This window comes from Streptomyces sp. NPDC051180 (assembly GCF_040689545.1).
GTDB lineage: Bacteria > Actinomycetota > Actinomycetes > Streptomycetales > Streptomycetaceae > Streptomyces.
Map to the genome: position 1 here is coordinate 223,057 of NZ_JBFBBC010000001.1, position 56,619 is coordinate 279,675.

The window sequence follows — 56,619 nt, forward strand, 5'->3', positions numbered from 1 at the left end:
GAAGGTGTCGACGAGCCTCGCCGGCGCGGTCAGCGAGGGCATCAGCGCCTCCCTCGCCGCGGTGGACGCCGAGCTGGACCGCCGCTACCCGGGCGACCCCGGCACCCGCCAGCCCGTCCACACGGTGTACGTCCCCGGCAACGTCTTCGACGCCGGCACCATCCGCTCCTGGGGCGACCAGGCGCTCGCCGCCCTCGACGAGCACGCCCCCGACGCCGCCTCCTTCGCCGCGGTCCTCGGCCTCTCGGACGACCTCGCCGAGGACGTCCACGGCCGCGTACGGGCCAAGCTGGAGCGCGAACCGATCGAGGACCTCCGGGTCGACTTCGAGGACGGTTACGCCGGCCAGGACGAGGACCAGGACGCCGCCCGCGCCGCCCGCCTGATCTCGGAGGCGTACGCGAACGGCACGGCCGCCCCGTACATGGGCATCCGGATGAAGTGCATGGAGTCCGCCGTCCGCGACCGCGGCATCCGCACCACCGACGTCTTCCTCACCGGCCTCCTGGAGAACGGCGGCCTCCCCGACGGCCTCGTCCTCACCCTGCCGAAGGTCACCTACCCCGAGCAGGTCTCCGCCTTCGTCCGCCTCCTGGAGGCGTTCGAGAAGGCGCACGGCCTCGACGACGGCCGCCTCGGCTTCGAGATCCAGATCGAGACCAGCCAGTCCATCCTGGCCACCGACGGCACCGCCGCCGTCGCCCGCATGATCGGCGCCGCCGGGGGCCGCGCCACCGGCCTGCACTACGGCACCTTCGACTACAGCGCCTGCCTCGGCGTCTCCGCCGCCTACCAGGCCAGCGACCACCCGGCCGCCGACCACGCCAAGGCGATCATGCAGGTCGCCGCCGCCGGCACCGGCGTCCGCGTCTCCGACGGCTCCACCAACGTCCTGCCCGTCGGCTCCACCGAGCACGTCCACGAGGCATGGCGCCTGCACTACGGCCTCACCCGCCGCGCCCTCGCCCGCGCCTACTACCAGGGCTGGGACATGCACCCCGGCCACATCCCCACCCGCTACGCCGCCGTGTTCGCCTTCTACCGCGAGGGCTTCGAGGCCGCCGCCAAGCGCCTCTCCGCGTACGCCAACCACGCCGGCGGCGACGTCATGGACGAGCCCGCCACCGCCAAGGCCCTCAGCTCCTACCTGCTCCGCGGCATCGACTGCGGCGCCCTCGACACCGCCGAGGTCGACGCCCTCACCGGCATGAACCGTGCCGCCCTGGACCGGTTCGCCGCCCCGCGACGCGGCGACCTCACCGCCTCCGCCGAGTAGCCGCGAAGACCCATCAAGGGTCTCGATCCGGCCAACTGCCCCGTACCCTGTACGAGTTAAAGCGCCGTGCGCGCGCATGCTCGACAGGGGAACGGGGCTTCGGTGTCATCGGGGGAGAACGGGCGGCTCGCGGGCCGCTACAGAATCGTGGGCCGGCTCGGCCGCGGGGGCATGGGCGTCGTCTGGCGCGCTGTGGACGAGGTCCTCGGCCGCGAGGTCGCCGTCAAGGAACTCCGCACCTTCTCGGACGCGGCGGCGCCCGAACTGGCCGATCTCCGGCTGCGGATGACCCGGGAGGCACGGGCCGCCGCCCGTGTCCGCCACCCCGGGGTCGTGGCCGTCCACGACGTCACGGAACACGAGGGCCGGCCCGTCATCGTCATGGAACTCGTCGACGGGCCCTCCCTCGACGACGTCCTCGGCGAGCGCGGCACCCTCGACCCCGCCGAGGCCGCCCGGATCGGCGCCCGCGTCCTGGAGGCCCTGGCCGCCGCCCACGACGTGGGCGTCCTCCACCGGGACGTGAAGCCCGGCAACATCCTGCTCGACCGGTCGGGCCGGATCGTCCTCACCGACTTCGGCATCGCCACGATGGAGGACCCGGGCGACGGCTCCGCGACCCGTCTCACCCGCAGCGGCGAGATCGTCGGATCCCTCGACTACCTCGCCCCCGAGCGGGCCCGAGGCCAGGACCCCGGCCCCGCCTCGGACGTCTGGGCCCTGGGAGCCACGCTGTACGCGGCCGTCGAGGGCGCCTCGCCCTTCCGCCGTACCTCCACCTGGTCGACCCTCGCCGCCATCGTCACCGAACCCCTCCCCGAACCGCGCCGCGCCGGCCCCCTCGCACCCGTCCTGCTCCGTCTCCTCGACAAGGACCCGGCCTCCCGGCCCACGGCCCGCGAGGCGGCACGGCTCCTGGACTCGGTCGCCGCTCCCGCGGCCGCGCCCGATACGGCCCCGGCCGCGTACGACGGCCGCGGGGGAGCGGGCGGCGACGGTCCCACGGACGCGGGCGCTCCGACCGGTGCCGAGAGCGCTCCGGTGGGCGGCACGGGCATGCCGGCCGGTGCGGCGGGCCCGTCGCCCGAGGTGCCGGCGGGTCGGGACCCGGGCCCCGGTACGGCCGCCCCGGTCGGCACAGGCGCCGGTTTCGGAGCTCCCTTCGCGGCCCCGGCGGAGCCGTACCGAACCGGCGGCGCCGTACAGCCCCCGCCGCCGGGCGCGATCCCGCCCGGCGGAGGCTTCGGACCGGCCGTGCCCGTGCCCCCGGCGGGAGCCGTGACCCCGGTCGCCGGCCCCTTCGGGGCACCGGGCGGCGGGGGACGGGCCGAGACGCGGGCCGCCCGCCGGGCAGGGGCCGCCTCGCGCAGGGGCCCCGTCCTGGTGGCCGCCTCCGTGGCCGCCGTGCTGCTGGCCGGCGGCGGGCTCACGTACGGCCTCATGGACCACGGCACGGGCAACCGGGCCGCCGGTGACGCCGCGCAGGACGGCGGTCAGGGTGCGGCGGGCGGGGACCCGGGGCGGGTGCTCGACCCCGGCACCGTCGGCGCGTCGTCCTCGGGGCGACCGAGCGGCACCGCCTCACCGTCCGCCGGGGCTCGCCCCGGGGGGCCGACCGACCCCGGGCAGACCCCCGGCGCGAGCGCCTCGGCCGGCGGCGACAGCGCCGGAGGGGCGGACGCGGGCGGGGCCTCCGGCGCCGCGGCGGGCGGCTCCGGAACGCGACCCCCCTCGAAGGGCGGTGCCACGACGGCCCCGGGCAACCCCGGCGGCGCCGCCCCGGGCGGGACGGACACGACCGGTGACCCGTCCGGCGGCGCCACCGGCACGCCCACCACCCAGGCCCCGCCGCCCGCCGAGGGCTGCGCCGCTTCCGGATCCTCCGCCACCTGCCAGGTCGTGCGCGGTGCCACCACCACCCGCTACGACGGCGGCGAGATGGGCACCGTCGGCGCCGGCCCGCACACCTTCTTCTGCCAGGTCGACCTCGACCGCACGGAGTCCTACGGCGGCCGCACCAGCCGCTGGTTCGCCCGCACCGACGACGACAGCGGCAACAACAACGTCTACCTCAGCGTCCTCCACCTCTCCGGGGGAGCGGGCGGCGGCGCGGTGGCGGGCCTGCGCGTCTGCTGAACGACGAGGCCCGGCCCCGGGAATCGTCCGCGGGCGGGGCCGTCGTGCGTGGCCGAAGCCGCTCCCGAGAGGCTTCGGGCGGGTGCCCCCGGAGCCGTACGGCCTCGGGCGGCACCGCCTCAGGCGGTGTGCGGCGCGATCTCGCCCGAGCCGCGGGGGAGGAGGGTGGTGCCGAGGACCACGCGCTCCGGCGCCTCCTCGGCACCGTCGAGACGGCGGAACAGCCGCTCCGCGGCCGTCCGCCCGAGGGCGGCGGCGTCCTGGGCGATGACCGTGACGCCGAGGAGATCGGCCAGTTCGATGTCGTCGAAGCCGACGAGGGCGACGGGACGCGGGTGCCCGGCGAGGGCGCGGACCACGGTGACGGTGACCCGGTTGTTGCCGGCGAACAGTGCGGTCACCGGCTCCGGCCCGGCCAGCAGCTCCCGGACGGCCCCGCCGACGCGCTCCGGGCCGGTGGAGCCGAGCGACACCCACGCGTCCCGGACCGGCAGCCCGGCGTCCTCCATCGCCGTGCGGTAGCCGCGCAGCCGCTCGGCGGAGGTGTGGATGCGGGGCCGGTCGCCGATGAAGCCGATCCGGCGATGTCCGTGCGCGATCAGATGGGCCACACCGTCGCGCGCGCCGCCGAAGCTGTCGGAGAGGACGGCGTCGGCGTCGATGCGGCCGGCCGGGCGGTCGACGAAGACCGTGGCGACGCCCGCCCTGATCTCCGGCTCCAGATACCGGTGGTCGTCGCCGGCGGGGATGACGATGAGGCCGTCGACCCGGCGGGCGCACAGCGCCAGGGCGAGCTCCTGCTCGCGCTCGGGGTCCTCGGCGCTCGAACCGTTGATGAGGAGGGCTCCGTGCGCCCGTGCGACCTCCTCGACCGCGCGGCTCAGCGGCCCGTAGAAGGGGTCGGCGAGATCCTCCAGGACGAGGCCGACGGTCGCGGTCCGGCCCTTGCGCAGGACGCGGGCGCTGTCGTTGCGGCGGAACCCGAGGATCTCGATGGCCTCCTGCACCCGGCGCTCGGTGTCGGCGGTGACGCCGGGTTCGCCGTTGACGACGCGTGACACCGTCTTGAGGCCGACGCCCGCGCGGGCGGCGACGTCCTTCATCGTGGGCCGATTGCCGTAGCGGTGCTCGGGGCGGCGGGCGATGTCGGCCACGGTGTGCGATTCCTCCGTCGGTTCGGGGTCCTGCGGGACGACGCGCCGTCCCAGGTCGAGCATAGGGCCTGGACAACGTTGTCACGACGCGGGAGACTGTAGGTGACCACGTACCGTTCCCGGCCGCCGACTGGAGATTCCGCCTCCATGCACACCGACCCCGCCGCGGGCCTCTCCGTCGCGCTCGACATCGGCGGCACCAAGATCGCCGGCGCCCTGGTCGACGGCGGGGGGCGGGTCCGCTTCCGGTCCCAGCGGCCCACGCCCGCGCGTGAGGACGGCGAGACGGTGATGCGCGCGGTCGAGGCCGTACTCGGAGACCTGGCGGCCACGTCGCAGTGGGAGGCCGCGGCGGCGGTCGGCATCGGCAGCGCCGGTCCGGTCGACGCCTCCCGGGGCACGGTGAGCCCGGTCAACGTGCCCGGCTGGCGCGACTACCCGCTCGTCGAACGCGTCCGCCGCGCCACGGGCGGACGCCCCGTCACCCTCGTCGGCGACGGCGTCGCGATGACGGCGGCCGAGCACTGGCTCGGCGCCGCCCGCGGCCACGACAACGCCCTGTGCCTGGTCGTCTCCACGGGCGTCGGCGGCGGTCTCGTCCTCGGCGGCCGGGTCCACCCGGGCCCCACCGGCAACGCCGGCCACATCGGCCACATCGCGGTGGACCTCGACGGCGACCCCTGCGCATGTGGCGCCCGGGGCTGCGTCGAGCGTCTCGCCAGCGGCCCCCACCTCGCCCGCCGCGCGCTGGACGACGGCTGGCGGCCCGGACCCGACGGCGACGTCTCCGCCGCCGCGGTGGCCGCCGCCGCACACGCCGGCGATCCCGTCGCCCTCGCGACCTTCGCCCGCGCCGCCCGGGCGCTCGCGGCCGGCATCGCGGCGACCGCCGCCCTCGTCGAGATCGACATCGCCGTCGTCGGCGGCGGCGTCGCGGGTGCCGGCGAGGTCCTCTTCGCCCCGCTCCGGCGCAGCCTCGCCGACTACGCCACCCTCTCCTTCACCCGCGGCCTCACCGTCGTCCCGGCCCTCACCGGCACCGACGCGGGCCTCCTCGGCGCCGCTGCCGCCGCCACGCACGCGCGTGGCGGCGTGTGGACGGCCTTCGCGACGGGCGGGACGCAGGGCGCGGCCGTGAGCGGGACGCAGGACGGGGAGCCGGACGCGGGTTCCGTCACGGGCCCGCGCGTGCGCACGGCGGGCGATACCGCGGCGTGTGCCGCGTCCGACGGTGGCGCGAGAGGCGACGGCTGACGGTTCCTCGGGGGTCCGGTGCCCGAGGACGGTCAGGGGCACGGGCCCCCAGGCCGGAACGACCGCCACGTACAGCTGCCCGGCACGGCAGGGGGCCCGTCCCTCACTCCCGTACGCGCTCCGCCGTCCGCTGCTCCACGATCACCAGGAACGTGTCGGACTCCAGGTCCATCACCACCCGGGCCGGCACCCCCTCGTCCCGTCGCGCCCCGGCGAACTCCTCCGCCGGCCAGCTGCCCCGCGGACCGCCGGCCGGAAAACGTTCGAGAACCCTACGGCTCATCTCCGCACCCCCTCGTGCACGCCGTTGTCAACGACCGGGGGCCGGAAGCGTCACGGTCGAGGTCGGACGCGTGTTCGTGGGTTTCCGTGGCAGGGTGTTGAGGGCAAGCCACAGGGGGCTACCGATGAGGGGGAATCGTGATCGTCTGGATCAACGGGACGTTCGGCGCGGGGAAGTCGAGCACCGCGCGTGAGCTGGTCGATCTGATCCCGCACAGCACCCTGTACGACCCCGAGGTCACCGGCGGGGCACTGAGCCGGCTCCTGCCGGCCAAACGGCTCGCCGAAGTCGACGACTACCAGGACCTGCCGATCTGGCGGCGTCTGGTCGTCGACACCGCCGCCGCCCTGCTCGCCGAGGTCGGCGGCGTACTGGTCGTCCCCATGACCCTGCTCCGCCAGGAGTACCGGGACGAGATCTTCGGCGGGCTCGCCGCCCGCCGGATCGAGGTGCGGCACGTCCTGCTCGCACCGGAGGAAACGATCCTGCGCCAACGGATCGACAACCGGTCCGCGTACGGCGACCCCGAGACCGACGCCCGCGTCCGCGCCTGGTGCCACGACCACCTCGCCCCCTACCGGTCCGCACTCGACTGGCTCACCGCCGACGCCTACACCGTCGACACGTCCTCCCTGACCGTCGCCGAGGCCGCCCGGACCGTCGCCGACGCCGTCCTGGGCGGCCGCGCCGCCCCCTGCGGCATCGTCCAGACGCCGGAACCGACCGGCGAGACCCTCGCGGCCGGGGTGCTGCTCTTCGACGAGCAGGACCGCTTCCTGCTCGTCGACCCGACCTACAAGCCCGGCTGGGAGTTCCCCGGCGGCGTCGTCGAGCGCGGCGAACCGCCGGCCCGCGCCGGGATGCGCGAGGTCGCCGAGGAGATCGGCCTCGAACTCGACGCCGTGCCCCGCCTGCTGCTCGTCGACTGGGAACGGCCCCAGCCCCCCGGCCACGGCGGCCTGCGCCTCCTCTTCGACGGCGGCACCCTCCGCACCGACGACGCGGCCCGGCTCCGCCTCCCCGGCGCCGAACTGCGCGGCTGGCGCTTCGTCACGGAGGAGGAGGCGGCCGACCTCCTGCCGCCCGTGCGCTACCGCCGCCTCCGATGGGCCCTGCGCGCCCGGGAACGCGGCACCGTGCTCAACCTGGAGGCCGGCGTCCCGGTCGGCTGACCGCCGACCTCACCGCCTCCCCGCCGCGTCCGGCGCGGCGCCCTCGACATTGGCGATCATCCTGCGCAGGACCTTGAGCGCGGCGACGTACTCCTCGTCGCCGATGCCCTCGTGGACCTCCGCGCGCACCTCGGTCACCAGCCGTCGGATACGGACCCGGGCCGCTTCACCGGCCTCGGTGAGGTGCAGGCGGCCCTCGGCGTCGACCCGCAGCCAGCCCCGGTGGAGCAGCTGGTCGACGACCCGCCCGATCTCGTGCGGTCCGTCCGCGAGCGGGGTCAGCCGGGCCACGACCTCCTCCCGGGTCGGTGCCCCGGCCCCGCCGCCGACGCCGTTGAGCACCCAGTACTGCGGCTGCGCGACGTCCGACCGGGCCATGGCGTCCCGCAGATGCCGGGTGACGGTCCGGTGCGCGAGGCCGGTCCAGTACCCGACGGGCTGGTGCAGCAACTGCTCGTCGGTGGCGGCCGGATCGGCCGGTGCCTGATCGGTCGGCGACGCGCCGGCCCGGTCCTGGACGGTCGGTGTCCGATCCGCCGGCGCGGCGGGAGCCGCCCCCTTCTCGTCGCCGGTCCCCGCCGCGACCACGGACTCGGCGAGCAGGGCCGCCGTGTCCGTGGTCACCGGCGCGCCGTGACCGCAGCAGAGCACCGACGGGGCCAACGCGGCCAGCGCCCGCAGGGAGTCCCTCGCGAGGGCGCGGTCGACGTGGAAGACGCCGAAGGTGACGCCCTGCACCGAGGCCACCGTGTCCCCTGCGAACAGCACGCCGTGGCGCGGCAGATGGACGGCCATCGAGCCGGGGGTGTGCCCCGGTGTGTGGACGACCACGGCGCCGTCCCCGAAGCCGAGCTCCTCGCCGTCCTCCACCTCCCGGTCCACCCGGGTGGGCGGCGCCTCCGGCACGGTCAGACCGTGCGCGAACAGCGGGACCTCCCACTCCAGGAGGTCGGGTTCGGGCACCGGGGCCTCGCCCCGGACGACCGGCGCGTCGAGGCGGTGCGCGACGATCTCGGCGCCGTACGCCTCCGCCAGCTCGCCCGCCGCGCCCACGTGGTCGCGGTGGCAGTGCGTCAGCACGATCCGGCGCAGCCGTGCCGGATCCAGACCGGCCGCGCGCATCGCCGCCGCGATCGCGGGCGCCGTACCGGTCCAGCCGGCGTCGATCAGGGTCAGCTCCTCCTCGTCCTGCCACAGGTATGCCTGGCCGATGGAGAAGTCCAGCAGGTGCAGACGCGGGGTGATCGGGATGAGCTCGATGGGTGCCATACGGCGAACCTACGGAAAGCCGCAGGTCCGCCGTACGCCTCTACGCTCTCGGCGAGCTTCGCCGAGCGCTGAATCCGACCGGCTGTCAGACCTGCTTCGACCGGGCGTAGTTGACGAGGAAGTGCGCCTCGGCCACGGAGAGGCGCTCCAGCTCCTCCGGGGACACGGACTCGTTGGGCGCGTGGATCTGCGCCTCGGGCTCGCTCAGGCCGATCAGCAGGATCTCCGACTCGGGGTACAGCGAGGCCAGCGTGTTGCACAGCGGGATCGAGCCGCCCATGCCCGCCGTCTGCATCTCCTGGCCGGGGTACGCGACCCTCATCGCCTCGGCCATCGAGGCGTACGCGGGGCTCGACGTGTCCGCCTGGAACGCCTGGCCCTGACCGACCTGCTCGAAGGAGACGCGGGCGTTCCACGGGGTGTGCTTCTCGATGTGGGCGTAGAGCAGCTTCGTCGCCTCGGCCGCGTCCTGGCCCGGCGGCACCCGCAGGCTCAGCTGGGCGCGGGCCGACTTCGGGATCGACGGGGTCGCCCCGGCCACCGGGTGGCAGTCGATGCCGATCACGGTGACGGCGGGACGCGCCCAGATGCGGTCGGCGATCGTGCCGGCACCCGGCAGCGCCACGTCCGAGAGGACCTTGGCGTCCTGGCGGAAGTCCTCCTCCGGGTACTGCAGTCCCTCCCACACCTGGTCGCCCGGCAGACCGTCGACGACGGTCGAGCCGTCCTCGGCGCGCAGCGAGTCCAGGACGCGGATCATCGCGGCCAGCGCGTCCGGCGCGGCGCCGCCGAACTGACCGGAGTGCAGGTTGCCCTCCAGGGTGTCGAGCTGCACACGGATCATCGTCATGCCGCGCAGCGTCGCCGTCACCGTGGGCAGTCCCACCCGGAAGTTGCCCGCGTCACCGATCACGATCGCGTCGGCGGCCAGCAGCTCGGGGTGCTGCTCCGCGTACCGCTCCAGACCGCCGGTGCCCTGCTCCTCCGAACCCTCCACGATCACCTTGACGGTGACCGGGACGCCGCCGTTCGCCTTCAGGGCGCGCAGCGCGAGCAGGTGCAGGATGAAACCGCCCTTGCAGTCGGCGGCACCGCGCCCGTACCAGCGTCCGTCGCGCTCGGTCAGCTCGAAGGGCGGGGTCAGCCACGCCGACTCGTCCAGCTTCGGCTGCACGTCGTAGTGCGCGTACAGCAGGACCGTCGGGGCGTTCTCCGGGCCGGGCAGGAGGCCGTACACCGACTGCGAGCCGTCCGGCGTGTCGAGCAGGGCCACGTCCTGGAAGCCCTCGGTGCGCAGGGCGTCCGCGACCCAGTTCGCCGCGGCCTCGCACTCGCTGCGCGGCGCCACGGCCTCGTCCGCCACCGACTCGAAGGCCACCAGCTCGGCCAGCTCGGCCTTGGCCGTGGGCATCAGGGACCGGACGGTCTCCGCGATCGGATTCGAGGACATGGGCACGCTCCTGATGGGTGCGACGTTACGAGGTAGGGACGGCGTTCGGCGTAGGTCGTGGTACGGCGAACGCACCGTCGATCCTACGGCGCCGTGCCCTGGCTACCGCGCCGTAGGATGCGTCAGGAGCAGACCACCGGTCGGATCAGGAGCAGAAACACATCGTGAGCAGCGAGCACGGAGAGAACGCCGGTCCGGAGCACACCGAGCCCGTGGGCGCGGCTCCCGGGGCCACCGGTGCGGAGGCGGCGGCGGACTCGGGCCCGGACACCGCGACGTCCGAGGTCACGGCCGCCGTGCCGGACGCGGGGACCGTGGCTTCCGGAGTCGCCGATGCCGAGGGCGCGGACGCCGGAACCATCGATTCCGGGAGTGCGGACGCCGAGGGCGCGGACCTCCTGGCGGCCGCGCACGCGGGGGACGCCGCGGCCGATGTGACGGACCCGCACCCGGGCGCCCCGGCGCCCGCCGTGGAGGCGGTCGACGTCACGGAGGAGGAGCCGGAGGACGCGGTGGCGGACGTCTGGGACGTCGTCGTCGTCGGCGCGGGACCGGCCGGTGCCTCCGCGGCCTACGCGGCGGCGGTGGCCGGCCGCCGGGTACTGCTCCTGGAGAAGTCCGAACTGCCCCGCTACAAGACCTGCGGCGGCGGCATCATCGGTCCCTCCCGCGACTCCCTCCCGCCGGGCTTCGAACTTCCCCTCCAGGACCGGGTGCACGCCGTCACCTTCTCCCTGGACGGGCGCTTCGCCCGCACCCGCCGCTCGCGCCGGATGCTCTTCGGGCTCATCAACCGGCCCGAGTTCGACGCGCAGCTCGTCGAGCACGCCCAGAAGGCCGGCGCCGAACTGCGCACCGGCGCCACGGTCGTCCGCGTCGAGCAGCACGGCCCGTCCGTGCCGGACCGCAGGACCGTCGCCGTGGTGCTCGGCGACGGCGAGACCCTCCTCGCGCGCGCGGTCGTCGGCGCCGACGGCAGCGCCAGCCGGATAGGCGCCCACGTCGGGGTGAAGCTCGGTCAGGTCGACCTGGGCCTGGAGGCGGAGATCCCGGTGCCGCCGTCCGTGGCGGAGGACTGGAAGGGCCGCGTCCTCATCGACTGGGGGCCCATGCCGGGCAGTTACGGCTGGGTCTTCCCCAAGGGGGACACGCTCACCGTCGGCGTCATCTCGGCGCGCGGCGAGGGCGCCGCCACCAAGCGGTACATGGAGGACTTCGTCGCGCGGCTCGGCCTCGCCGGCTTCGAGCCCACGATCTCCTCCGGACACCTGACCCGCTGCCGCACCGACGACTCGCCGCTCTCCCGCGGCCGGGTCCTCGTCTGCGGCGACGCGGCGGGCCTCCTGGAACCCTGGACCCGCGAGGGCATCTCGTACGCGCTCCGCTCGGGCCGGCTCGCCGGCGAGTGGGCCGTGCGGGTCGCCGAGGCGAACGACGCGGTCGACGCCCGGCGCCAGGCCCTCAACTACGCCTTCGCCATCAAGGCCGGCCTCGGCGTCGAGATGGCGGTCGGCCGGCGCATGCTCGCCCTCTTCGAGCGCCGTCCGGGACTGCTGCACGCCACCATCACGGGCGTCCGTCCGGCCTGGAACGCCTTCGCCGACATCACCCGCGGCTCCGCCACCCTCGGCGGCATGGTCAGGTCGAACGGTCTGGCCCGGCGCGCGCTGGAGATCCTGGACCGGCGGATGGACACGTCGTCCGGCGTCGGCCCGGCGGGCCGGGGCGTCTCGCAGAAGGAGCGGGCGGCCGCCGAACAGGACGACACGGAGGCTCCCGAGGAGCTCTGAGCGTTCGATGCGGGCGGCGCGTGCGCCGCACGCGTCACGGTCGTACGGGTGCGGGGTGGTCCCGCGCGCCCGCGAGAGGTGAGGACGGGCTCCGCCGTCCGGGACGGTTCACGCCGCCCGGGTGGCGGGGCCCGTCGTCGTGATGCGGAAGACGGGGTGCTTGGGCGCGGCGGCGCGCAGCTCCTCGACGGAGGAGTCCGGGCCCACGCCGTCGAAGAAGACGCCGACCTCGGCCTTCCAGCGCTTGAGGTAGGCGCGGAGCACCTCGGGCTTGTCGTCGTCGGACACCTCGACCGCGGTGAACTCCTGCACGTGCTTGCCGAGGTGCAGCTCCCCGCCGCCCGCGGCCCGCATGTTGTGGGTCCACTGGACGTGGCCGCGGGGCGCCACCAGGTACTGGACGCCGTCGATCGTCAGGAGGTTCACCGGGGTCCGGCGCCACTCGCCGCTCTTGCGGCCTCGGACGGCCAGCACGCGGGAGCCCCAGACGCTGATCCCGCGGCGGGTCATCCAGGAGACGGTGCGGTTGAGCACGTTCACGGTGAACCAGCCGGGCTTCATGACGTGAGCGGCGGGGCCGGTGGGCTGAGCGGACATGGGGTTCTCCCGGGGAGTCAAAGTGTGAGCACTGCTCTCGCTTGAGATCAGTGTGCACGGATGGGCGCTCACAATCAAGAGCAGTGCTCTCATTTCGTGGCAGTGCTCTGAAAGTGGCACACTGCTCTCCATGACGACCGTACGAGGAGCCCGCGCCCGCGCCCGCATCGAGATCACCGCCGCCATCAAGGACGAGGCCCGCACCCAGCTCGCCGCCGAGGGCGCCGCGAAGCTCTCCCTCCGGGCCGTCGCCCGCGAGCTCGGCATGGTGTCCTCCGCGTTGTACCGGTACTTCCCCAGCCGCGACGACCTGCTCACCGCCCTGATCGTCGACGCCTACGACGCCGTCGGCGCCGCCGCCGAGAAGGCGGACGCCGACGCCGCCGGGCGGCGCCCGCTCGACCGGTGGACCGCCGTCTGCCGGGCCGTCCGCGCCTGGGCCGTCGCCCACCCCCACGAGTACGCCCTCATCTACGGCTCCCCGGTCCCCGGCTACTCCGCCCCGCAGGACACCGTCGGCCCCGCCGCCCGCGTCGGCCTCGTCCTCATCGGGATCACCCGCCGCGCCCACGACGGCGAGGGCCTCGCGCTCCCCCCGCTCCCCGACGCCCTGCGTCCCGAGGCCGAGCGCATCGCCGCCGACCTCGCTCCGGACCTCCCGCCCGCCCTCGCCGTCGCCCTCGTCTCCGCCTGGTCCCAGCTCTTCGGCCTCGTCTCCTTCGAGGTCTTCGGCCAGTTCAACCGTGTCGTCGAGGACCGCGACGCCTTCTTCGCCGCCGCCGCCCGCCGCCTCGGCCAGGACGTCGGCCTCCTGCCCCGCGGCTGAACGGACCGCACGGCCCCGCGGCTCCGCGGGTCCGGCCGCAGCAGTGGTACGGCCGCAGCAGTGGTCCGGCTGCCGCAGTGGTCCGGCCACCGCCGTGGCCGGGACGCCGCCACGGCTACTCCGCCGGGAGTAGGCGGGACCACCCCGTCGGGCTGACGTGGTTCGACGGGGTGCGCGGCTAGCGTGGCCGGTATGGAAGAGGAGGCGTGGACGGGCGGACGGGACGGGGCGCGTTTCGGGCGGCGGTGGGGGAGGGCGGCGGAAGGACGGGGCCTGGCGTGGCGGTCCACGGTGGTGATCGCCGTGGTGGTGATGGCGGGGACGGGGTTCGCGGCGCGGAACCAGTCGGGCCGGGAGGCGCTGGACGCGCTCGGCAGGGTGCTGTTGCTGCTCGCGGCGGCGCCGCTGGTGTTCCGTCACCGCAGGCCGGTTCCCGTGGTGTTCGCGGTGGCGGGCCTCACCCTGGCCTATCTGGCCGCCGGGTATCCGTACGGGCCGGTCTTCGTGCTGGTGGCCGTCGCGTGTTTCGCCGCCGTCGTCCACGGACACCGCACCGCGGCCTGGTGGGCGCTGGGGCTGTTGTGGGCGGGGCACCTGCTGATCGCGCACGGGCTGTACCGCCGGCTGCCGCCGGCGGGCGACGGCCCCGCGTCCTGGGGGCAGGAGCTGCCGGCGGCGGCGTTCGCCGTGGCCGTACTCGCGGCGTCGGAGCTGGTGAGGGTCCGCCGCGAGCAGTGGGCGCAGCACCGGGCCGAGCGGGCCGCGGCCGAGCGGCGCCGCGCGGACGAGGAGCGGCTGAGGATCGCCCGGGAACTGCACGACGTGCTGGCGCACTCGATCGCGGTGATCAACGTGCAGGCGGGGGTGGGGCTCGCCCTTCTCGACTCCGACCCCGAGCAGGCCCGTACGGCGCTGACCACCATCAAGGCGGCCAGCAAGGAGGCGCTCGGCGAGGTGCGGCAGGTCCTCGACACCCTCCGGGCCCCCGGCGACGCGCCCCGGACACCGGCCCCCGGACTCGACCGGCTCCCCGACCTGGTCGAGCAGGCCGCCGCCACCGGCCTCACCGTGACCGTGACGACGAGCGGCCCCCGGACGGCCCTGCCGCCCGGCGCCGACCTCGCCGCCTTCCGGATCGTGCAGGAGGCGCTCACCAACGTGGTCCGGCACTCCGCTTCCCGCGCCGCCCGCGTCGAGATCGCGCGCGGACCCGGCCGGCTGGACCTGCGCGTCGACGACGACGGCCCCGCCACCGGGACCGAGGCGGGCGGCAGCGGCAACGGACTCGCCGGCATGCGGGAGCGCGCCGCCGCCCTCGGTGGCACGATCGAGGCGGGCGCCCGGCCGGACGGCGGCTTCCGTGTCCACGCCGTGCTCCCGCTGCCCGTGGAGGAGACCCCGTGATCCGCGTCCTGCTCGCCGACGATCAGTCGCTGGTCAGGGCCGGGTTCCGCGCGTTGCTCGACGCCCAGCCGGACATCGTGGTGGCGGGGGAGGCGGCGGACGGCGAGGAGGCCGTGGAGCGGGTGGGCGCGCTGCGGCCGGACGTCGTCCTGATGGACATCAGGATGCCGCGTCTCGACGGGCTCGACGCCACCCGGAGGATCACGGAGGACGAGGAGCTCGACGGCGTGCGGGTCGTCATGCTGACGACGTTCGAGCTCGACGAGTACGTCTTCGAGGCGATCCGTGCGGGTGCCTCCGGCTTCCTGGTCAAGGACACCGAGCCGGAGGAGCTGCTGCGGGCCGTGCGGGCCGTCGTCCACGGGGACGCGCTGCTTTCCCCGGGGGTGACGCGCCGCCTGATCGAGGAGTTCGCGGCCCGTTCCAAGGCGCCGACGGCCACGGCGGCCCTCGGCGCGCTGACCGAGCGCGAGCGGGAGGTGATGGCGCTGGTCGGGATCGGCCTGTCGAACGAGGAGATCGCCCGGCGGCTCGTCGTCAGCCCCCTCACGGCCAAGACCCACGTCAGCCGGGCCATGGTGAAGCTCGGCGCGCGGGACCGTGCCCAACTCGTCGTCCTGGCCTACGAGTCGGGTCTGGTGCGGCCGGGCTGGCTCGGCTGACGACCCGCCGGCCGGCCGCCCGCCCCGGGGTGGGGCGGGCGCGTCACGGTCAGGCGATCGCCGAGGTCTCCCGCCACAGGCGGGCGAGGTCCGCGTCGCCTGTCACCGTCACGGCGTCGAGGGGGAGGCGGTTCCACAGCGTCAGGTAGAGGCGTTCGGCGGTGCCGCTGATCTCGGTGTCGACGGCGGGACTCGGGTCCGCCGCCGTGCCGGGGAACGCCCGCTCCGTGCGGGGCGGTTCCGTCGCCGACAGACGGAGGGTCCAGGCGTCGGCGGTGTCCGTGGCGCGGATGCGGAGGGTACGGGGTGCGGGGGTGCGCACCTTGCTGCGGTCGCCGGCGTGGAAGCCGCGGAGGAGTTCGTCGATGCCGTCGGCGGCGAGGGCGGCGGGCACCGGTCCGGGGCCCGCCGGGAGCGCGGACTCGGCGTCGGCGCGGTGGACCGTCGTCTCGTGGGCCTGGCGCCGTGCCCAGAAGGCGAGGGGGGAGGGCGCGGGGAGGAAGGTCCAGCACTCCAGGGTGTCGGGAGCGGCGCGGAGGGCGGCGACGAGGAGGTCGTGCCCCTCGCGGAAGTGGGCGAGCAGCTCGTCGCCGTCGAGGTCCGGTTCGCCCTCGCCCGGCTGGTACGAGGTCCGCCGCTCGACCACGAGGGCGGTGGCCCAGCGGTGCACCATGGTCGTGTGGCGCAGGAGGTCACGGACGCGCCAGCCGGGGCAGGTCGGCACCTCGGCGTCGGGGCCGGCCTGGGCGGCGGCGTCCGCGAGGGCACGGCCCGCGGCTTCCAGCGCGTCGATGTGTTCCGTGCTCGTCAGGGAGTACTGCTCGGTGGTCGCGTCCATGGGGGGATTCTGGCAGGCCCCGGTCCCTCGCCGACGGGCCGGCGCCGACGAGGGGTGGTGCCGCCGGCCTGGTCAACTCGTCGGGTGGGTTCCCGCGTTGCGTGCCCAGTAGCCCATCGCCGCGGCGCCGGCGGCGAGCACGGCGACGGTGGTGAGCGCCACCGGCAGGGAGAACCAGTCGGCGAGGAAGCCGATGGAGGGCGGGCCGAGGAGCATGCCGCCGTAGCCGAGGGTGGAGGCCGTGGCGACGCCGCCGGGTCCGGCGAGGGCACCGGCGCGGGCCACGGCGACCGGGAAGATGTTGGCGAGGCCGAGTCCGGTGATCGCGAAGCCGAGGAGCGTGGCCCAGACGGTCGGCGCGAGCGCGCCGAGGAGCATGCCGGCGGCGGCGGTCGCGCCACCGGCGACCAGGGTGCGGGTCTGGCCGAGGCGTTCGAGCAGCGCGGTGCCCGAGAGCCGGCCAGCGGTCATGGTCAGCGCGAAGACGGAGTACCCGGCGGCCGCCACGCCGGGGTGCGCCCGGAGGTCCTGTTCCAGATGGAGGGCGCCCCAGTCGGCGAGCGCCCCTTCGCCGTACGCCGTGCAGAGCGCGATCACGCCGAAGACGACGACGGCGCGGCGGGACGCACGCGTGCGCGTGCCGGTCGAGCCGGGACCGGAGGCCGCCGCGAGGGTCTCGGGCAGGGTGGGCGCGGGGTGGCGGAGGAGGACGGGTCCGGCGGCGGCGGTCAGGGCCAGGCCGACGGCCGTGAGGCCGAGGAGGTGCGCGGTGGGGGAGAGGCCGCCGGCGAGCAGCCCGCCGATGCCGGCGCCGAGCATGCCGCCGAGGCTGAACGCGGCGTGGAAGCTCGGCATCACCGGGCGCCGGAGCGCGGTGACCAGGTCGACGGCCGCGCTGTTCATGGCGACGTTGATCCCGCCGTACGCGGCGCCGAAGACCAGCAGGACGAGACCGAGCGCGAGGGGCGACCGGGTGAGTGCCGGCAGGGCGACCGAGAGGGAGAGGAGGACGGCGGTGGCGACGGTGACCGGGTGGGAGCCGTAGCGGCGGCAGAGCCGGCCGGTCAGCGTCATGGTGATCACGGCGCCCGCCGAGACGCCGAGCAGCGCGAGGCCGAGGTCGCCGGCCGAGGCGCCGGTCTGCTGCTTGACGGCGGGGATGCGGACCACCCAGCCGGCGAACAGGAAGCCGTCGAGGGCGAAGAAGAGGGTCAGGGCGGAGCGGAGGCGGGTCAGGGAGTGGGTGGCGGTGTCTCCGCCGGAGTCCCCCGATACGGCCGTCCGTACTTTGTTTAGTAGCGGCACAAACTCAGGATAGGGGGCGGCGGCCCGAGGAATCAACCGGGCCGTCGGCCGCGGCGGGCCGGACCGCCCGCCCCGCCGCCGGGGTACGGGCCGCGGGGTGGTCCGATCATGGGAGACTCGCCCCCATGAACGGCAAGGCGACGACGACCCGGACACGGCTGGACAGGGGGCGCAACGCGCTCGGCCCCGCACTGGAGCTGGTGCACACCGGCAGGGCTCCCACCCGGGCCGTCCTCACCGCCGAACTCGGGGTCACCCGCGCCACCGCCGGCGCCGTCGCCGCCGAGCTGGAGGCCCTCGGCCTCATCCGCGTCGACTCCAACCCGGGTGCCGCCGCCGGTTCCCAGGGGCGGCCCTCGCACCGGCTCGCGGTCGACGAGAAGGGCCCCGTGGCCCTCGCGGCCCAGGTGCACGCGGACGGCTTCCGCGCCGCCCTCGTCGGCCTCGGCGGCACCATCGTGGCCACCGCCCCCGGCTGCGTCACGGTCTCCGCCGACCCCGCCCAGGTCCTCGGCGCCGTCGTCGACGCCGGAGCCGCCCTGCTCCGCGAGAGCGGCCGCCGCTGCGTCGGAGCCGGCCTCGCCGCCCCGTCCGCCGTCGCCGAACCGGAGGGCACCGCGCTCAACCCGCTCCACCTGGCCTGGCCCGCCGGTGCGCCGGTGCGCGAGATCTTCGCCGAGCGGGTACGGGCCGCCGGCATCGAGGGCCCGGCCTTCACCGGCAACGACGTGAACCTCGCCGCCCTCGCCGAGCACCGCCACGGCGCCGGACGCGGCGCCCGCGACCTCCTCTGCGTGGCCACCGGCCACCGGGGCGTCGGCGGCGCGCTCGTCCTCGACGGCCGTCTGCACACCGGCAGCGCCGGCCTCGCCCTGGAGGTCGGCCACCTCACGGTCAACCCGGAGGGCCGGCCCTGCCACTGCGGCAGCCGCGGCTGCCTCGACGTCGAGACCGATCCGCTCGCCTTCCTCACCGTCGCCGGACGCGCCCCGGGGCCCGAGGTGTCGCTGCTCCAGCAGGCCCGCGACCTGCTGCGGACGAACCGCGACGACCCGGGCGTCCGCGTCGCCGTCGGGGAGCTCATCGACCGCCTCGGCCTGGGGCTCGCCGGCCTGGTCAACATCCTCAACCCCGACCGGATCATCCTCGGCGGCCTGCACCGCGAGCTCCTCGACGCCGACCCCGAGCGCCTGCGCGCGGTCGTCGCCGACCGCAGCCTCTGGGGCCGCAGCGGGGGCGTCCCGATCCTGCCCTGCACCCTCGACCACAACAGCCTCGTCGGAGCGGCCGAACTCGCCTGGCAGCCGGTCCTCGACGACCCTTTGGCAGCGCTGGGACGCGAGACCGTCTGAGGAGTGGGCCCACGCCTCCCAAGGCGTCCGCATACGTCGCCAGGGCGCTCTCAGGGCGCGCCACAAGGTGCTCCCCGGGCGTCTTCCGAGCGCCCGGTCCGGCCCGCGGGACCCCTCGCCCTGGCGATCGCCGCAGCCGACCGGTCCTCAGCCCGGCGCCGACCCGGCGGGGCCGGCGCCGCGCTCGCGGATCCGCGCAGGACCCGTCGTCACCCCCGCGGTCCCTGCCGTCACCCCCGCGGTTCCCGCCGTTCCTCCGCCAGCGCGGCGAGCCGGTCCAGGGCCATGCGCGTGCCGGTGTCGTTGTCGGCCGGGGCGACGGCGTCGGGGATCCCCTCGTGGACGAGGCGGACCTCGGTGCCGCCCCCAACCGGGATCAGGGTCGTCGTGAGGGTCATCGCGCCGTGCAGCCGTGGGTCCGGGGACTCGAACTCGATGATCTCGACGACCCGTTCGTCCGGCACCAGCTCCACGAAGCGGCCGTGGTACGTGTCGGTGCGGGCTCCCGACTTCCCGGTGCCGTCCTCCGCGTCGTAGTGCAGCGAGACCCGGAACTCGCCTCCTTCACGCACGTCGAAGGAGTGCACCTCGCAGGTCATTCCGTCCGGCACCCGCCATCGCTCGACCGCGTCGCGGTCGAGCAGCGACCGGTAGACGGCCGACGGCGGGGCGTCGATGTGGCGGGCCGCGCGTGTGGTGTACACGCCTCCAGGCTAGTCCGCGAGGGGCGGTGGGCGCGCGGGCCGGTCGTCCGGCCCGGCCGGAAAGCGGTTGGCGGGTGCGCCCGTACGACGTACCGTTCCGCCTCATGATCACTACCGATTCCGACCTTCCGCCGCGCCTCGGCAGCCTCACCTTCCACGGTCCGCTCTCCGAGGAGCGCGCCACCCGCATGATCGAGCGGCTCGCCGCCGCCGGACCCGCCGACGTGCTCGACATCGGCTGCGGCTGGGGCGAACTGCTGCTGCGCGTCCTGGAAGCCGCGCCGGCCGCCAAGGGCGCCGGACTCGACATCAACGCCGAGGACCTGGCCCGCGGCCGCGTCCTCGCCGAGGAGCGCGGCCTGGCGGACCGCGTGGTCTTCGTCGAGGAGTCGGCGCTCGGCACGGACCGCGGCCCGGTCGACGCGGTGCTCTGTCTGGGGTCGAGCCAGGCGCTGTGCGACCCGGAGCTGTCGCACGACCCCGCCGCCGCGCTGCGCGAGCTGCGCCGGCTCGTGAGGCCGGGCGGGCGGGTCGTGCTCGGCGAGGGCTTCTGGGAGCACACCCCCACCGAGGCGGAGCTCGCCGGGATGTGGCCGGGTGCCCGGACCGACGACCACGTCACCCTCGGCGCGCTCGTCGACCTGGCCATCGAGGCCGGCTTCCGGCCCGCGTGGATCGAGACGGCGTCCGCCGTGGAATGGGAGGAGTTCGAGTCCGGCTACCGGTACGACACCGAGCTCTGGCTGGCCGCCCACCCCGACCACCCGCTCGCCGCCGAGACCCGCGAGCGGGTGGACCGGCAGCGTGCGTCCTGGCTGAACGGCTACCGGGGCGTCCTCGGCATCGCCTACCTCACCCTCGTCGCCGTGGCCTGAGGCCCTGTCCGACGGGCCGCGGATCGGCTCCGCGGCATCCGTCGGCCGTACGGGACCCGGTTCCGTACGGCGTCCGGTTTCGTACGCCGTACGGCTCCGTACGCCGTCCGGCCCCGTACTCCGTCCCGCACGGTCCCTTCGTCGCGGCCGCTCAGGATCCGGTCGCCGGCGGTCGGCTCACCACGACCGCCCGGCTCCCAGCCTCGCCCGCTCGGGCGTCGAGAGGTGCAGCACCCGGAAGCGCTCGCCCTCGTCGGCGGGCGCTTCCGCGTCGGCCCACAGGGTGAACGAGAGCAGCTCCCAGTGGTGCGGATCGACGGCGAGGACGGAGGCGACGACGCCGTCCCGCCGGGCCTCCCGCGCGTGCCCGGCCACCGCGTGCGCCACCGCCTCGCCCGGCGGGACGGCCTCCCCGAGCGGGGTCCGGCGGCGCGTGGCGGTGCCCGGGGCCGACGCGGAGGCCGGGCCCTCCTCGTACGACAGGCCGGCCCAGTGCCGCACCGCGGGCCGGCCGAAGTCGTTCACGATCCCCTGGAAGCCCGGGCCCCAGAGGAAGGCGTTCATGCCCTCGGGCGCGGTCCACAGGTAGAACGGCGCGTACTGGTTGACCGGCGATCCGTCCTCGCGCTCCCTGACCAGGTATGCCTTCAGGCCGAGCCCGGGGAAGGAGTCCAGCAGGTGCCCGCGGGTCGCGACGCGCTCGCGGATGATCTCCATGTCGTAGTCGGCGGGCAGGGTGATCTCGTACTGCATCGCGTGCACGGGTCGGACTCCGCTTCTCGGGAAGGTACGGCGTGAGGTACGGCCGGGGCGCGGCGGCTGCCACGGCCCGGGGCGTGTTCGGAGGCCGGCCCGGAGTGCCGGTGCCGGTCGCCCGCGGGACGTGACGCCGTGCGGTGCTCAGGCCGGGTCGGTGCGGGGGGCGAGGAGGGCGAGCAGGCCGCGTACGGCGCTGTCGAAGGACGCCGGGGAGCCGCCGGCCCGGGCGAGGACGTAGCCGCCCTGCACGGTGGCCACCACCGTCGCCGCGATCTCCCCGGGGTCGAGGTGCCCGGGGAACTCGCCCCGGTCCACGCCCTCCTGGACGACCTCGGCGAGCCGGCCGCGCAGCCGGTCGAGGGCCTCCTCGACCGGGGCGCGCAGCTCCGGGTGCGCGACGACCTCGGGGTCCATCGTCAGACGCCCCACCGGGCAGCCGCGCAGGACGTCGCGCTCGCGGAGCAGATAGCCCTCGACGCGCGCGTAGGCCGATCCCTCGGCGCCGAGGACGGTCTCGGCGCCGGCGACCAGTTCCTCGGCGGTGCGCCGGATGGCGGCGAGGGCCAGGTCGGGCTTGCCGGCGAAGTGGTGGTACATGCTGCCCTGGCCGACGCCGGCCGCCTGCTGGACGGCCTTGGGGCTGGTTCCCACGTAGCCGCGCTCCCAGAGGAGTGCGCGGGTGGCCTGGATCAGCCGTTCCGAGGTGCTCGTACTCATGAACCGCACTGTACATACCAGTAGGTACAGCCGGAAGGGGCCGCGAGGGCCGTGCGTCTACTCCCGCCGTCGTACGCGGGGAGCCGCCGGGTGGACGACGCCCCGGACCCCCTCGGCGCGGGAGTCTCGAAGCACGGACATCACGACCGCGCACCGAGGAGCTGAATCGTCATGAACACACTCGCCTACGCGGGCCCCGGCCCGTGGATCCTCTTCGTCCCCCTCGTGTGGGCCGCCGTCATCGCCACGGTGGTCACGCTGGCCCGTCGCGCCGGTTGGCGCCCGGGCCGGCCCGGGCGGCGGGACGTCGACGGAGGGCCGGACGAGCGCTCGCCCCTCGCCCTGCTCGGCCACCGCTTCGCCGCGGGGGAGATCGACGAGGACGAGTACTGGCGCCGTCTGACGGTCCTGGAGGAGCAGTTCGGCCGCTCCGTGCGCGGCAAGGGGCGCCGCACCTGACCGGCGGCCGCACGGCGGCGCCGGGGGAGGGCCCGGACCTTCGGCGTCGTCCCGGCCGTCAGCCGGGCCGGCCGACCAGGACCGAGCGGGCCGTGAGCGGGCTCAGGACCGGGTCGATCGGGGTGCTCAGGGGAGCGCCGACGGGGAAGCGGCCGTAGCCCGCGAGGGGGCCGTCGGTCAGGACGCCGTACGCCGCCTGCGCGCACGCGTCGACCGGGTCGGCGGGCGGCGGGGCCGAAAGGGTGAACCAGACGACCTTCCCGTCGGCGCCGCACGGACGGACGCCCCAACTCTCGCTGACGGCGCCGACGATGGCGAGGCCGCGGCCGGAGGTCGCGAGCCGCTCGTAGGCGTCGAGGGCGTCCAGGGCGTCGGTGGGGTCGTACGCCTCCAGGGCGGCGGCCCGCGGTATGCGGGGGTCGTGGTCCCGGACGGAGACCGTCAGCCGGTCGAGCAGCAGCTCGATCTCGACGGTGCACCGCTTGTCCGGCTGGGCGTGCCGGTGGACGTTGCTGAGAAGCTCGGTGACACCGAGCGCGGCATGGTCGATCAAGGCGTCGAGATGCCAGTGGCGCAAATGTGCGGAGACGATTCTGCGGACCTGTCCGATCCGCGACGGCAGGGCCTGGAGCTCCACCGCGTAGTACCTGCTCGGCTCGCTGATCACGGCTGCGACTCCCCGAAGTAGTCCGGAAGAAGACGAAGATTCCGCTTTCTCATGCGGTACAGCAGAGCGGTGACCGGAACACAACGTCACCGCCGATGACGCTTGGTGAGACTGTTCCAGAGTGAGCCAGCCGTGATGGGCCCGCAACTCGCGGCGACTCGGGCCAGGTCAGGAGGTGTACGCCGGTCAGCGCCGGCCGGCCGCCCGCTTCAGCGCCGCCAGGAACCGCCCCGACTCCGCCGACTCCTCGCCGACCCCGTCGTCGCCGTCCCGGTGCAGCGTCAGCCGGTACCGGGTGCCGTTCACGGTCGCGACCGCCTCGTCGGACTTCGCGAACCAGGGCCGCCCCGCCCGGACCGCGCCCACCGGGGCGCTGTCGATCTCGCTGCCGTAACTGGTGAGCAGGGCGAGCCGGCCGTCCTCGATCCGGACCTCTCCCGCGCGCGTCAGTGAACGGGGCCAGCGTGCGATCCGCACGCCCCGCGCCGTGAACTCCGGTTCCGCCATGTGGATCCGCCCCTTTCACCCGGTTGCCGTCTCCAGTGTGCCGGGCCCTCCGCGACCGCACCAGGGGCCCGTCCGCAAGTCATCCCTATGGATCCCCAAAGGGAACGTTTGCCCAGGTGAGAGGGGTATCGTCGACAGCCGGGAAGCGAGTGGAAGCGACCGAGGAGAGGCACGGATGAGCACCACGGAGAACGGCGTGGCGACGGGGGCGCGGGCGGCCACGGGGGCACCGGCGACGCCGGGGACTCCCGGGGCGGAGACCGCCGCGGTGACCCAGGACGTCGACCGCAGCGACCCGGCGTACCGGACCTGGCTCAAGGAGGCCGTCCGCAAGGTCCAGGCCGACGCCAACCGCTCCGCCGACACCCACCTGCTGCGCTTCCCGCTGCCCGAGAAGTGGGGCATCGACCTGTACCTGAAGGACGAGTCCACGCACCCCACCGGCAGCCTCAAGCACCGGCTCGCGCGCTCCCTGTTCCTCTACGGCCTCTGCAACGGCTGGATCCGGCCGGGCAAGCCGGTCATCGAGGCGTCCAGCGGCTCGACCGCCGTCTCCGAGGCGTACTTCGCGAAGCTCATCGGCGTCCCCTTCATCGCCGTCATGCCCCGCACGACGAGCCCGGAGAAGTGCCGGCTCATCGAGTTCCACGGCGGGCAGTGCCACTTCGTCGACGACTCGCGCACCATGTACGAGGAGTCCGCCGCGCTCGCCGAGCGCACCGGCGGCCACTACATGGACCAGTTCACCTACGCGGAGCGGGCCACCGACTGGCGCGGCAACAACAACATCGCCGAGTCGATGTACCAGCAGCTCGGACTGGAGCGCTACCCGGAGCCCGCCTGGATCGTGGCCACCGCCGGAACCGGCGGCACGTCGGCGACGATCGCCCGCTACGTCCACTACATGCAGCACGACACCCGGATCTGCGTCGCCGACCCCGAGAACTCCTGTTTCTTCGACGGCTGGACGCGCCACGACCCGCAGGCCACCGCGGACTGCGGCTCCCGCATCGAGGGCATCGGCCGGCCCCGGATGGAACCGAGCTTCGTGCCCGGCGCCATCGACCGCATGATGAAGGTCCCCGACGCGGCGAGCATCGCCGCCGTCCGCGCCCTGGAGGGCGCCATCGGCCGCAAGGCGGGCGGCTCCACGGGCACCGGCCTGTGGAGCGCCCTGAAGATCGTGGCCGAGATGGTCGCCGAGGAGCGCACCGGCAGCGTCGTCACCCTCATCTGCGACGGCGGCGAGCGCTACCTCGACAAGTACTACTCCGACGACTGGCTGGCCGCCCAGGGGCTCGACATCGCCCCCTACACCACGGCTATCGAACGCTTCCTGTCGACGGGGGTCTGGCCGGAATGAGCCGCCGGTCGAGCCGGCGGGCCGCGTCCCGGAAGGACAGCCCGACGGCCGGCCCGGCCGCGCGCAGCGCCACCCGGAGCGCGGCCGGGCCGTCGAGGGCCATCGTCCAGCGCAGCCGGGTGCCCTTGCCGGCGGGGGAGAGGGCCCACTCCTCCGCCATGGCCGTCACCCCGGGGGCGTTCGTCTCGTCGATCCGGTAGGCGTAGCGGACGTCGGGCTCGGAGGCGAGGATCGTCTCCTCGAAGGCGATCCCGCCGCGCAGACGGACCGTCCGGCCCGCGCCGTCGCCGGTGGGGACGGCGGAGGTGACGGCGGTGAACCAGGCTGGCATGCTCCCCACCTCCAGGGCCACCGACCGGTAGACGGCCGGGGGCGGGGCGGCGAGGTTCGCCGTGAAGACCAGGCGGACGGGCGCGGACGCGGTGAAGTCGAGCTCCACCGGCCTCAGTCGGCGTGCCATGGACCGGACCTCCCCAGGACGGAAAACGGAAGAGCACCCTAACTGACAGCATGTCAGCATCAAAGGGGGCGGCCGTGTGGCGGACGCCTCAGGCCGTCCGCAGCAGGGCGTCCAGGGCCCGGCCGAACAACACCCGCCCGGCCCCGCCCAGTACCGGATCGAAGAACCGAGGCACGCCCCGCACCGCCAGCTCCTCCGTCCACACCACCCGGGACCCGGTCGGCGCCTCGGCGACCTCGACCAGCGCCCAGCCGAGCACGACCCGGCCGGACTTCGCCAGCCGGCACGCCCCCGGAACGCCCGGGGCCGGCGGCTCCCAGCGGACGACCTCCATCGGGTCGTCGAAGGACAGCCGGCCCAGGCCCGTCCGGGCGGTGAACCGCGTCCCGACCCTGTTCGGCCCCGGCGTCAGCACCCTCGTCCGGGTCAGCGGCACCTGGCGGCCGTGCGCCGGCCAGTCCGTCAGCCGGCGCCACACCTCCTCGGGCGCGAGGGCCACCGTCCGCTCGATCCGGAACAGGCTCACGCCGGTTCCTCGCCCGCCACCACGACGCCCGCCAGATGCTCCGCCACCTCGGCGCGCACCTCGTCGGGCAGGCCGCGGTCCGTCACCCAGGTGTCGACCTCGCCGAGGTCGCCGAACGAACTCAGCCCCACCGTGCCCCACTTGGTGTGGTCGGCTACGACCACCACCCGACGCGCCGAACGCATCAGACAGCGGTTCGTCTCCGCCTCCGCCAGGTTCGGCGTCGACAGACCGGCCTCCACCGACACCCCGTGCACCCCCAGGAACAGCAGGTCGAAGTGGAGCGAGCGGATCGCCCGGTCCGCCACCGGACCCACCAGCGCGTCGGACGGCGTCCGGACCCCACCCGTCAGGACGACCGTCGCCGCGCCCCGTCGCGCCTCGCCCCCGCCGCCCGTCGCCTGCGCCTCGTGGAACACGTCCGCGACCCGCACGGAGTTCGTCACGACCGTCAGATCCGGCACGTCCAGCAGATGCCGGGCCAGCGCGAAGGTCGTCGTACCCCCGGACAGGGCGATCGCCGTCCCCGGGGCGACCAGGGCGGCGGCCGCCCGCGCGATCTCGTCCTTGGCACTCGGTTCGAGCACCGACTTGGCCTCGAACCCGGGCTCGTGGGTGCTCGCCTCGGCCACCGGCACGGCCCCGCCGTGCACCTTCGCCACCATGCCCTGACGCGCCAGCGCGTCCAGGTCGCGCCGGATCGTCATGTCCGAGACGTTCAGGCGACGGGTCAGCTCGTTGACCCGGACACCGCCGCGCCGCCGGACCTCGTCGAGGATCAGGGCGCGCCGCTGCTCCGCGAGGAGGTTCTGGTTGTCAGTCACCGCCGGGGCCGGTCCTTCCGCAGGAGACAAGGGGATGGGTGTCGGATTCGGTGAGGGACGCTGCGCGAACGCACGGCGGTCCGCGATCCTGGTGCCGACGTCGCATCTTCCCACTCCGAGAGGAAGTCGCCTCAGTGTCCCCTGCCACACCCGCCCCGGAGAGCGGGGGCGCGGCGCTCGAACTCCTCGTCCACGGAGTCGGCGGAGCCACCCCCCAGGACATGCTCGACGACCCCAGGACCGTACGCATCACCGGCGACCGGACCGCGGCGATGTACCGGCGCGGCGAGGACGTCGACGCCGAGGAGCACCCCGAGCGGTACGCCGCCCGCCCGGTCCCGGAGGCGTACTGCTGGTCCAACCTCACCTCCGGCGACGGCGCCCGCGCGCTGTGGCTGCTCCTCCTGCCCTTCATGGTCGCCAACCTGGCGCACTGGATGCGCCCGCCCGCCCGGAACCGGCCCGGGGCCGTCCGGCTCTACGGCGTCCTCGTCCGCCTCGTCGCCCTCACCCTCACCGTCCTCCTCACCGCCGCGGCCTGCGAGGTCGCGCTCGACCTGACGGCCTGGCAGTGCGCCGGCACCGCCGCCTGCGCCGACGCCTACTCCTGGCTCGGCTTCCTCGACGCCGGACGGGGCGGCTGGTGGTCCCTGCCGGGCCGCCGCCTGGTCCTCGCCGCGCTGGTGCCCGTCGCCCTCGTCGGCCTCCTCTGGTACCTCTCCAGCCGGACCTGGAGCGCCTACGAGGCCCAGCGGCCCCCCGCCGGCTACGACGCCCCCGTCACGGAGCCGCGGGCCGACACCGAGACCGCCGACAGCGGAAGCGACGGCGGCGCCGCCGAACCGCGGCCCGCCCTCGGCCGCCCCGGCTTCTGGTACGGGCGCCGGCTCGTCGCCCGGCTCCGGGCCGCCCACACCGCCGCCGGCTTCCTCACGGTCGCCGCGGCCCTCGCCTCGGCCACCGCCCGCCACGACGCCGTCCGGCCGGGAGCGCTCACGGCCCTCGGCTGGACCCTGCGGGCCGCCCTCGCCGTCCTCTGCCTCCTCGTCGTCTGGGTCGTCTGCCGCCGCGGCCGCAGCGAGAGCCGGCTCGACCTGCGCGTCGAACACGCCGTCGTCTCCTGGCTGCCCGCCGCCTCCCTCGCGGTGCTCGCGCTCATCGCCCTCCACACCGGCTGGGCCCGCCCCGGCTGGAGCTCCGCCGGAACCCTCCCCGGCGACGCCGTCTTCGGCGCCCTCACCCTCGCCCAGGGCGGCCTGGTCGTCGCCCTCGGCGTCGTCGCCCTCCTCCTCCAGCGGCCCCGCCGGGACCCGCGGACCGCGCTGCGCGGACTCGGCGGCCCCGCGGTCGCCATGCTCGCCTGCGCCCTCGCCGGCGTCATGTCCGGCGGAGTGGCCCAACGCGTCGCCGACTGGCTCGACGGCCCCGCCACCCCCGGCATGGGCGACGGACCCCGGATCGGCCCGCCCGTGCTGCTCAGCTGGCAGGCGTCCGTCATCCCCGTCCTGCTCCTGCTGCTGCTCGCGCCCGCCGCCCTCCTCGCCGTACGGACCCTGCTCACCGCCCGGCGGCTGAGGCCGCGGGTGGAGGCCGACTACGGCGCCGCCCGCGCCGACGAGCGCGATCCGGTCCGCACCGGCCGGATCGCGTCCGGCCGGGCGCGGGCCGCGCTCACCGACTCCGCCCCGGTCCTCGTCGGCGTCGTCTCCGGCGCCACCCTGCTCCTCGGCGCGGCCTCCGTCGCCGGGGCATGGGCCAGCGGGAACGTACCCGGGCGGGCCTTCGACGGGGCCCATCCCGCGATCGCCTCCCTCGCCTCCGTGACGCAGGCCCTCGGCTCCTGGATGATCGGCTTCGGCTTCCTGCTCTTCGTCACCTGGGGACGGCGGGCCTACCGGGACGCCTCCGCCCGGCGCACCATCGGCATCCTCTGGGACGTCGGCACCTTCTGGCCCCGCGCCGCCCACCCCTTCGCGCCGCCCTGCTACGCCGAACGGGCCGTGCCCGACCTCACCTGGCGGATGAGCTCCTGGACCCGGGCCACCGGCGGGCGGCTCGTCATCTCCGGCCACTCGCAGGGCAGCGTCCTCGCCGCGGCCGCCGTCTGGCAGCTGCCGCCCGCCACCCGCGGCCGGGTCGCGCTCCTCACCTACGGTTCGCCCCTGGAACGGCTCTACGGGCGCTGGTTCCCGGCCTACTTCGGCCCCGAGGCGCTGCGCGCCCTGCACCGCACGGTCGACTGCTGGACCAACCTGTACCGCGCCACGGACCCCATCGGCGGACCCGTCCGGGTGCCCGCCGAGGACGGCCGGCCCGCCGTCGACGCGGAGGTGATGCTGGACCCGGTCGCCTACGGCCGGACCCGCCGCCACCCGCTGCCGGAACCGATCCTGGGCCACTCCGACTACCAGGCCGACCCGGCGTTCGCCCTGCGCCGCTCGGCCCTCCTGGACCGGCTGCTGCCCGCGATGCCGCGCCAGCGCGACCCGAACGGACCCCCCGGCCCCGCCGATCCGAACGAACCCTCGGATCAGGGGAGCTCGGGAAGGTCCTCCGGGTAGAGCAGCGTCAGGTCGTCCGTGCTCGCCTCGGCGAGCGCGGCGACCCGGCCCGCGTGCCGCTCCACCATCGACTCGAACGTCTGCCGTGCCGTACGGCCGTTGCCGAAGGCCGGTCCCTTGGGCAGCTTCGCGAAGTAGGCGAGCAGCGCCTCGTCCGCGCCCTCGGCGAGCCGGTACTCGTGCTCGTCGGCCTGCTGGCCCACGATCCGCAGCAGTTCGTCCGGCTCGTAGTCGCCGAAGGTGATGGTCCGTGAGAAACGCGACGCCACACCGGGGTTCACCGTGAGGAAGCGCTCCATCTCCGCCGTGTACCCGGCCACGATCACCACCACCGCGTCCCGGTGGTCCTCCATCAGCTTCACCAGGGTGTCGATCGCCTCGCGGCCGAAGTCCCGCCCCGAGTCCTCGGGCGACAGCGCGTACGCCTCGTCGACGAACAGCACCCCGCCCCGCGCCCGGTCGAACGCCTCCTGCGTCCGAATCGCGGTCGAGCCGATGTGCTCGCCGACCAGGTCCACCCGGGACACCTCCACCAGGTGACCGCGCTCCAGCACCCCGAGGGACGCCAGGATCTCCCCGTACAGCCGCGCCACGGTGGTCTTGCCCGTGCCCGGGTTGCCGGTGAAGACCAGATGGCGGCGGACCGAGGCCGCCTTGAGCCCCGCCTCCTGGCGTCTGCGTCCCACCTCGATCATGTTGGTGAGGGTCCGCACCTCCAGCTTGACGCTCTCCAGACCCACCAGGGCGTCCAGCTCCCCGAGCACGTCCTGCGACGAACGCGACGAGGGCGCGGGCTCGAACGCCGCCGGCGCCGCGGCCGGCGGCTGCACGCGCGGCACCGGCACCGTCCCCAGCAGCCCGGCCGACTGCGTGGCCGTCAGGACCGTGCCGCCGTCGGGCACGGACGATCGGACCGCGCTCTCGTCGCTGGTGCAGTCCTCCGCGCTCGCGCCCTCCTCGGGGAACTCGTACCCGCCGCGCGCGCACCGCTCGGTGCGGCACTTGCGCAGCGTGGTCCGGCAGCCGTCGGTCACATGGAAGCCGTAACCGCCGCTGCCCGTCACCCGACAGCCGTGGAAGGAGCCGCGGCCCTCGGCCGACACGTAGAAGCCGGCCTCGGCGGGGGAGGTGACCGTGCACCGGTCGATCGTGGGGTCGGCGCCCTTGGTGACGATGACCCCGGTCTGCACCGAGTCGATCGTGCACCCGCCCAGGGTGCCGCCGCTGCCGTGGTCCCGGAACCAGGCGCCGGTGGACGCCTCCCGGATCCGGCAGTCGTCGAGCTGGGCCGTCGCCCCGTCGCTCACCGACACCGCCGTGTTCCGCACCTGCGTCAGATCGCTGTCGACGACGTCGACGCGCGAGCCCCGGTCGAGGACGAACAGCGCGTCCGGCACGTCGTGCACCCGGCAGGCGTCGAGGACGGCGGTCGCCCCGTCGCTCACCCACACCGCCGGGTAGTCACCCGTACTGTCGTGGATCTCGCACTGGTTGGCGTCCACCCGCGTCCCCGGGTCCCACACCGACAGCCCGTTCCGGCCGAAGCGGCGGACGGTCGACCGGGTCAGCGTCAGCACCGAGCGGGACCGCAGGTCCACCGCGTTCTCCGGGACGTCGTGGATGTCGCAGTCCGACAGCGTCAGCACCGCGTCCGTGTCGAGCGTGATCCCGTCGCCCGACGTGCGGTGCACCGAGGAGTCGCTCAGGTGGGCGGTGGCACGGGACGCGATCTGGAGACCCGCGCCCTTGATCTCGTACACCTCGCAGCCGACGGCCTCCAGGCCGCTGCCCTCGCCGGTCACCGCGATCCCGGCGCCGGAGGCGTGGTGCACCCGGCACCGCTCCAGCCGCGGATGGGCCCCGCCGCGCACCGAGACGCCCGCCTGACCGGCCGAGACGACCTCGCACTCCTCGAAGACCCCGCCCGCTCCGTCGAGCACGGCGATGCCGACGCCGGCCGGGTTGTCGATCGTGCAGCGGCGGACCGTCGGACGGGCGGCGCCCCGCACCTCGATCCCGGCCGCGGAGCGCGTCATGATCCGAAGGTCGAGCAGTTCGGGCGTGCCGTCCTCGACCAGCAGTGCGGGCGCGGCCACGTCCTGCCCCTCGATGTGCAGGTCCTGCACGGTGACGGAGGCCCGCAGCGTCAGCGGCACCCCGTCCGGGGGCGCGATCCGCACGGATCCGACCCCGCCCTCGGGGCCGCGCAGGGTCACGGCGCGCCGGACCACGAGGTTCTCCCGGTAGGTGCCGGGCGCGACCGTGAGGACGTCCCCGTCGCCGGCGGCCTCCAGCGCGGCGGCGAGGGAGGGGTACTCACCCGTGCGGCGCCGCCACCGCGATGTGCCGGTGTGCGTCACCTGGACCGTGCCCTGTGCCATGGGTGTGTCCTGCCCCCGCCTCATGCCTCGCCGCTGATCCGATGTCCCACCGTAGCGCGCGCGGCGGTGCGGGGATGACGGGTCGCCGGGCCGGTCCGAGGTGGTCGGGCACGGTCGGCAGTGGTCCGGGACGGTCGCGCTCGGTCGGGCCGCACGCCACCCCCGAACGACACCGCCCGCCGCGGTGCCCGGCGCGTCAGCTGCCGGTGCCCGTGCGACCCCAGTCGGGGCCCGTCGCGGCCCAGGCGCGGTCGAGACGCGCGTACCGGGCGAGGAGGAGGCGGCGCACGGCGAGGCGGCGGACGGTCTCCACCATGAGCGCGGTGAGCAGCGCGGCCATCAGCCCGGCGATCACCGCGTGCGTGCGGGCCGTGCCGGCCGGCAGGGGAGGCGTCACCTGCCGCCCGCTCCGGTCCGTCCACAGCGGGAACGTGTCGCCGGGCGCGGACGTGCGGCGGGCCGCCGTCACCGTGCCCGTGACGACCGAGCCGTCCGGGGCCGTCCAGCGGGCCACCACCGAGCGGCGCAGCCGGTCCTCCCCGGTGGAGTCGGCGGTCCGGGGGCCGGCCGCGGGACCGTCGGCGGGCCGTACGACCCGCGCCGTCGTCCGCGTCCGCTGCTCGGCCTGCGTCCGCACGGCCCGCTGGAGCGAGCCGTCGGCGGAGGAACCGGCGGCCCAGCCCGTCAGCGGCACCACGACGCAGAGCAGCGCGGCGGCCGCGAAGGCGATCCACGCCTCGGCGAGGTCCGTGGTCCGGCGCAGGGGGTTGTGCCGCCAGCGCCAGACTCCCATGGCTGCGCGCACGTAGGTACCCCCTCGTTGTCCGCCGTTGCTCCAACGAGTGTGCCCCGGGGGACGGTTCCCCGCCCGTCGGGCCGGTCGGGTGCGGGGCCGTCACCGGCCCGCGGAGCGCCGGTTCGAGGCGGGGCCGAGTCGGGTACGAGCGCGCCGCGGCGTCGCCCCGAGGGGGACGCGGCGGCGGTGTGCCGGAAGGCTCAGTCGAGGATCTTCACGGCGTCGCCGACCCGGACCGTGCCGGTGTGCTCGGGGACGAGGTTCTGGCCGAAGATGACCCGGCCGTCGTGCCTGCGGTGCCGGGCGAGGGAACGCAGCGGCTCCTTGCCCCGCTCGGCGGTGAGCTGGTTCGTCGTCGTCACCACGCAGCGACCGCAGGGCCTGGCGACGCGGAAGGTGACCTCGCCGACCGCGAGCCTGGTCCAGCCGTCCTCCGCCCAGGGCGCGGTCCCCTCGACGACCAGGTTGGGCCGGAACCTGTTCATGGGCAGCGGGCCCTCGTCCGCGTGGTCGCCCTGGGCGATCAGGGAGTTCAGCGCGTCGAGCGAGGAGGTGGCGGCGACGAGCAGGGGGTACCCGTCGGCGAAGCTGACCGTCTCGCCGGGGAGCGCGTACTCCGGGTCGACCGGGCGCCGGTGCTCGGGCGCGTCCATGTGCACGAGCGTCGCCTCGGATCCGAGGTACGCAGAGAGCCACGCGGCGGCGGTTTCGCCGGCCGGCACCGCCTCCACGAACTTGTCGAAGATCTCCACCGTGACCGTGGTCGAGGGGTGCGGGACCTCGACCGTCAGCGGAGGGTGTCCGGGAGCGGACAGCGTGACCGCCCCGTCCGGCAGCAGCTCTGCGGTGGCCAGCGCCATCCGGGGGTGACGGCGCTGGGTCACGACCTTCCCGCCGGCGTCGACGACCGCCCAGCGGCGGTCTCCGGCCAGGCCCCAGGGCTGCACCTCGGCCTCCATGGGCGCCAGCGCGCGCATGGCCTTCACCGGGTGGACGTGGACGGAGCGGAGAACAGGAGTGGGCATACCGTCATCCTGCCAGCCGCTCCGGCCCCGACGTCGGCCGGTGGCCGGGGCCGGTCAGTAACCCCCGCCCTGGTAGGGACGGTTGTACGGGTCGTCGTACGGCGCGGGGGCCGGCACCGGCGCGGGCCGGGGGGCCGCCGGTCGCATCGCCTCGTACCCCACCGGCGCGGGACGCGCCTGCTGCGGGTACTGCCCCGGCTGGTAGCCGCGCGGGGCGACGGGCTGCTGCGGGATGTACGGCGTGGGCGCGTGCTGGAGCGGCACGGGTGCCATCTGCTGCGAGGGCTGGGGGTAGCCGTAACCACCGCCGTATGCGGGGGCGGGGTGCGGGCTGGGCGCCGCCGGGAGGGCGGGCAGCGCCGAGGGGAGGGCCGGCAGGTAGGAGTTGCTTCCGGAGAAGCCGCTGCCGGTGTCGTAGGCGGCGGGCACTCGGATCGGGGCGATCTGAGGCGTACCCCGCTCCGCGACCAGGGAGTCGTAGATGGGGGTGTCCGGGAAGGACGGCGCGGTGTGGTAACCGCCTCCATAGGTGGAGCGGGGGGAGGTCATGGCACATAAGTTAAGCCCACGATGTGCTGGTTGGGGAGCCCCCATCTTGCGGTTATCCGTTTTACGCTGGTTTTGGCCGCCTGACCTGCCGAAACGCCGTTAAGCCGGTGTTAACGACAAGGGTTTTCCGTCGCCCGGGCTCCCTGGTTAACGAGAAGTGTCGGCCCGGCCTCAAGGTGACATCCGAAAGACGCTCCCCGGGGCGACCGGTTCAATCCCTCGCTCTCGCAACCTGGCGTCCATCACCCGATTACTGAAGGTAACTGGGTCGGCTTTTGTTTTCCGGACGTCCCGCATACGCATGGTGGTCGGTCGATTACGGAGCGGGTGAGGATTTCGTGTTCCCGCCACCACGGCGCATGGGCGGGGTGTCGCGGGGTTTGAGCGGCCTGCCGTCCGGGAAAGCGCTGTGCGTCCGTGGCTCACCCTGCCCCTCCAGGGAGGTGCCGTCCGACCCCCGGTCGTGTCCCTCCGGCCTCCGCCCAGGCGTTCCCTCTTTCTTTTATCTCGCCTTCACTCGTGGCTTTGTCGGCCGGAAGTCGCCGAGATCACCGCCCCCGGTTCGCGGCCGCCCTCACGGATCATGAACACCCCGACACGGCGGGGATCTTGAGGGTCGCGGCGGTCGACGGGAACGTCCACTCCCGGGTCCCCGCCGGTGAGTTCCACGGTCGGACGCAGTGTCAAATAGCGTCAATCCGAGGGCTTTTGGGAGTCCTCTTCCGCCTGCCCATTCCGTGCCCGGACCCGCCGCTCCGTACCTCACTCGGTCGGGTCGGCGGCCGCACCCTCCTCGGCCGCCAGGGTCTCACGGACCGTCAGGCGCAGCGTGGCGGGCAACTCGCCCTGAGCGCGGATGAAGCCACGCGTGCGAGGGGTGAGGGGGAGGGGTGGCGTCCTGGAACCGTCCGGCGCGAGGGCGCGGGCGACCTCCAGGGGGGTGGGACGGTCGGCGGGGTCCTTGGCGAGGCATCGGGCGACCACGGCGGCGAGTCCGGCGGGCAGGTCCGACAGGTCGGGTTCGGTCTCGCAGATGTGCCACGCCACGGACAGCGGCTCGGCCCCGCCCCACGGGCGTCGGCCCCGCGCGAGCCACGCCAGCGTCGTCCCCAGTGCGAACACGTCCGTCGCACCGGTCAGTTCGCCCTCGCCCCTCAACTGCTCCGGGGCGGCGAACTCGTACGTGCCGGCGAAGGTCCCGCTCGGCCCGCTCGGCCGTTGCAGCAGGGCGACCCCGAAGTCGATCACACGCGGTCGGTCCTCGCTCAGCAGGATGTTGGCGGGCTTGAGGTCGAGATGGACGACCCCCGCCGCGTGGACGGCCGCGAGGGCGTGCGCCACGCCCGCGCCGAGCGCGCACACCGTGGCCGGGTCGAGGCGGCCCTCGGCGACCAGCACCTCCTTCAGCGACGGGTCCGAGACGAACGGAATCGCCATCCACGGCACCGGCCCGTCCGTGTCGGCCGCCACCACCGGCACCACGAAGCGGCTGTCGACGCGTCGCAGCGCCGCCACCTCCCGGGCGAACCCGGCGCGCTTGCGCGTCTCGTCGGCCAGATGCGGATGGAGGGTCTTCACCGCGACGAGGGCGCCGCCGTCGTCCTGCGCCAGGAACACCCTCCCGTACCCGCCGCTCCCCACCTCCTCCAGGACCCGGTACGGCCCGAACCGGGCCCGCTCCTCGTCCGGGCCCAGGGCGCGCTCCGGCGTACGCCAGCCGCCCAGCGCCTCCGCCGTCCCGTGCACGTACGCCTTCGACGCTTCCTGCGTGCCCCGACGCTCGGGCGCGGGCGGCCTCTCCCGGCCCTCGGGCCGCTTCTTCCCCATGCGCCGCAGCTTCCTGCCGAGCGCGGCCCGGGCCGCGTACTCCCGCCCCCTGCCCTCGCCGCGCAGCCGCATGCACGCCAGTACCTCGTCGAAGGCGTCCGCGGCGGCCGCCGGGGCGCCGGCCCGCACCCGCTGCTCGGCGACCCCCACGAGAGCGGTCAGCCGCTCGTCGCCCGCCGGACCGCACACCTCGATCGCCCGCTCGGCCGCCCTCCCGTACAGCCGCTCCGCCCGCTCCGGGTCCCCGGCCTCCGCGACGTTCGCCGCCGCGTGCAGCAGCGACGTCAACGCCTCCCACCCGCCCGGCGAGCCGAACGGCAGGTCGCCGGCCAGCTCCGCGTACCGCATCCGCGCGATGTGCGCGAGCGGGTGCCACGCGCCGAAGCGCCGTACCGCCTCCTGCTCCATCGCACGGAAGGAACGCAGCGCCGCCTTCGTGTCCCCGGCCCTGTGCTCCCAGTACCCCTGGTCGCACAGCGACTGCAGCGCCGCCGCGTGCTCCCCGCGCGCACGCGCCCGCTTCCCGAGCTCCTCGTACCCCTTGACCGCGTCCGGGATCCTCCCCTCCCGCCCCAGCCAGTGCGCGACCTGATGGGCGCACAACGTCGCGTCAGCGTGCTCCTCGCCCTGCACCCTCCGCCGTTCCTCCCACAACGCCTCGAACAGCTCGCGTGCCTCTCTCGCCCGACCCGCCTCCCCGACCCAGTGTGCGTGCTGATGGCGCAGGGCCAGCGTCACAGGATGGTCGGGCCCGTCGCTCCGCCCGGCTTCCGCCACAAGGCGCGCGTACGCCCGCACGGCCTCGTCGGCGTCCCCGCCTCGCCCCGCCCTCTCGGCCCGCTCCCTCTCCGTCGGCCCCCACGGCGCACTCGCCGCCCCCACCCGCCCACGCCTGAACCACTTCACGCCCGTCCCCCCCCCCCCCCGGAAGCCCGGCCCTCGCCGGGCAGGCCGCCAGTCAAGCCCGCGCTGCGAGAGGCGGTCAACAAGCCCTCCTGCGCGCCGCGTTGGCACATACGGACGAGTCCATCGGGTCGAATTCCCGACGGGGGACCCGGCGGGTGGCCGCGGCGCACCGACGGGGTGGGCGGGGCGGGCGACAGGACACGGCGGGTGACCTGGGGTATGCCTTTTGCATGGGTCTCCGCCGCAGCGACGCCGGTCCGCGCCTCTCCAGGCGCGGGGGGCGGCTGCTGCTCGCGGTGCCGTTCGTGCTGATCGCCGTGGTCACCGTGGTGGACCTGCTGGTACCGCCGGATGTGCACATGGGGCCGTTCCTGATCGCCGCGCCGGCGGTGACGGCGTCGTTCGCGGGGCCGAGGACGACGGCGTTCGTGGGAGCGGTGGCGGTCGTGGCGCAGTCGGTGGTGGCACTGGCGCGGACGAGCATCACGGACCTCAACCACACCTACCAGATCGTGGCGCTCGTCCTGATCTCGGTGATCGCCACGTTCTTCTCGGCGCTGCGGGAGAGGGACGAGAGCCGGGTGTCGCGGCTGCGGTCGATCGCGCACGCCGCCCAGAGCGTCGTCCTGCGGCCGCTTCCGCATCGGGCCGGGCCCCTGCGCATCGCCTCGGTCTATCTGGCGGCGGAGGAGGAGGCGCAGATGGGCGGTGACCTGTACGCGGCGGCCCGGACGGCGAGGGGTACCCGCCTGCTGATCGGCGACGCGCGGGGCAAGGGCCTGGACGCCATCAGCGAGGCGTCGCTCGTGCTGGGCGCCTTCCGGGTCACGGCCCGCCGTGAGCAGGATCTGCCGGAACTCGTGGGGTACCTGGAGGCGGGCGTCGGGTCGGAGAACGACGGCGAGGACGCGACCGGGACGGAGGCCGACGCGGAGAGGAGCGCCGACGACACGGCCGAGGCGTTCGTCACGGCGCTGGTGCTCGACATCCCGGACGACGAACCGGTGGTGCGGCTGGTGAACTGCGGCCACCCGCCGCCGCTGCTCCTCAGGGAGGGACGGGTGATCCCGCTGGACGCCGCCGACGCGAGCCCCCCGCTGGGACTGTCGGACGTCCTGTCGCCCGACGTGACCGTGGAGACCTTCCCCTTCGACGTCGGTGACGTCCTTCTCCTCTACACCGACGGCGTGATCGAGGCGCGTGACCGCACCCGCGCCTTCTACCCCCTGTCCGAGCGGCTCACGGCCTGGGCCGGGGACGATCCGCCCACGCTCCTCGGCCGCCTCCGCGCCGATCTCCAGGCGTACGCGGGCGGCCACCTCGGCGACGACGCGGCACTCGTCGCGGTCGAACGGCTCCCGGCGGAGCCGTAGCGCGCGGCCGGACGCGGCCCGCGTCGGCCACCACGACGTGCCCGGGGCGGTCCCGCCACCGGTCCGCCCGGGACCGCCGCTACTCGCCCGGCTGCGCCACGTGGTCGGCGGAGTAGGTGCGTCCCTTCCAGGCCGCGCCGCGGCCGCGGTAGTGCTGCACCGCGGAGTCGACGGTCATGAGGAGGTAGAGCAGAGCAGTGAAGGGCAGGAGGACGGCGGTCCAGGGCCGTTGGCGGTAGTAGCGGAGCATCGGGACGTAGGTGCCCGCCATCAGGGCCCAGGCGGCGCCGCCGGCCCAGGCGGCCGCGGTGTCGCCGGTCGCCCCTCCGGCCACGAGTGCCGCGGGCGGCAGGAGGTAGATCAGGGCGAGGCCCGCGACCGTTCCCGCGAGGAGCAGCGGGTTGTGGCGCAGCTGCGCGTACGCGCTGCGCGAGACCATGCGCCACAGTTCGCCGAGCCCGGGATAGGGGCGGACGCTGTCGACGTGGTCGGCGAGCCCCAGCCAGAGGCGGCCGCCGGAGCGACGGACCGCGCGGGCGAGCGAGACGTCGTCGATCACGGCCCGGCGGATGGAGGCGGGGACGCCCGCCGCCACCGCCGTCTCCGTGCGCAGCAGGACGCAGCCGCCCGCCGCCGCCGTGGCCCGAGGTCGGGCCCGGTTGATCCAGCGGAAGGGGTAGAGCTGGGCGAAGAAGTAGACGAACGCCGGGACGACCAGCCGTTCCCAGCCGCTCTCGACGCGGAGCCGGGCCATCTGGGACACGAGGTCCAGGTCGTGGGTCACGGCCGCCGACACGAGGAGCCGCAGGCTGTCCGGCTCGTGGGCGATGTCGGCGTCGGTCAGGAGCAGGTACTCCGGTCCGGGCTCGCGCGTGCGGGCCACCGCCATGGCGTGCCGCAGCGCCCACAGCTTTCCCGTCCAGCCGGGCTCGGGCTCCCCGGGCCGGGCCACGGTCAGCGGGAGTCCGCCGTGCCGCCCGGACAGCTCCTCGGCGAGCCGGCCGGTGCCGTCGCTGCTCCCGTCGTCGACGAGGACGACCTCGGCCGGGCCCGGGTAGTCCTGGGCCAGCAGGGACGGGAGGCTCAAGGGGAGTACGGCGGCCTCGTCGCGCGCGGGGACGAGGACCGCCACCCGCGGCCACGGGCCGGGCTCCGCGGTCGCGGTCGTCCCCTCCCGCCACGGGGCCGAGCCGGGCCCGCGGTCGGTCGCGGGCAGGCGCTGGTCCGTGCGCCAGAAGAAGCCCTGACCCAGCAGCAGCCAGACCCAGACGGCGAGGGAACCGACGGCGAACCAGGCGAGGGTGCTCATTCGCGGCAGTCTGCCCCAGATCGAGGGGGGTACGAGGCTCATCGGCTAGGGTGACCGGGTGAAGATCGCGCTCATGGACTCCGGAATCGGCCTCCTCCCGGCGGCGGCCGCGGTCCGCAGGCTCCGGCCGGACGCGGATCTGCTCCTCTCCAACGACCCGGACGGCATGCCGTGGGGGCCGCGTACCCCCGAGGACCTGACCGGGCGTGCGCTCGCCGTCGCCCTCGCCGCGGCCGAGCACCGCCCGCAGGCGCTGATCGTGGCGTGCAACACCGCGACCGTGCACGCCCTGCCCGCCCTGCGTGCCGCGCTCGAACCGGACATCCCGGTGATCGGTACCGTCCCCGCGATCAAGCCGGCCGCCGCGGCCGGCGGCAAGGTCGCCATCTGGGCCACCCCCGCCACCACCGGCAGCGCCTACCAGCGGGGACTCATCCGCGACTTCGCCGACGGCGCCGACGTGACCGAGGTGCCCTGCCCCGGCCTCGCCGACGCCGTGGAGCACGCCGACCGGGACGCCGTCGACCGCACCGTGGCCGCCGCGGCCGCCCTCACGCCGTCCGACGTCCGCGCCGTCGTCCTCGGCTGCACCCACTACGAACTGGTCGAGGAGCGGGTGCTCGCCGCGCTGGAGGCCCGCCGCCGCGGCGGGCTGCCGCCGCTCGTCTTCCACGGCTCCGCCGACGCGGTCGCCGCGCAGGCGCTGCGCCGCATCGGCGCCGAACCCGCCCCCGACGCGGACCCCACCGGAAACCTCTCCGTGCTGCTCAGCGGCCGCCCCGGAACGCTCCCGGCCACGGCCCTCGCCTACACCGAGGGCCGCCTCCTCGCGGCGATCGCCGCCGCTCACTGAGGGTGACGGGACGACCCCGCTCCGCCGCGCTGTACCGGACGAACCCGGGTACTCTCCCTGTATGAGGGAGCACCGCCGAACCCGGACCGCCGACGAGCGGACCCCCGCCGTCTGGACCGGCCGCGCCACCAACCGCCTCCAGTGGGTCGCGGCCGCCGCCGGCGCCGCCTGCATGGCCCTCGGCATCACCCTCGCCGTCGAATCGGCCTGGACCTCCGGCATCGCGGCCCTCCTGATGGCGGTCGTCGGCTGCGTCGCGGCCGGACTGCTCGTCCTCTTCGGCACCCTCGCCTTCGTCCACGTCGCCGTGAAGGTCGACGACCGGGCCATGGAGGTCCGCTGCGGCCACATCGGCGTGCCCCGCCGGCGCATCCTGCTCTCGCACATCGTGGGCGCCGACTTCGCCCCCAGCGTCACCCCGCGCCAGTGGGGCGGCTGGGGATACCGCTGGCGCCCGGAGATCGGCACGGCCGTCGTCGTCCGGCGGGGCGAGGGCCTCGTCCTGCGCCTGGGCGACGGCCGCACCTTCACGGTCACCGTCGACGACGCCGAATCCGCGGTCCAGGCGATCCGCGACCTCCTCCGCCGCTCCGCGCCTCCCGGCCCGCCCGCCCCGACCGGCGTCTGAGCGCCCTCCCCGACGGTGGCGGCCCCGCCGGCGCCCGCGGACCGGCCCGGCCGGCCGTGGCTCGTGCTCCGCCGCAGGTCGGACCGGACGCCCGGGTGACAGGGACGCCCCGTAGACTCCGCAAGGTGAGCGCCACCATCACCCCCGTCGACGCGTCCGGAGCCGGAACCGCACCCACTCCGGGTTCCCGGTTGCGGCGGTTCGTGCGGCCCGGAGCGGCCGTGCTGTCCGGTCTGCTGCTCTTCCTGAGCTTCCCGCCGCGCCCCCTGTGGTGGCTCGCGCTGCCCGCCTTCGCCCTGCTGGGCTGGGTCCTGCGGGGCCGCCGGCTGCGGGCCGGGTTCGGTCTCGGCTACCTGGCCGGACTCGGCTTCCTGCTGCCGCTCCTGATCTGGACCGGCGAGGAGGTCGGCCCGGGGCCGTGGCTCGCGCTCGCCGCCGTCGAGGCGCTGTTCGTGGCCGCCGCCGGACTCGGCATCGCGGCCGTCTCCCGGCTTCCCTGGTGGCCCTTCTTCGCCGCCGGGGTGTGGATCCTGGCCGAGGGGGCACGCGCGCGCGTGCCCTTCGGGGGCTTCCCCTGGGGCAAGATCGCGTTCGGGCAGGCCGACGGCCTCTTCCTGCCGCTGGCCGCCGTCGGCGGCACGCCGGTGCTCGGCTTCGCCGTCGCCCTGTGCGGCTTCGGCCTGTACGAGGCGTACCGCCGGTTCCGCGCCCACCGCGCCACCGGCGCCGTCCCGCGCGGCCCGCTCGCGGCCGCGGCGCTCGCCGTCCTGCTGCCCGTGACGGGTGCCGTCGCCGCCCTCCCGCTGGTCGACGAATCGGCCGAGGACGGCACCGCCACCGTCGCGGCCGTCCAGGGGAACGTGCCCCGGCTCGGACTGGACTTCAACGCCCAGCGCCGCGCCGTCCTCGACAACCACGTCGCCCGCACCAAGGAGCTGGCCGAGGCCGTCGCCGCCGGCCGCGAGCCGCAGCCCGACTTCGTCCTGTGGCCGGAGAACTCCTCCGACATCGACCCGTACGCGAACGCCGACGCGGCCGACGTCATCGACGAAGCCGTCCGGGCGATCGGCGCGCCGACGGTGATCGGCGCCGTCGTCACCCCCGAGACCGGCAAGCTCCGCAACACCCTCATCCAGTGGGACCCGCGGCGCGGCCCGGTCGCCACCTACGACAAGCGGCACGTCCAGCCCTTCGGCGAGTACATCCCGATGAGGTCCTTCGTGCGCCTCTTCAACAGCAACGTCGACCGGGTGAGCCGCGACTTCGGCGCCGGTACGAAGGTCGGCGTCTTCGACCTGGCGGGCACCCGGGTCGGCCTCGCCACCTGCTACGAGGCGGCCTTCGACTGGGCGGTCCGCGACACCGTCACGCACGGGGCGCAGCTCATCACCGTGCCCAGCAACAACGCCACCTTCGGCCGCAGCGAGATGACCTACCAGCAGCTGGCGATGTCCCGCGTGCGGGCCGTCGAGCACAGCCGGTCGGTGGTCGTGCCGGTCACCAGCGGCGTCAGCGCGGTCATCCGCCCCGACGGCGAGATCGTCGCGCAGACCCGGATGTTCACCCCGGACGTCCTCGTGGAGAAGGTGCCGCTGCGTTCCTCCCTCACCCCCGCCACCCGGATGGGCACCCTCCCGGAGGCCCTGCTCGCGGCTCTGGCGGCCTTCGGCATCGGCTGGTCGGTGCTCCGTTCGGTACGGGCCCGGCGCACGCCGGCGGAGTGAGCGGAGGGCACCGCCGGGCCTGCGGGGGAGTCCGCCGGGTGAGCCCCGGGGCGAGGCCCGCCCGGAAGGGGCCGGGCGCGTAGATGATCTAGGGTCGGTCCATGGCTACCCCTGACTTCATCCGTGCCCTGCGCGAGACCGCCGGCCACCAGCTCCTCTTCCTGCCCGGGGTGAGCGCCGTGGTCTTCGACGACCGGGGCCGGGTCCTGCTCGGCCGGCGGTCCGACAACGGCCTCTGGGCGATCATCGGCGGCATCGTCGACCCCGGGGAGCAGCCGGCCGACTGCGCGGTCCGCGAGGTGTTCGAGGAGACGGCCGTACGCTGCGAGGTCGAGCGGATCCTTCTCGTCGAGACCCTCCGCAAGCCCGTGGTCTACCCGAACGGCGACGTGTGCCAGTTCATGGACGTGTCCTTCCGCTGCCGCGCCGTGGGCGGCGAGGCCCGGGTCAACGACGACGAGTCCACCGAGGTCGGCTGGTTCGAGGTGGACGGACTGCCGGAGATGAAGCGCTTCTCGTACCTCCGCATCGAGAAGGCACTCGCCGACGAACCCACATGGTTCCGCACCACAGCGCACGGCTGAAATATGGGCTGAGCACACATCGGTGCACGCGGGAGCCGTTCATAGGGTGCGGAGCATGAGCGCCCCTCTCACCGCCCCCGGCACCGACCCCGCCGCACCCCTGCCCGACGCGGCCGGACTCGCCCTCGACCTCACCGGGCGCACCGCGCTCGTCACCGGCGCGGCCGGTGGCATCGGGCGCGCCTGCGCGCTGCGGCTCGCCGCCGCCGGCGCCCGGGTCAGAGCCGTCGACCGGGCCGCCGAAGGGCTGGAGACCCTGGCCGCCGAGGCAGCCCCGCTCCCCGGGAGCCTCGAACCCCGGCACCTCGACCTCACCGACCTCGACGCCGCCGAGGCCGCCGCCGACGGCGCCGACATCCTCGTCAACAACGCCGGACTGCAGCTCGTCCGCCCCATCGAGGAATATCCGCCGGACGTCTTCCACACGGTGCTCACGGTGATGCTGGAGGCGCCGTTCCGGCTCATCAGAGGCGCCCTGCCCCACATGTACCGCCAGGGATGGGGCCGGATCGTCAACATCTCCTCGGTCCACGGCCTGCGCGCCTCCGCCTTCAAATCGGCCTATGTGGCCGCCAAACACGGCCTGGAGGGACTCTCCAAGACCGCAGCCCTGGAAGGAGCCCCGCACGGGGTCACCTCCAACTGCGTCAGCCCCGGCTACGTCCGCACCCCCCTCGTGGAACGGCAGATCGCCGACCAGTCCGCCGCCCACGGCATCCCGCCCGAGCGGGTCCTCACCGAGGTCCTCCTCAAGGACTCCGCCCTCAAGCGGCTCATCGAACCGGCGGAGGTCGCCGAGGCGGTCCTCTACCTCTGCACCCCGCAGGCGTCCTTCGTCACCGGCACCTCCCTCACCCTCGACGGCGGATGGACCGCGCACTGAGCGCTGCCCGAGTCCCCGGACAGGTCGTCCACAGGGCTGGTGCGACCCCGGCTACGGCAGGTATCCCTGTGTCCATGTCCCACGAACACGTCTCCTACCTGGAACTCCTCGCCCGAGGAGCGGCAACGGAGGCATACGACCGGCCCGTGCTGATCGCCCGCGCGAGCGGCGCGGGCCCCGAGGCGCTGGCCGGCCTCGAAGAGGCCAAGCAGCTCGCCCTGCGCGTCCGGGCCGAGCTGGAGGGGCGGCGGCGGCGCGAGGCGGAGCTGTCCGCGCTCTTCGCGACCGCCCACGACCTCGCGGGACTCCGCGACCTCGACGCCGTGCTCCGCGCCATCGTGCAGCGGGCCCGTTCGCTCCTCGGCACCGAGGTCGCCTATCTGAGCCTCAACGACCCCGCCGCCGGCGACACCTACATGCGGGTCACCGAGGGCTCGGTCTCCGCACGCTTCCAGCAGGTCCGGCTGGGCATGGGGGAGGGGCTCGGCGGCCTCGTGGCCCAGACCGCCCGGCCGTACGTCACCGAGGACTACTTCGAGGACCCGCGCTTCCAGCACACGCGCACCATCGACGCGGCCGTACGCGACGAGGGCCTCGTCGCCATCCTCGGCGTCCCGCTCAGCCTCGGCAGCCAGATCATCGGCGTGCTCTTCGCCGCCGACCGCAGGGCCCGGGTCTTCGAACGCGAGCAGGTCGCGCTGCTCGGCTCCTTCGCCGCGCACGCCGCCGTCGCCATCGACACCGCCAACCTCCTCGCCGAGACCCGCACGGCCCTCGCGGAGCTGGAGCGGGCCAACGACATCATCCGCGAGCACAGCGCCGTCATCGAACGGGCCTCGGAGGTCCACGACCGGCTCTCCGAACTGGTCCTGCACGGCGGCGGCGTCCACGACGTGGCCGAGGCCGTCTCCGAGGTCCTCGGCGGCACCGTCGAGTTCACGGGGGCGGACGCCGGATCGGCCCGCCGGGCCGAGGGCCACGCGGTCCGCGAGGGCGACGACTGGGTGGCCGCGGTCTCCGCCGGCGGCGAGACCCTGGGCGCCCTCGTCCTGCGAGGGCAGCCCGCGCTCGACCCGGTCGACCAGCGCACCCTGGAGCGCGCCGCGCTCGTCACCTCCCTCCTCCTGCTCGCCCGCCGGTCCGCCGGCGAGGCCGAGCAGCGGGTCCGCGGCGAACTCCTCGACGACCTGCTCGACGCACCCGACCGCGACCGCCGCCTCCTGCGCGAGCGCGCCGCCCGGCTCCGTACCGACAGCGAGGCGCCGCACGTGGTCCTCGCCGCCCGGATCGACCGGACCGGCGAGGAGGTCGACACCGACGGCGGCCGCCGCGAGAGCGCCGACCGCCAGCGCCTGTGGTCGGCCGCCTCCCACCTGGCCGCCACCCGCCACGGACTCGCCTCGGCCCGCGACGGCGGCACGGTCCTGCTGCTGCCGCTGGGTCCCGACGAGAGCGCCGCCGACCTCGCCCGGCAGACCGCCAGGAACCTCGGCGGCACCCTGCGCGAACCCGTCACCGTCGGCGCCTCCGCGCCCGTCCGGGCGGTGCTCGACCGTCCGGACCAGGTGGCCGTGGCGTACGAGGAGGCCCGCCGCTGCCTCGACGCGCTCCGACTCCTGCACCGCTCGGGGCAGGGCGCGGCCGCCGAGGACCTGGGCTTCCTCGGCCTGCTGCTCGCCGACGGCCGGGACATCGACGGCTTCGTCGACCGCACCGTCGGCCAGGTCGTCGCCTACGACGTGCGCCGTGGCACCGACCTCGTGCGCACCCTCGACGCCTACTTCGCCAGCGGCATGAGCCCCGCCCGGACCAAGGACGCGCTCCACGTGCACGTCAACACGGTCGCCCAGCGCCTGGAGCGGGTGGGCCGGCTCCTCGGCCCCGACTGGCAGTCCCCGTCCCGCGCCCTGGAGATCCAGCTGGCCCTGCGCCTGCACGCGATGTCGGCGGCGGTCACCGGGGCGTGACGCCGGAAGGCCCCGTGCCCCGCTCGTGGCGAGCGGGGCACGGGGCCTCGGTGCGGGACGGTCCGGCCGGGATCAGGCGTCGGCGCGGACCCGGTCGGCCGGAACGGCGTCCTCGGCGATCTCGCCGAGGTCCCGGTCCCGGGTCTCGTGGGCGCAGGCCAGGGCGACGACGGTGAGCAGCGCGGCGGCGATCACGTACAGGGCGATCGGCGTCGAGCTGTCGTAGTCGGCCAGCAGCGCGGTCGCGATGAGCGGGGCGGGGGCTCCGGCGGCCACGGAGGAGAACTGGGCACCGATGGAGGCGCCGGAGTAGCGCATCCGGGTCGCGAACATCTCCGAGAAGAACGCCGCCTGCGGCGCGTACATCGCCCCGTGCAGGACCAGGCCGACGGTGACGGCGAGCAGCAGCGAGCCGAAGGTTCCCCGGTCGATCAGCGCGAAGAAGGGGAACATCCAGGCACCGACGCCGACGGCGCCGATCAGGTACACGGGCCGGCGGCCGATCCGGTCGGACAGCGCGCCCCAGGCGGGGATCACCGCGAAGTGGACGGCGGAGGCGATGAGGACGGAGTTCAGGGCCGTCTGCTTGCTGAGGCCGACCTGGGTGGTGGCGTACACGAGGATGAAGGCGGTGATCACGTAGTAGGAGATGTTCTCCGCCATCCGGGCGCCCATCGCGATCAGCACGTCCCGCCAGTGGTGCTTCAGGACCGCCACCAGCGGCATCTTCTCGACCTGCCCGGCGACCGCCTTGCGCTCCTCGGCGGCGGCCAGCGCCGCCTTGAAGACGGGGGACTCGTCGACCGAGAGCCGGATCCACAGGCCCACGATCACCAGCACACCCGACAGCAGGAACGGTATGCGCCAGCCCCATGAGGAGAACGCGGCGTCCGAGAGCAGTGCGGTCAGCGCGGACAGCACACCCGTCGCCAGCAGCTGACCGGCCGGGGCCCCGGTCTGCGGCCACGAGGCCCAGAACCCGCGCCGCTTCGCGTCCCCGTGCTCCGAGACGAGCAGGACGGCCCCGCCCCACTCGCCGCCGAGCGCGAAGCCCTGCACCAGCCGCAGCACCGTCAGCAGCACCGGAGCCGCCGACCCCACCGTCGCGTGCGTCGGCAGCAGGCCGATCGCGAACGTCGCACCGCCCATCAGCAGCAGGCTCAGCACCAGCAGCTTCTTGCGGCCGAGCCGGTCGCCGTAGTGCCCGAACACCAGCGCCCCGAGGGGACGGGCCGCGAACCCGACCGCGTACGTCAGGAACGAGAGCAGCGTCCCGACCAGCGGATCCGACTCGGGGAAGAACAGCTTGTTGAACACGAGCGCCGCGGCCGAGCCGTACAGGAAGAAGTCGTACCACTCGATGGTGGTCCCGATCAGGCTTGCGGCGACGATGCGCTTCAGGGATCCGGGTGGCGTCGGGGAGGTTGTTGCGGCGGCCATGTGCACCACTTCCAGGCAGGTACGGGGGACGATTCGGTGTCGCCACACCGTAGGAAGCCGCAGGTCAGGGGTGTATGTGGTGGGACACCATAGTTCGGGAGGAGCAGGTGCGCTCAGTCGCCATGACAGCAAGGCGACTGCTCACGGGTTCCGGTGCTCACCGCCTCATCGCGCCGCCGCGCGTCCCCTCCATGCGGGCGCCGTCCAGGACGATGCCCGCCGTCCTCGCCGCCACCAGGACGGCGTCGGACAGGTCCGCGTGCGAGAAGTCCGCGTCGCCGAGTTCGGCCGCGACGAACTTCACCCGGCGCAGGGAGGCGCCGGACAGCCGGGTGCCGACGAGGCGGGCGCGGGAGAACACGGCGTCGTCCGCGGTCGCGCCGCTCAGGTCGGCGCCGCTGAGGTCGCAGAGCCCGGCGTTGACCCGGGTGAGGGTGGCGTTCACCAGCCGGGCCCCGCGCAGGTCGGTGCCCGTCAGGAAGGCGTCGGTGAGGTCGCAGCCGCCCAGGTCGCAGCCGCTCAGATCGGCGTAGCTCAGGACGACGCCCGTCAGGTCCACGCCGCCGAGGCCCACTCCGGCGAGCGGAATGCCGGCGAGGTCGTTGTCGGCGCCCCAGGGCAGGGTCCACGCGCGCACGAGCGCGCGCCAGTCGCCGCCACCCGCGAGGGCGGCCCGGATGCCGTCCAGGGCAGGGGCGTTCTCCGGCCGCGTCCACCGCTCCCGCACCTCGGTGGCGTGGCTGTTCTCGTCGGTCATGGTGGCACTGTCCCGTCTCTGGGGTCGGTCACGGCTGCTGCTCGATCCGGTGCGGGAACCCTTTCACACGCTCCCGGGCCGACGGTCGCGTCGTGATCGCCGAGCCCGGCGACCGTCGCCGGGCGCAGCGGATGTACCGGACATGCGGGAGATCGTGGACTGGATCACACTGGGCAGGGTGAGCAGCCGGACGGAACCTGGTCCCCAGCCGAGCCCCGGGCAACAGCGGGGCGCGCGGCTCCCGAACCAGACAGTGGCCCTCGCGGCGATGATGTTCGCGGTGGCGATGACCTTCATCGACCAGACCATCGTCTCCATCGCCGCCCCCGACATCGTGCGCGAGCTGGGACTCTCCAGCTCGGGCATGCAATGGGTGGTCAACGCCTACCTCCTCTCCCTCGCCGCGTTCTTCGCGCTCGGCGGCCGCCTGGCGGACCTGTACGGGCCACGGCGCGTCGTCGTCATCGGCACCCTGATCTTCGTCATCGCCTCGGTCCTCTGCGGCTGCGTCCCCTCCGGCGACTACGCCCAGCCCTGGCTCATCACCTTCCGGGCCGTGCAGGGGATCGGTGCGGCCCTGCTGTTCCCCGCGGCGCTGGCCGTGGTCGTGGCGGTGTTCCCCGTCGAACGGCGCGGCAGGGCCCTCGCCCTCTTCTTCGGGATCTCCGGAGCGCTGACCGCCGTCGGCCCCCTGCTCGGCGGCTGGCTCACGGCCTCGTGGACCTGGCGAGCCGTCTTCTGGGTCAACGTGCCGGTCGCGATCGTCGCCCTGGTCCTCACCGCCCTCGCCCACATCCCGGACCGGCCCCGTCCCGGCACCCTCGACGTGCCCGGCGCGGTCCTGGTGGCCGCCGGCATGGGCCTGAGCGTCCTCGGCTTCCAGCAGGCGTGGTCGTGGGGCTGGGGGAGCTGGGCGACGTGGCTGTGCGTCGTCGGCGGCCTCGCGATCCTGTACGTGTTCGTGCGCTACGAGCGCGGTGTGCGCCACCCGCTGATCGACCTGCGGGTCTTCCGGGACAAGGCGTTCGCGGTGGACTCGGCCGTGCTGTTCTTCGCGATGCTCGCCTTCGTCCCCGTCTTCTTCTTCTCCTCCGTCTACGCCCAGGTCTCCCTCAGCGCCTCCCCCAACCAGGCGGCGCTCTTCCTGCTGTACTTCTTCGTCGGCTTCGCCATCGCCTCCCAGTGGGGCGGCCGCATCCTCGACAAGCGCGGTGCGCGCCCCGCGCTGAAGGCGGGGACGATCCTGGGCGCGGTCGGCTTCGCCCTGTGGGCCAACGAACTGACCAACCTGTCCATGCACGACCAGTGGCCCTACGTGGCCCTCGCGGGCGCGGGCATCGGCTTCATCCTGGCGCCCGCCTCGACGGACGCGGTCAACCGGGCGATCGGCGCCTCCTACGGAGAGGTCACCGGCATCACCCAGACCGTCCGGAACTACGCGGCGAGCGTCGGCATGGCCGTCTTCGGCACCCTGCTCTCCCGGGCGATGACGGAGAACGTGACGGACACGCTCCGGGCGCGGGGCGTCGACGCCGCCACCGCGGACCAGGTCGCGCGCGGCATCACCGACTCCGTCTCCGGCCACGGCGACTCCACCCCGCCCACCGGCAGCGGGCAGGTCGCCGAAGCGACCCGCGACGCCATGTCGTCCATCCAGATGGACTTCGCCCAGGCCAACCAGTGGGTCTTCTACGGCATGGCCGTCGCCCTCGCCCTCGGGTTCCTGTGCGCCGTCCGGCACCCCGGCGACCGCACGACCACGACCACCGACACGACGACCACGAAGCCTTAGGGTCGGCCGCATGACCCGACTCGACCTCCTTCCCTTCACCCCTGCCCACGCCGCCACGGTGGCGGGCTGGCCCGCCTCCGCCGACGAGGTCGTCCTGTGGTGCGGACGGAAGGAGTTCCCCGTACCCCCGGAGACCGTCGCCGACTGGCAGCGGGACGACGACGTCCGGGCCCACGTCCTCGTGGAGCAGGGCGGCGTCGTCGGCTACGGCGAGCTGTGGCTCGACGCCGAGGAGGACGAGGTCGAACTCGCCCGGATCATCGTCGCGCCCGGAGACCGCGGCCGGGGCCTCGGCCGCGTGCTCGTGCGCGAGCTCCTCGCCCGGGCCCTCGGAACCGGGTACGCCGACGTCTTCCTGCGCGTCCACCCGGACAACGCGCCGGCCCTGGGCTGCTACCTCGGCGCCGGATTCACCCCGGTCGACGCCGACCTCGCCGCGAGCTGGAACGAGGTCCAGCCGGTGGACTACGTCTGGCTGCGGGGCCGTCCGGTCGGCTGAAGGCACCGATCCGGGGGCCTGTTCCACCGGGGACGCGGGACGGTGGGGGTCAGCCTGAACCCGCCCCGGGCTTCCGGCCCCAGACGGTGAGCATGCCGGCCGAGAGGTCGGCGCACTCCTCGGACGCCAGGTACGCGATCGCCTCGTCGATCCCCGCGTCGTCGACTAGGCCCGTGGCCGTCATGGCGGCCCTGCCGCGTTCCCAGGTGTCCGCCCAGAAGCGGCTGAGGGGGCTGCCGGGTGACAGGGGCGGGACGTGGATCTCGGCGGCGACGGGGAGGAGACCCGCCGCGCGCAGCAGACCCGGGTACGAGGGGATCCAGGTGACGTCGGTGCCGATGGTGGTGCGAAGCCCCTGCCACATGGCACGCATGGCCGCGGTGTACGGAGTGCGGGGCGTGCGGTCGCTCGTGAGGTCGAGCGCGTCGCCGAGCACCAGGAACCCGCCGGGCTCGACGAGCCCGGCGAGCCGGCCGATCAGGCGCTCGTGGTCGGGCAGGTGCATCAGGACGAACCGCGCGTGGACGAGCCGGAACCGGCCGGGGGAGAAGTCGGGCGCGGTGACGTCGGCCTCCAGGAGGTCGAGTCCGGGCAGGGGGCGCGCGGCGAGGAAGCGGGTGTCGCGGTCGACCGCGAGCACGCCGTCCACCCCCGCCTCCTCCAGGAGCCGCCGGGAGACCGTGCCCGTACCGGCGCCGATGTCGAGGCAGCGCCATCCCGGGCCGACGCCCAGGGCACGCAGCCTCGCCATCGTGATGTCGTCGTAGGCGAGGGCGCCGAAGTCGATCCGTTCCCCCTCACCCGCCTGCTCCGGCCGGAAGACGGCCTCCCCGTAGCGGCCCTCGCCCGGCGTGTCCTCGCCGTGCCGGGTGCTCACGCGGTCACCTGCGTGGCGGTGTCGGTCCTGACGAGCCGGTCGAACGGTTCCATGGCCGGACCTCTCCACGCGCGCGGGGTCTGCGCGGCGGCCCGTGCCGGGGCCGCCGCCTCCTCGATCCTCCACCGGTGCGCGTCGGGGCGCCCGGCCGCGGCGCGGCGCACCTCGGCCATTCGGCCCAGCGGGTGGCGTGGCATGCGCCGGGCACGGCGTACGACAGCGCACGGCGTCAGGCCGGGCATGACGTCGACGAGGGCAGGTCGTCAGGCAGCACGTGGCGTACGGCTCGTGACGGATCCCCGTGCGCGTGGATCGTTCACGCCCCCGCGACCGGCTCCGTCGCCATCGGGGTGAGGTCGGGGCGCTTGGCCGAGCGGTCGTCGCCGGAGGAGCGGCCGCGGAGGCGGCGGCCGAGCCACGGGCCGAGGAACTCGGCGGCCCAGCGCAGATCTCCGCCGCCCGGGCCGGGCGGGGTGGGGAAGGGGAGGGTCCAGGAGTCGTCGGTGTCGGGGAGGCCGAGGGAGTGCGCGACGGCGGCGGCGATGCGCTCGTGGCCGACGGGGCTGGCGTGCAGGCGGTCGGTGCTCCAGAGCCGGGGGTCGCTGCCGACCGCGTGGAGACCGGTCTCGGCGACCACGACGCCGTGGCGGTCCGCGGCCGCGCGGACGCGGTCGTTGAGGGCGTTGATGCGGGAGCGTACGGGCCGGGCGAGGGGGATGACGCGGGTGACGTCCGGGACGGTGAGGGTGGCGACGCGTGCGCCGCTCGCGGTGAGCGCGGCGAACATCGCCTCCAGGTGGCCGGCGACCTCGTCGGCGTCGAAGCGGGGCCGCAGCAGGTCGTTGACCCCGGCCACGACGGTGGCCAGGTCGGGGCGCAGCGCGAGGGCGGGAGCGAGCTGGCCGGCGTGGACCTCGCCGGCGACGCGGCCGCGGACGGCGAGGTTGGCGTAGCGCAGGCCGGGGTTCTGCCGGGCCAGGATCTCGGCGAGACGGTCGGCCCAGCCGCGCAGGCCCGTGACGTCGTCACCGTCGCCGACGCCTTCGGTCTGGCTGTCGCCGAGGGCCACGAACCGTGAGAAGGGAACCGGGGTGACGGTCATGGGCAATGCCTCTCTCCTGGGGGACGCGATTGTCGCATCGTTGATCAGGTGCGGAAGTGAGCATGTGGCGCCGCCACGCCCGGTCGAAGCCCGCCCTGGACAAGCCATGACACGACCCCTACTCTCCGGTACACCTATTCAATTAGTTTACTAGAGGTGGTCACCGTGCATCCCTTCCGCAAGGCCGTGGAGAACCGCGACGAGGCCGCGATCGAGGCGCTCCTCGCCGAGAACGTCGTGTTCACCAGCCCCGTCGCGTTCAAGCCGTACCCCGGCAAGGCGATCACCGCGGCGATCCTGCGCGGCGTGATGCGCGTCTTCGAGGACTTCACCTACGTCCGCGAGATCGCCCAGCCCGACGGCCGCGACCACGCCCTCGTGTTCACGGCCACGGTCGGCGGCAGGCGGATCCAGGGCTGCGACTTCCTCCACTTCGACGAGGACGGGAAGATCGACGACTTCACCGTCATGGTCCGGCCGCTCTCCGCCGCGCAGGCGCTCGCCGAGGCCATGGGAGCCCAGTTCGACCGGATCGCCCGCGAGGCCCACGAGGCCGGTGAGCCCGGAGGGGCGGCCGGGGCATGACCGACGTCGACGTCGTCGTGATCGGCGCCGGCAACGCCGGACTCACCGCGGCCACCACGCTCCAACGCGCCGGTCTGCGCACCCTCCTGCTGGAGCGGCACACCGTGCCGGGCGGCTGCGCCACCTCCTTCCGGCGCGGCCGGTACGAGTTCGAGGTCGCCCTGCACCAGCTGTCCGGCGTGGGGTTCGAAGGGCAGGGCTTCACCCTGCGGGAACTCTTCGACAAGCTGGGCGTCTCCGGCACGATCGACTTCGTCCAGGAGGAGGACCTCTACCGAGCGGTGGTGCCCGGCCGGTACGACGTGACCCTGCCGGCGGACTGGGCAGGAGCGGGCGACGCCCTGGAGGAGGCGTTCCCCGGCAACCGGGACCGCGTCGAGCGCTTCTTCCAGCTTTTGAAGGACGTCGCCTTCTGGCAGATCGCCGCCCAGCGCGGGATGCCCGCCGAGCAGATCGACCCGGTCCTCTTCCGGCAGGGGCTCCGTCCCCTGGCGGACGTCCTCGACGAGCACTTCGACGACCCCGGCCTCCGGTCCGTCCTCGCGACCTACTGGACGTACCTCGGCCAGCCGCCGTCCCGCCTCGCCTTCCAGGACCTGGCGATCACGCTCTTCGCCTACCTGGAGTTCAAGCCCTGGCACGTCAGGGGCGGTTCGCAGGCCATGTCCACCGCGATCCTCGACTCCTTCCTCGCCGCGGGCGGAGAGGTCCGCTTCCACACCGAGGTCACCGGCATCCTCACCGAACGCGGCCGGGTCGCCGGCGTCCGCCTCGCCGACGGCGAGGAGATCTCCGCGCGCGACGTCGTCTCCAACGCCTCGCTCCCCGTCACCTACGCGATGCTCGACGACGCCGTCGTCCCGCACCGGATCCGGGCCGACCTCGCCACCCGCCGCGTGGGCGTCTCGGGCTTCGTCCTGCACATGGGCCTCGACGCCACCCCGGCCGAACTGGGCTTCACCAGCAGCACCACGTTCGTCACCGCCGACCTCGACGACGAGCGGACGCACGCCTCCTGGCGGACCCTGGAGCCCGCCCGCGGCATCTGCGTCTCCTCCTACGACATCGCCCCCATCGGCTTCGCCCCCCGCGGCGCGACCCACGTGAGCCTCATGACGCTCCAGTACGCCGACGCCTGGGAGAAGCTCCCGCCGACCGCGTACGCGACGGCCAAGTTCGCCTACGCCGAGACGCTCCTGGACCGGGTCGAGGCGGTCGCCCCCGGCATCCGCGACGCGATCGAGGAGGTCGACGTCGCCACCCCGCTGACCCTGGCGCGCTACCTGGGCCACCCCGGCGGCGCGATCTACGGCTACGACCAGGACCGCACCGAGAACTGGCTCTTCCGCGACAGCCTCCGTGACCCGGGCGTCCCCGGACTCCATCCGGCCGGCTCCTGGGCCGGGTTCGGCGGCTTCCAGCCCACCCTGGAGGCCGGCCACCGCGTCGCCCGCCGCCTCCTGCGCGCCCGGACCGCCTGAGCGCCCGCCCGAACCCCCGGGAGACATCTGTGAAGCACCCCCTCGCGCCGCTGTTCGACGGGCACGACGACGTCCAGGCGGAGATCGACCGGCGGCCGGCGGACCCCGCCGACCACGCCGCGGCCACCCGTCGGCTCCTCGACGCCCACCACCCGGCGCGGCTGGCCCTCACCGTCTCCGCCGTGGTGGCCGAGACCCCGACCGCCGTCACGTTCCGGCTGCGCCGCCCCGACGGCACCGACCTGCCGCCGTTCCTCGCCGGACAGTACGTGGCGGTCCACGCGGACGGCACGAGCCGCCCGTACGCGATCTCCTCCAGCCCCGCCCGCCCCGACCACTGGGACCTGACCGTCCGTCGGGTCCCCGGCGGACGGATCAGCAACCACCTGGCGGACACGGTGCGGACCGGCGACACCCTCACGACCAGCGGCCCCCTGGGCACCTTCCACCACAACCCGCTCTTCCACGGCGACGACGTCGTCTTCCTCGCCGGGGGCTCGGGCGTGGCCCCTGCCCTGAGCATGATCCGCGACATCGTCGACCACGGGATCGCCCGCCGCTTCCACCTCCTCTACGGCTCCCGTTCGGACGGCGACATCCTCTTCCGCGACGAGCTGGACGCGCTCGCCGCGGACCACCCCCGCATCCGCGTCGACCACGTCGTCGCCGACCCCGGACCGCGGTGGGCGGGACCGACCGGACTCCTCACCGCGGGACTCGTCCACGCCCTCGCCGGGCCCCTCGACGGACGGATGGTCTACGTGTGCGGGCCGCAGGCCCTCTACCCGTACGCGCTCGCGCGCCTCGCGGAGCTTGGGCATCCGGCCCGCCGCATCCGCTTCGAGGCCAACGGCGCCCCCGCCGACCCGACCGCGCAGCCGCACTGGCCCGCGGACGCGGCACCCGACGCCGAGGTCACCGTCACCGCCCGGGGCCGCTCCTTCCGCACCCGCAGCGGCCGGCCGCTCCTCGACGCGCTGGAGGACGAGGGCGTCCGCCCCGAGGCGGCCTGCCGCTCCGGCGAATGCGGTCTGTGCCGCGTACGGGTCGTCAGGGGCACCGTGCACACGGCGGAGGAGGGCCGGCTCCGACTGTCCGACACCCGCTTCGGCTACACCCACGCGTGCGTCGCCTACCCGGTCACCGACGTCGAGCTCGACGTCTGACCGCTCCGTCCGCTCCGGAGCTGCGGGGCCGCCTTCAGGGCGGGGCGCCTTCACGGCCGGGCCGCCCTCACCGCCTCCATCGCCGACCTCGGTCAGGGCGTCCCCGTCCCCCAGGGGCTTCCGTGGTTCCCCGCCGACGTGAAGGAGTGGTCGGTCCGCTGGGTCCTGCTCCACCTCATCGAGGAGACGGCCCGCCACGGCGGTCATGCCGACATCATCCGCGAGACCATCGACGGCGCCACGCTCTTCCCGCTGCCGGCCGCCGCCGAACGGTGGCGCGACCCGTGGTTCGAGCCCTGGCAGGCCCCGGTCGGCTGACCGCCCCGGGATCCCGGGCCGCGCCACCGGCCCACCCGAACCGGCCCGGGTACGTCGAGGTCACCCGCCCGTCGTCCCCGTCGGCCTGGGGCCCGCGGCGCGGGCCGCGACGAGGAGGAACAGCCCGCACGCCGACACGAGGAGCCACCCCGGGCGGGTGGCGGCGGGAAGACCGGCGGGAGCCGTGCCCGCGAGGAGGCCGCCCGCGACGGCGATGCCGACCGCCGCACCGACCTGGCGCGCGGTGGAGGTGATCGCGCCCGCCACCCCCGCCCGCGACGAGGGCAGGCCGCTCACCGCGGTACAGGTCAGTGGGGCGTTGGCGAAACCGAAGCCGACGCCGATCAGCAGGAGCGCCAGGAGGAGCAGCGGCACGCCCGTGTCCCGGTCGAGGCCCACCAGGCAGAGACCGCCGGCCGTGACGAACCCGCCCGCGAGGACCAGCGGGCGACGCGGTCCGAGACGGCCGACCAGGGCTCCGGACCACGGTGCGCACACGGTGGCGCCGAGCGCCATCGGCAGGGTCGCGGCACCGGCGGCCAGCGGGGACCAGCCGCGGGCGTGCTGGAGGTAGAGGGTGTGGAGCAGCAGGGTCGTGTTCAGCGCG

General features: G+C 74.8%; 51 protein-coding genes and 3 pseudogenes (2 of these 54 cut by a window edge). 26 read left to right on the top strand and 28 right to left on the bottom strand.

Annotated features, from left to right (window positions below):
* Both AB0424_RS01080 and AB0424_RS01085 read left to right on the top strand, forming a co-directional pair.
* Positions 1–1,276: the 3' portion of an aldolase/citrate lyase family protein gene (locus tag AB0424_RS01080; protein ID WP_366301191.1), read on the top strand. 14 nt of this gene lie to the left of the window's left edge; only the last 1,276 of its 1,290 coding nucleotides appear in the window; its start codon lies beyond the left edge, outside the window; the stop codon is at positions 1,274–1,276.
* A gap of 102 nt (positions 1,277–1,378) precedes the next feature.
* Positions 1,379–3,412, top strand: a complete 2,034-nt coding sequence (locus AB0424_RS01085; RefSeq protein WP_366301192.1) for a protein kinase — start codon at positions 1,379–1,381, stop codon at positions 3,410–3,412.
* Between the two features lie 119 nt (positions 3,413–3,531).
* On the opposite strand, the gene AB0424_RS01090 is transcribed toward AB0424_RS01085, so the two are convergent.
* Positions 3,532–4,566: a LacI family DNA-binding transcriptional regulator gene (locus tag AB0424_RS01090; protein ID WP_366301193.1), complete on the bottom strand. Its 1,035-nt coding sequence runs from the start codon at positions 4,564–4,566 to the stop codon at positions 3,532–3,534.
* Positions 4,567–4,713: 147 nt separating this feature from the next.
* Here AB0424_RS01090 and AB0424_RS01095 point away from each other — a divergent pair, with 147 nt between their 5' ends.
* On the top strand, positions 4,714–5,820 hold the full coding sequence (locus AB0424_RS01095; RefSeq protein ID WP_366301194.1) for an ROK family protein: 1,107 nt from the start codon (positions 4,714–4,716) through the stop codon (positions 5,818–5,820).
* Positions 5,821–5,923: 103 nt separating this feature from the next.
* On the opposite strand, the gene AB0424_RS01100 is transcribed toward AB0424_RS01095, so the two are convergent.
* Entirely contained in the window at positions 5,924–6,103 is a 180-nt protein-coding gene (locus tag AB0424_RS01100; RefSeq protein ID WP_366301195.1) for a hypothetical protein, read from the bottom strand.
* A 137-nt stretch (positions 6,104–6,240) separates the two neighbouring features.
* Here AB0424_RS01100 and AB0424_RS01105 point away from each other — a divergent pair, with 137 nt between their 5' ends.
* Positions 6,241–7,275, top strand: coding sequence for an NUDIX domain-containing protein (locus AB0424_RS01105; RefSeq protein ID WP_366301197.1), 1,035 nt, complete (start codon positions 6,241–6,243; stop codon positions 7,273–7,275).
* Positions 7,276–7,284: 9 nt separating this feature from the next.
* Here the strand turns inward: AB0424_RS01105 and AB0424_RS01110 are convergent.
* The 3 genes and pseudogenes from AB0424_RS01110 to AB0424_RS01120 form a co-directional block, all read right to left on the bottom strand.
* Positions 7,285–7,773 (bottom strand): annotated as a pseudogene (locus tag AB0424_RS01110) (MarR family winged helix-turn-helix transcriptional regulator); the annotation flags it as partial.
* A gap of 90 nt (positions 7,774–7,863) precedes the next feature.
* Positions 7,864–8,544, bottom strand: a pseudogene (locus AB0424_RS01115) (MBL fold metallo-hydrolase); the annotation flags it as partial.
* 85 nt (positions 8,545–8,629) lie between these two features.
* Positions 8,630–9,994, bottom strand: coding sequence for a dipeptidase (locus AB0424_RS01120; protein ID WP_366301198.1), 1,365 nt, complete (start codon positions 9,992–9,994; stop codon positions 8,630–8,632).
* Between the two features lie 512 nt (positions 9,995–10,506).
* Between AB0424_RS01120 and AB0424_RS01125 the strand changes: the two genes are divergently transcribed.
* A complete protein-coding gene (locus tag AB0424_RS01125) occupies positions 10,507–11,784 on the top strand; it encodes a geranylgeranyl reductase family protein (protein WP_366301842.1) in 1,278 nt (425 codons plus the stop codon).
* Between the two features lie 108 nt (positions 11,785–11,892).
* Here the strand turns inward: AB0424_RS01125 and AB0424_RS01130 are convergent, their stop codons facing one another.
* Positions 11,893–12,381 carry a nitroreductase family deazaflavin-dependent oxidoreductase gene (locus tag AB0424_RS01130; protein WP_366301199.1) on the bottom strand — a complete coding sequence of 163 codons (489 nt, stop codon included), beginning with the start codon at positions 12,379–12,381 and terminating at the stop codon, positions 11,893–11,895.
* A gap of 130 nt (positions 12,382–12,511) precedes the next feature.
* On the opposite strand from AB0424_RS01130, the gene AB0424_RS01135 reads away from it, so the two are divergent.
* From AB0424_RS01135 to AB0424_RS01145, 3 genes are all read left to right on the top strand, one after another.
* A complete protein-coding gene (locus tag AB0424_RS01135; protein ID WP_366301201.1) occupies positions 12,512–13,207 on the top strand; it encodes a TetR/AcrR family transcriptional regulator in 696 nt (231 codons plus the stop codon).
* Positions 13,208–13,519: 312 nt separating this feature from the next.
* Positions 13,520–14,611, top strand: a complete 1,092-nt coding sequence (locus AB0424_RS01140) for a sensor histidine kinase (RefSeq protein ID WP_366301844.1) — start codon at positions 13,520–13,522, stop codon at positions 14,609–14,611.
* Positions 14,608–15,273 (top strand): response regulator transcription factor, encoded by a 666-nt coding sequence (locus AB0424_RS01145; RefSeq protein ID WP_366301203.1) that lies wholly within the window; start codon positions 14,608–14,610, stop codon positions 15,271–15,273. Before AB0424_RS01140 ends, AB0424_RS01145 begins: the two co-directional genes overlap by 4 nt.
* A gap of 49 nt (positions 15,274–15,322) precedes the next feature.
* On the opposite strand, the gene AB0424_RS01150 is transcribed toward AB0424_RS01145, so the two are convergent.
* Positions 15,323–16,084 (bottom strand): maleylpyruvate isomerase family mycothiol-dependent enzyme, encoded by a 762-nt coding sequence (locus AB0424_RS01150; protein WP_366301846.1) that lies wholly within the window; start codon positions 16,082–16,084, stop codon positions 15,323–15,325.
* 99 nt (positions 16,085–16,183) lie between these two features.
* The gene (locus AB0424_RS01155) at positions 16,184–17,416 is read right to left on the bottom strand and encodes an MFS transporter (protein WP_366301204.1); all 1,233 of its coding nucleotides are present in this window, start codon (positions 17,414–17,416) and stop codon (positions 16,184–16,186) included.
* A gap of 125 nt (positions 17,417–17,541) precedes the next feature.
* On the opposite strand from AB0424_RS01155, the gene AB0424_RS01160 reads away from it, so the two are divergent.
* On the top strand, positions 17,542–18,768 hold the full coding sequence (locus AB0424_RS01160; protein ID WP_366301205.1) for an ROK family protein: 1,227 nt from the start codon (positions 17,542–17,544) through the stop codon (positions 18,766–18,768).
* A 230-nt stretch (positions 18,769–18,998) separates the two neighbouring features.
* Here AB0424_RS01160 and AB0424_RS01165 read toward each other — a convergent pair whose 3' ends face one another.
* A complete protein-coding gene (locus AB0424_RS01165; protein WP_366301206.1) occupies positions 18,999–19,472 on the bottom strand; it encodes an SRPBCC family protein in 474 nt (157 codons plus the stop codon).
* A 104-nt stretch (positions 19,473–19,576) separates the two neighbouring features.
* On the opposite strand from AB0424_RS01165, the gene AB0424_RS01170 reads away from it, so the two are divergent.
* Complete coding sequence (locus tag AB0424_RS01170; protein ID WP_366301207.1) at positions 19,577–20,347, top strand: methyltransferase; 771 nt, start codon at positions 19,577–19,579, stop codon at positions 20,345–20,347.
* Between the two features lie 177 nt (positions 20,348–20,524).
* Here the strand turns inward: AB0424_RS01170 and AB0424_RS01175 are convergent, their stop codons facing one another.
* Positions 20,525–21,109: a DUF4865 family protein gene (locus AB0424_RS01175; RefSeq protein WP_366301209.1), complete on the bottom strand. Its 585-nt coding sequence runs from the start codon at positions 21,107–21,109 to the stop codon at positions 20,525–20,527.
* A 138-nt stretch (positions 21,110–21,247) separates the two neighbouring features.
* Complete coding sequence (locus AB0424_RS01180) at positions 21,248–21,823, bottom strand: TetR/AcrR family transcriptional regulator (protein ID WP_366301211.1); 576 nt, start codon at positions 21,821–21,823, stop codon at positions 21,248–21,250.
* Positions 21,824–21,994: 171 nt separating this feature from the next.
* Here AB0424_RS01180 and AB0424_RS01185 point away from each other — a divergent pair, with 171 nt between their 5' ends.
* Positions 21,995–22,282: an SHOCT domain-containing protein gene (locus tag AB0424_RS01185; RefSeq protein WP_366301212.1), complete on the top strand. Its 288-nt coding sequence runs from the start codon at positions 21,995–21,997 to the stop codon at positions 22,280–22,282.
* Positions 22,283–22,340: 58 nt separating this feature from the next.
* Here AB0424_RS01185 and AB0424_RS01190 read toward each other — a convergent pair whose 3' ends face one another.
* A complete protein-coding gene (locus AB0424_RS01190; protein WP_366301213.1) occupies positions 22,341–22,949 on the bottom strand; it encodes an ATP-binding protein in 609 nt (202 codons plus the stop codon).
* A 186-nt stretch (positions 22,950–23,135) separates the two neighbouring features.
* Positions 23,136–23,456 carry a hypothetical protein gene (locus tag AB0424_RS01195; RefSeq protein ID WP_366301214.1) on the bottom strand — a complete coding sequence of 107 codons (321 nt, stop codon included), beginning with the start codon at positions 23,454–23,456 and terminating at the stop codon, positions 23,136–23,138.
* 175 nt (positions 23,457–23,631) lie between these two features.
* Here AB0424_RS01195 and AB0424_RS01200 point away from each other — a divergent pair, with 175 nt between their 5' ends.
* On the top strand, positions 23,632–24,819 hold the full coding sequence (locus AB0424_RS01200) for a PLP-dependent cysteine synthase family protein (RefSeq protein WP_366301215.1): 1,188 nt from the start codon (positions 23,632–23,634) through the stop codon (positions 24,817–24,819).
* Here the strand turns inward: AB0424_RS01200 and AB0424_RS01205 are convergent.
* From AB0424_RS01205 to AB0424_RS01215, 3 genes are all read right to left on the bottom strand, one after another.
* Complete coding sequence (locus AB0424_RS01205; protein ID WP_366301216.1) at positions 24,779–25,279, bottom strand: SRPBCC family protein; 501 nt, start codon at positions 25,277–25,279, stop codon at positions 24,779–24,781. The genes AB0424_RS01200 and AB0424_RS01205 overlap by 41 nt on opposite strands.
* An 88-nt stretch (positions 25,280–25,367) precedes the next feature.
* Positions 25,368–25,805: an SRPBCC family protein gene (locus tag AB0424_RS01210; RefSeq protein ID WP_366301218.1), complete on the bottom strand. Its 438-nt coding sequence runs from the start codon at positions 25,803–25,805 to the stop codon at positions 25,368–25,370.
* Positions 25,802–26,629, bottom strand: coding sequence for a DeoR/GlpR family DNA-binding transcription regulator (locus tag AB0424_RS01215; RefSeq protein WP_366301220.1), 828 nt, complete (start codon positions 26,627–26,629; stop codon positions 25,802–25,804). The genes AB0424_RS01210 and AB0424_RS01215 overlap by 4 nt, the downstream gene beginning before the upstream one ends.
* 134 nt (positions 26,630–26,763) lie before the next feature.
* Between AB0424_RS01215 and AB0424_RS01220 the strand changes: the two genes are divergently transcribed.
* Positions 26,764–29,190 (top strand): hypothetical protein, encoded by a 2,427-nt coding sequence (locus AB0424_RS01220; RefSeq protein ID WP_366301221.1) that lies wholly within the window; start codon positions 26,764–26,766, stop codon positions 29,188–29,190.
* On the opposite strand, the gene AB0424_RS01225 is transcribed toward AB0424_RS01220, so the two are convergent.
* The 5 genes from AB0424_RS01225 to AB0424_RS01245 all read right to left on the bottom strand — a co-directional run bounded on the left by AB0424_RS01225 (position 29,160) and on the right by AB0424_RS01245 (position 36,401).
* Complete coding sequence (locus tag AB0424_RS01225) at positions 29,160–31,571, bottom strand: right-handed parallel beta-helix repeat-containing protein (protein ID WP_366301222.1); 2,412 nt, start codon at positions 31,569–31,571, stop codon at positions 29,160–29,162. The genes AB0424_RS01220 and AB0424_RS01225 overlap by 31 nt on opposite strands.
* A 196-nt stretch (positions 31,572–31,767) precedes the next feature.
* Positions 31,768–32,376 (bottom strand): hypothetical protein, encoded by a 609-nt coding sequence (locus AB0424_RS01230; RefSeq protein WP_366301223.1) that lies wholly within the window; start codon positions 32,374–32,376, stop codon positions 31,768–31,770.
* A 191-nt stretch (positions 32,377–32,567) separates the two neighbouring features.
* Positions 32,568–33,392 (bottom strand): MOSC N-terminal beta barrel domain-containing protein, encoded by an 825-nt coding sequence (locus tag AB0424_RS01235; RefSeq protein WP_366301225.1) that lies wholly within the window; start codon positions 33,390–33,392, stop codon positions 32,568–32,570.
* Between the two features lie 54 nt (positions 33,393–33,446).
* Positions 33,447–33,941 carry a DUF6643 family protein gene (locus AB0424_RS01240; RefSeq protein ID WP_366301227.1) on the bottom strand — a complete coding sequence of 165 codons (495 nt, stop codon included), beginning with the start codon at positions 33,939–33,941 and terminating at the stop codon, positions 33,447–33,449.
* Between the two features lie 762 nt (positions 33,942–34,703).
* Positions 34,704–36,401, bottom strand: a complete 1,698-nt coding sequence (locus AB0424_RS01245; RefSeq protein ID WP_366301229.1) for a serine/threonine-protein kinase — start codon at positions 36,399–36,401, stop codon at positions 34,704–34,706.
* 503 nt (positions 36,402–36,904) lie between these two features.
* On the opposite strand from AB0424_RS01245, the gene AB0424_RS01250 reads away from it, so the two are divergent.
* Positions 36,905–38,047, top strand: a complete 1,143-nt coding sequence (locus tag AB0424_RS01250) for a PP2C family protein-serine/threonine phosphatase (protein ID WP_366301230.1) — start codon at positions 36,905–36,907, stop codon at positions 38,045–38,047.
* A 79-nt stretch (positions 38,048–38,126) separates the two neighbouring features.
* Here AB0424_RS01250 and AB0424_RS01255 read toward each other — a convergent pair whose 3' ends face one another.
* Positions 38,127–39,356, bottom strand: coding sequence for a glycosyltransferase (locus AB0424_RS01255; RefSeq protein ID WP_366301232.1), 1,230 nt, complete (start codon positions 39,354–39,356; stop codon positions 38,127–38,129).
* A gap of 58 nt (positions 39,357–39,414) precedes the next feature.
* On the opposite strand from AB0424_RS01255, the gene AB0424_RS01260 reads away from it, so the two are divergent.
* From AB0424_RS01260 to AB0424_RS01285, 6 genes are all read left to right on the top strand, one after another.
* Positions 39,415–40,209, top strand: a complete 795-nt coding sequence (locus tag AB0424_RS01260) for an aspartate/glutamate racemase family protein (protein WP_366301234.1) — start codon at positions 39,415–39,417, stop codon at positions 40,207–40,209.
* Between the two features lie 61 nt (positions 40,210–40,270).
* Positions 40,271–40,837: a hypothetical protein gene (locus tag AB0424_RS01265; RefSeq protein WP_366301235.1), complete on the top strand. Its 567-nt coding sequence runs from the start codon at positions 40,271–40,273 to the stop codon at positions 40,835–40,837.
* Positions 40,838–40,962: 125 nt separating this feature from the next.
* Complete coding sequence (gene lnt / locus AB0424_RS01270; protein ID WP_366301236.1) at positions 40,963–42,561, top strand: apolipoprotein N-acyltransferase; 1,599 nt, start codon at positions 40,963–40,965, stop codon at positions 42,559–42,561.
* Positions 42,562–42,662: 101 nt separating this feature from the next.
* On the top strand, positions 42,663–43,145 hold the full coding sequence (locus tag AB0424_RS01275) for an NUDIX domain-containing protein (RefSeq protein ID WP_366301237.1): 483 nt from the start codon (positions 42,663–42,665) through the stop codon (positions 43,143–43,145).
* 55 nt (positions 43,146–43,200) lie between these two features.
* Complete coding sequence (locus AB0424_RS01280; RefSeq protein ID WP_366301238.1) at positions 43,201–44,028, top strand: 3-hydroxybutyrate dehydrogenase; 828 nt, start codon at positions 43,201–43,203, stop codon at positions 44,026–44,028.
* Positions 44,029–44,102: 74 nt separating this feature from the next.
* On the top strand, positions 44,103–45,995 hold the full coding sequence (locus AB0424_RS01285) for a GAF domain-containing protein (protein WP_366301239.1): 1,893 nt from the start codon (positions 44,103–44,105) through the stop codon (positions 45,993–45,995).
* Between the two features lie 72 nt (positions 45,996–46,067).
* On the opposite strand, the gene AB0424_RS01290 is transcribed toward AB0424_RS01285, so the two are convergent.
* The gene (locus AB0424_RS01290) at positions 46,068–47,435 is read right to left on the bottom strand and encodes an MFS transporter (protein ID WP_366301241.1); all 1,368 of its coding nucleotides are present in this window, start codon (positions 47,433–47,435) and stop codon (positions 46,068–46,070) included.
* Between the two features lie 157 nt (positions 47,436–47,592).
* The gene (locus tag AB0424_RS01295; RefSeq protein ID WP_366301243.1) at positions 47,593–48,192 is read right to left on the bottom strand and encodes a pentapeptide repeat-containing protein; all 600 of its coding nucleotides are present in this window, start codon (positions 48,190–48,192) and stop codon (positions 47,593–47,595) included.
* 268 nt (positions 48,193–48,460) lie between these two features.
* On the opposite strand from AB0424_RS01295, the gene AB0424_RS01300 reads away from it, so the two are divergent.
* Positions 48,461–49,984 (top strand): MFS transporter, encoded by a 1,524-nt coding sequence (locus tag AB0424_RS01300; RefSeq protein WP_366301848.1) that lies wholly within the window; start codon positions 48,461–48,463, stop codon positions 49,982–49,984.
* Between the two features lie 10 nt (positions 49,985–49,994).
* The gene (locus AB0424_RS01305; protein ID WP_366301245.1) at positions 49,995–50,483 is read left to right on the top strand and encodes a GNAT family N-acetyltransferase; all 489 of its coding nucleotides are present in this window, start codon (positions 49,995–49,997) and stop codon (positions 50,481–50,483) included.
* 49 nt (positions 50,484–50,532) lie between these two features.
* On the opposite strand, the gene AB0424_RS01310 is transcribed toward AB0424_RS01305, so the two are convergent.
* The 3 genes from AB0424_RS01310 to AB0424_RS01320 all read right to left on the bottom strand — a co-directional run bounded on the left by AB0424_RS01310 (position 50,533) and on the right by AB0424_RS01320 (position 52,462).
* Positions 50,533–51,360: a methyltransferase domain-containing protein gene (locus AB0424_RS01310; RefSeq protein WP_366301246.1), complete on the bottom strand. Its 828-nt coding sequence runs from the start codon at positions 51,358–51,360 to the stop codon at positions 50,533–50,535.
* The gene (locus tag AB0424_RS01315; protein WP_366301248.1) at positions 51,357–51,533 is read right to left on the bottom strand and encodes a hypothetical protein; all 177 of its coding nucleotides are present in this window, start codon (positions 51,531–51,533) and stop codon (positions 51,357–51,359) included. The genes AB0424_RS01310 and AB0424_RS01315 overlap by 4 nt, the downstream gene beginning before the upstream one ends.
* A gap of 143 nt (positions 51,534–51,676) precedes the next feature.
* A complete protein-coding gene (locus tag AB0424_RS01320; protein ID WP_366301249.1) occupies positions 51,677–52,462 on the bottom strand; it encodes an SGNH/GDSL hydrolase family protein in 786 nt (261 codons plus the stop codon).
* Between the two features lie 165 nt (positions 52,463–52,627).
* Between AB0424_RS01320 and AB0424_RS01325 the strand changes: the two genes are divergently transcribed.
* The 4 genes and pseudogenes from AB0424_RS01325 to AB0424_RS01340 form a co-directional block, all read left to right on the top strand.
* Complete coding sequence (locus AB0424_RS01325; RefSeq protein ID WP_366301849.1) at positions 52,628–53,047, top strand: nuclear transport factor 2 family protein; 420 nt, start codon at positions 52,628–52,630, stop codon at positions 53,045–53,047.
* A complete protein-coding gene (locus AB0424_RS01330) occupies positions 53,044–54,528 on the top strand; it encodes an NAD(P)/FAD-dependent oxidoreductase (protein ID WP_366301251.1) in 1,485 nt (494 codons plus the stop codon). The genes AB0424_RS01325 and AB0424_RS01330 overlap by 4 nt, the downstream gene beginning before the upstream one ends.
* A 29-nt stretch (positions 54,529–54,557) precedes the next feature.
* Positions 54,558–55,694, top strand: a complete 1,137-nt coding sequence (locus AB0424_RS01335; protein WP_366301252.1) for an FAD-binding oxidoreductase — start codon at positions 54,558–54,560, stop codon at positions 55,692–55,694.
* 66 nt (positions 55,695–55,760) lie between these two features.
* Positions 55,761–56,012: pseudogene (locus AB0424_RS01340) on the top strand (DUF664 domain-containing protein); the annotation flags it as partial.
* Between the two features lie 60 nt (positions 56,013–56,072).
* Here AB0424_RS01340 and AB0424_RS01345 read toward each other — a convergent pair.
* Positions 56,073–56,619 carry the 3' portion of an MFS transporter gene (locus AB0424_RS01345; protein ID WP_366301253.1) on the bottom strand. 860 nt of this gene lie beyond the right edge of the window, so 547 of the gene's 1,407 nt are visible here — the last part of the coding sequence; its start codon lies beyond the right edge, outside the window — the gene reads right to left on this strand; the stop codon is at positions 56,073–56,075.

Bases quoted from the DNA above. Each gene is read 5' to 3' on its own strand.
- AB0424_RS01095 (WP_366301194.1), top strand. From the start codon at position 4,714: ATGCACACCGACCCCGCCGCGGGCCTCTCCGTCGCGCTCGACATCGGC.
- AB0424_RS01100 (WP_366301195.1), bottom strand. From the start codon at position 6,103: ATGAGCCGTAGGGTTCTCGAACGTTTTCCGGCCGGCGGTCCGCGGGGC.
- AB0424_RS01120 (WP_366301198.1), bottom strand. From the start codon at position 9,994: ATGTCCTCGAATCCGATCGCGGAGACCGTCCGGTCCCTGATGCCCACG.
- AB0424_RS01130 (WP_366301199.1), bottom strand. From the start codon at position 12,381: ATGTCCGCTCAGCCCACCGGCCCCGCCGCTCACGTCATGAAGCCCGGC.
- AB0424_RS01135 (WP_366301201.1), top strand. From the start codon at position 12,512: ATGACGACCGTACGAGGAGCCCGCGCCCGCGCCCGCATCGAGATCACC.
- AB0424_RS01140 (WP_366301844.1), top strand. From the start codon at position 13,520: ATGGCGGGGACGGGGTTCGCGGCGCGGAACCAGTCGGGCCGGGAGGCG.
- AB0424_RS01160 (WP_366301205.1), top strand. From the start codon at position 17,542: ATGAACGGCAAGGCGACGACGACCCGGACACGGCTGGACAGGGGGCGC.
- AB0424_RS01170 (WP_366301207.1), top strand. From the start codon at position 19,577: ATGATCACTACCGATTCCGACCTTCCGCCGCGCCTCGGCAGCCTCACC.
- AB0424_RS01180 (WP_366301211.1), bottom strand. From the start codon at position 21,823: ATGAGTACGAGCACCTCGGAACGGCTGATCCAGGCCACCCGCGCACTC.
- AB0424_RS01185 (WP_366301212.1), top strand. From the start codon at position 21,995: ATGAACACACTCGCCTACGCGGGCCCCGGCCCGTGGATCCTCTTCGTC.
- AB0424_RS01195 (WP_366301214.1), bottom strand. From the start codon at position 23,456: ATGGCGGAACCGGAGTTCACGGCGCGGGGCGTGCGGATCGCACGCTGG.
- AB0424_RS01200 (WP_366301215.1), top strand. From the start codon at position 23,632: ATGAGCACCACGGAGAACGGCGTGGCGACGGGGGCGCGGGCGGCCACG.
- AB0424_RS01205 (WP_366301216.1), bottom strand. From the start codon at position 25,279: ATGGCACGCCGACTGAGGCCGGTGGAGCTCGACTTCACCGCGTCCGCG.
- AB0424_RS01225 (WP_366301222.1), bottom strand. From the start codon at position 31,571: ATGGCACAGGGCACGGTCCAGGTGACGCACACCGGCACATCGCGGTGG.
- AB0424_RS01235 (WP_366301225.1), bottom strand. From the start codon at position 33,392: ATGCCCACTCCTGTTCTCCGCTCCGTCCACGTCCACCCGGTGAAGGCC.
- AB0424_RS01240 (WP_366301227.1), bottom strand. From the start codon at position 33,941: ATGACCTCCCCCCGCTCCACCTATGGAGGCGGTTACCACACCGCGCCG.
- AB0424_RS01250 (WP_366301230.1), top strand. From the start codon at position 36,905: ATGGGTCTCCGCCGCAGCGACGCCGGTCCGCGCCTCTCCAGGCGCGGG.
- AB0424_RS01255 (WP_366301232.1), bottom strand. From the start codon at position 39,356: ATGAGCACCCTCGCCTGGTTCGCCGTCGGTTCCCTCGCCGTCTGGGTC.
- AB0424_RS01265 (WP_366301235.1), top strand. From the start codon at position 40,271: ATGAGGGAGCACCGCCGAACCCGGACCGCCGACGAGCGGACCCCCGCC.
- AB0424_RS01275 (WP_366301237.1), top strand. From the start codon at position 42,663: ATGGCTACCCCTGACTTCATCCGTGCCCTGCGCGAGACCGCCGGCCAC.
- AB0424_RS01280 (WP_366301238.1), top strand. From the start codon at position 43,201: ATGAGCGCCCCTCTCACCGCCCCCGGCACCGACCCCGCCGCACCCCTG.
- AB0424_RS01285 (WP_366301239.1), top strand. From the start codon at position 44,103: ATGTCCCACGAACACGTCTCCTACCTGGAACTCCTCGCCCGAGGAGCG.
- AB0424_RS01290 (WP_366301241.1), bottom strand. From the start codon at position 47,435: ATGGCCGCCGCAACAACCTCCCCGACGCCACCCGGATCCCTGAAGCGC.
- AB0424_RS01295 (WP_366301243.1), bottom strand. From the start codon at position 48,192: ATGACCGACGAGAACAGCCACGCCACCGAGGTGCGGGAGCGGTGGACG.
- AB0424_RS01300 (WP_366301848.1), top strand. From the start codon at position 48,461: ATGATGTTCGCGGTGGCGATGACCTTCATCGACCAGACCATCGTCTCC.
- AB0424_RS01305 (WP_366301245.1), top strand. From the start codon at position 49,995: ATGACCCGACTCGACCTCCTTCCCTTCACCCCTGCCCACGCCGCCACG.
- AB0424_RS01315 (WP_366301248.1), bottom strand. From the start codon at position 51,533: ATGGCCGAGGTGCGCCGCGCCGCGGCCGGGCGCCCCGACGCGCACCGG.
- AB0424_RS01320 (WP_366301249.1), bottom strand. From the start codon at position 52,462: ATGACCGTCACCCCGGTTCCCTTCTCACGGTTCGTGGCCCTCGGCGAC.
- AB0424_RS01330 (WP_366301251.1), top strand. From the start codon at position 53,044: ATGACCGACGTCGACGTCGTCGTGATCGGCGCCGGCAACGCCGGACTC.